The sequence below is a fragment of the Streptomyces canus genome, assembly GCF_001514145.1.
Lineage (GTDB): Bacteria > Actinomycetota > Actinomycetes > Streptomycetales > Streptomycetaceae > Streptomyces > Streptomyces canus.
Window position 1 is genome coordinate 228,007 of the sequence record NZ_KQ948659.1, and the last position, 57,671, is coordinate 285,677.

Annotated in this window: 51 protein-coding genes, 1 pseudogene and 1 riboswitch (2 of these 53 only partly in view); of the genes and pseudogenes, 36 read left to right on the plus strand and 16 right to left on the minus strand. The window is 70.9% G+C overall.

Features of this window, described 5'->3' with window-relative positions; translation table 11 throughout:
• Window positions 1–94, plus strand: partial view of a sulfite oxidase-like oxidoreductase gene (locus tag AQJ46_RS14670; protein ID WP_059206017.1) — the final stretch only. Its footprint begins 539 nt before the window's first position; only the last 94 of its 633 coding nucleotides appear in the window; its start codon lies off the left edge, out of view; its stop codon occupies window positions 92–94.
• Between the two features lie 3 nt (window positions 95–97).
• On the opposite strand, the gene AQJ46_RS14675 is transcribed toward AQJ46_RS14670, so the two are convergent.
• Window positions 98–595, minus strand: coding sequence for a DUF4396 domain-containing protein (locus tag AQJ46_RS14675; protein ID WP_057618557.1), 498 nt, complete (start codon window positions 593–595; stop codon window positions 98–100).
• Between the two features lie 236 nt (window positions 596–831).
• On the opposite strand from AQJ46_RS14675, the gene AQJ46_RS14680 reads away from it, so the two are divergent.
• The 5 genes from AQJ46_RS14680 to AQJ46_RS14700 all read left to right on the plus strand — a co-directional run bounded on the left by AQJ46_RS14680 (window position 832) and on the right by AQJ46_RS14700 (window position 6,132).
• On the plus strand, window positions 832–1,530 hold the full coding sequence (locus AQJ46_RS14680) for a Crp/Fnr family transcriptional regulator (RefSeq protein WP_059206018.1): 699 nt from the start codon (window positions 832–834) through the stop codon (window positions 1,528–1,530).
• A gap of 105 nt (window positions 1,531–1,635) precedes the next feature.
• Window positions 1,636–2,376 (plus strand): nucleotidyl cyclase domain-containing protein, encoded by a 741-nt coding sequence (locus AQJ46_RS14685; RefSeq protein WP_059206019.1) that lies wholly within the window; start codon window positions 1,636–1,638, stop codon window positions 2,374–2,376.
• Window positions 2,373–4,574 (plus strand): hypothetical protein, encoded by a 2,202-nt coding sequence (locus AQJ46_RS14690; protein ID WP_059206020.1) that lies wholly within the window; start codon window positions 2,373–2,375, stop codon window positions 4,572–4,574. The genes AQJ46_RS14685 and AQJ46_RS14690 overlap by 4 nt, the downstream gene beginning before the upstream one ends.
• Window positions 4,571–5,647: a hypothetical protein gene (locus tag AQJ46_RS14695; RefSeq protein ID WP_059206021.1), complete on the plus strand. Its 1,077-nt coding sequence runs from the start codon at window positions 4,571–4,573 to the stop codon at window positions 5,645–5,647. Before AQJ46_RS14690 ends, AQJ46_RS14695 begins: the two co-directional genes overlap by 4 nt.
• A complete protein-coding gene (locus AQJ46_RS14700) occupies window positions 5,644–6,132 on the plus strand; it encodes a Pycsar system effector family protein (protein ID WP_059206022.1) in 489 nt (162 codons plus the stop codon). The genes AQJ46_RS14695 and AQJ46_RS14700 overlap by 4 nt, the downstream gene beginning before the upstream one ends.
• Window positions 6,133–6,172: 40 nt before the next feature.
• Here AQJ46_RS14700 and AQJ46_RS14705 read toward each other — a convergent pair whose 3' ends face one another.
• From AQJ46_RS14705 to thiO, 5 genes are all read right to left on the minus strand, one after another.
• Entirely contained in the window at window positions 6,173–7,036 is an 864-nt protein-coding gene (locus AQJ46_RS14705; protein WP_059206023.1) for a deoxyribonuclease IV, read from the minus strand.
• 123 nt (window positions 7,037–7,159) lie between these two features.
• Window positions 7,160–9,091, minus strand: a complete 1,932-nt coding sequence (gene pknB, locus AQJ46_RS14710; RefSeq protein WP_059206024.1) for a Stk1 family PASTA domain-containing Ser/Thr kinase — start codon at window positions 9,089–9,091, stop codon at window positions 7,160–7,162.
• A gap of 155 nt (window positions 9,092–9,246) precedes the next feature.
• A complete protein-coding gene (locus tag AQJ46_RS14715) occupies window positions 9,247–10,044 on the minus strand; it encodes a thiazole synthase (RefSeq protein ID WP_059206025.1) in 798 nt (265 codons plus the stop codon).
• Window positions 10,045–10,047: 3 nt separating this feature from the next.
• Window positions 10,048–10,248: a sulfur carrier protein ThiS gene (gene thiS, locus AQJ46_RS14720; RefSeq protein WP_059206026.1), complete on the minus strand. Its 201-nt coding sequence runs from the start codon at window positions 10,246–10,248 to the stop codon at window positions 10,048–10,050.
• A complete protein-coding gene (gene thiO, locus AQJ46_RS14725) occupies window positions 10,245–11,408 on the minus strand; it encodes a glycine oxidase ThiO (RefSeq protein ID WP_059206027.1) in 1,164 nt (387 codons plus the stop codon). The genes thiS and thiO overlap by 4 nt, the downstream gene beginning before the upstream one ends.
• Window positions 11,406–11,517, minus strand: a riboswitch (TPP riboswitch). (Overlaps the previous gene by 3 nt.)
• A 52-nt stretch (window positions 11,518–11,569) precedes the next feature.
• On the opposite strand from thiO, the gene AQJ46_RS14730 reads away from it, so the two are divergent.
• From AQJ46_RS14730 to AQJ46_RS14755, 6 genes are all read left to right on the plus strand, one after another.
• Window positions 11,570–11,920 (plus strand): hypothetical protein, encoded by a 351-nt coding sequence (locus AQJ46_RS14730; RefSeq protein WP_059206028.1) that lies wholly within the window; start codon window positions 11,570–11,572, stop codon window positions 11,918–11,920.
• A gap of 32 nt (window positions 11,921–11,952) precedes the next feature.
• The gene (locus AQJ46_RS14735; protein WP_208616936.1) at window positions 11,953–13,167 is read left to right on the plus strand and encodes an NAD(P)/FAD-dependent oxidoreductase; all 1,215 of its coding nucleotides are present in this window, start codon (window positions 11,953–11,955) and stop codon (window positions 13,165–13,167) included.
• A gap of 272 nt (window positions 13,168–13,439) precedes the next feature.
• Window positions 13,440–13,811, plus strand: coding sequence for an Rv2175c family DNA-binding protein (locus AQJ46_RS14740; protein WP_020119884.1), 372 nt, complete (start codon window positions 13,440–13,442; stop codon window positions 13,809–13,811).
• A gap of 93 nt (window positions 13,812–13,904) precedes the next feature.
• Window positions 13,905–14,555: a thiamine phosphate synthase gene (thiE, locus tag AQJ46_RS14745; protein WP_059206029.1), complete on the plus strand. Its 651-nt coding sequence runs from the start codon at window positions 13,905–13,907 to the stop codon at window positions 14,553–14,555.
• Window positions 14,556–14,678: 123 nt separating this feature from the next.
• Window positions 14,679–15,602, plus strand: a complete 924-nt coding sequence (metF, locus tag AQJ46_RS14750; RefSeq protein ID WP_059206030.1) for a methylenetetrahydrofolate reductase [NAD(P)H] — start codon at window positions 14,679–14,681, stop codon at window positions 15,600–15,602.
• 56 nt (window positions 15,603–15,658) lie between these two features.
• A complete protein-coding gene (locus tag AQJ46_RS14755) occupies window positions 15,659–16,618 on the plus strand; it encodes an SCO2102 family sporulation regulator (protein WP_059206031.1) in 960 nt (319 codons plus the stop codon).
• 16 nt (window positions 16,619–16,634) lie between these two features.
• Here the strand turns inward: AQJ46_RS14755 and AQJ46_RS14760 are convergent, their stop codons facing one another.
• From AQJ46_RS14760 to AQJ46_RS14780, 5 genes and pseudogenes are all read right to left on the minus strand, one after another.
• Window positions 16,635–18,137, minus strand: a complete 1,503-nt coding sequence (locus AQJ46_RS14760) for a phytoene desaturase family protein (protein ID WP_079072268.1) — start codon at window positions 18,135–18,137, stop codon at window positions 16,635–16,637.
• A 10-nt stretch (window positions 18,138–18,147) separates the two neighbouring features.
• Window positions 18,148–18,777, minus strand: coding sequence for a DUF4126 domain-containing protein (locus tag AQJ46_RS14765; protein ID WP_059206032.1), 630 nt, complete (start codon window positions 18,775–18,777; stop codon window positions 18,148–18,150).
• A gap of 385 nt (window positions 18,778–19,162) precedes the next feature.
• Window positions 19,163–19,795 carry a TetR/AcrR family transcriptional regulator gene (locus tag AQJ46_RS14770; RefSeq protein WP_059206033.1) on the minus strand — a complete coding sequence of 211 codons (633 nt, stop codon included), beginning with the start codon at window positions 19,793–19,795 and terminating at the stop codon, window positions 19,163–19,165.
• Window positions 19,796–19,842: 47 nt separating this feature from the next.
• Window positions 19,843–21,926: pseudogene (locus AQJ46_RS14775) on the minus strand (YhgE/Pip family protein).
• On the minus strand, window positions 21,898–22,656 hold the full coding sequence (locus tag AQJ46_RS14780) for an ATP-binding cassette domain-containing protein (protein WP_079072270.1): 759 nt from the start codon (window positions 22,654–22,656) through the stop codon (window positions 21,898–21,900). The pseudogene AQJ46_RS14775 and the gene AQJ46_RS14780 overlap by 29 nt, the downstream one beginning before the upstream one ends.
• 180 nt (window positions 22,657–22,836) lie before the next feature.
• On the opposite strand from AQJ46_RS14780, the gene AQJ46_RS14785 reads away from it, so the two are divergent.
• The 3 genes from AQJ46_RS14785 to AQJ46_RS14795 all read left to right on the plus strand — a co-directional run bounded on the left by AQJ46_RS14785 (window position 22,837) and on the right by AQJ46_RS14795 (window position 25,518).
• Window positions 22,837–23,406: an SAV_6107 family HEPN domain-containing protein gene (locus AQJ46_RS14785; protein ID WP_057618527.1), complete on the plus strand. Its 570-nt coding sequence runs from the start codon at window positions 22,837–22,839 to the stop codon at window positions 23,404–23,406.
• A gap of 668 nt (window positions 23,407–24,074) precedes the next feature.
• Complete coding sequence (locus AQJ46_RS14790) at window positions 24,075–24,845, plus strand: methyltransferase (protein WP_059206034.1); 771 nt, start codon at window positions 24,075–24,077, stop codon at window positions 24,843–24,845.
• A gap of 277 nt (window positions 24,846–25,122) precedes the next feature.
• The gene (locus tag AQJ46_RS14795; protein WP_057618523.1) at window positions 25,123–25,518 is read left to right on the plus strand and encodes a DUF3040 domain-containing protein; all 396 of its coding nucleotides are present in this window, start codon (window positions 25,123–25,125) and stop codon (window positions 25,516–25,518) included.
• A 147-nt stretch (window positions 25,519–25,665) separates the two neighbouring features.
• On the opposite strand, the gene AQJ46_RS14800 is transcribed toward AQJ46_RS14795, so the two are convergent.
• The 4 genes from AQJ46_RS14800 to AQJ46_RS14815 all read right to left on the minus strand — a co-directional run bounded on the left by AQJ46_RS14800 (window position 25,666) and on the right by AQJ46_RS14815 (window position 31,322).
• On the minus strand, window positions 25,666–28,077 hold the full coding sequence (locus AQJ46_RS14800; protein ID WP_059206035.1) for a transglutaminase TgpA family protein: 2,412 nt from the start codon (window positions 28,075–28,077) through the stop codon (window positions 25,666–25,668).
• Window positions 28,077–29,444 (minus strand): DUF58 domain-containing protein, encoded by a 1,368-nt coding sequence (locus tag AQJ46_RS14805; RefSeq protein WP_059206036.1) that lies wholly within the window; start codon window positions 29,442–29,444, stop codon window positions 28,077–28,079. The genes AQJ46_RS14800 and AQJ46_RS14805 overlap by 1 nt, the downstream gene beginning before the upstream one ends.
• Window positions 29,444–30,478, minus strand: coding sequence for an AAA family ATPase (locus AQJ46_RS14810; protein WP_057618518.1), 1,035 nt, complete (start codon window positions 30,476–30,478; stop codon window positions 29,444–29,446). The genes AQJ46_RS14805 and AQJ46_RS14810 overlap by 1 nt, the downstream gene beginning before the upstream one ends.
• Window positions 30,479–30,716: 238 nt before the next feature.
• Complete coding sequence (locus AQJ46_RS14815) at window positions 30,717–31,322, minus strand: beta-class carbonic anhydrase (protein WP_079072271.1); 606 nt, start codon at window positions 31,320–31,322, stop codon at window positions 30,717–30,719.
• A gap of 372 nt (window positions 31,323–31,694) precedes the next feature.
• On the opposite strand from AQJ46_RS14815, the gene rsmH reads away from it, so the two are divergent.
• The 16 genes from rsmH to AQJ46_RS14895 all read left to right on the plus strand — a co-directional run bounded on the left by rsmH (window position 31,695) and on the right by AQJ46_RS14895 (window position 49,448).
• Complete coding sequence (gene rsmH / locus AQJ46_RS14820; protein WP_079072272.1) at window positions 31,695–32,651, plus strand: 16S rRNA (cytosine(1402)-N(4))-methyltransferase RsmH; 957 nt, start codon at window positions 31,695–31,697, stop codon at window positions 32,649–32,651.
• Between the two features lie 60 nt (window positions 32,652–32,711).
• Window positions 32,712–33,254 carry a hypothetical protein gene (locus AQJ46_RS14825; protein ID WP_057618513.1) on the plus strand — a complete coding sequence of 181 codons (543 nt, stop codon included), beginning with the start codon at window positions 32,712–32,714 and terminating at the stop codon, window positions 33,252–33,254.
• 5 nt (window positions 33,255–33,259) lie between these two features.
• The gene (locus AQJ46_RS14830) at window positions 33,260–35,236 is read left to right on the plus strand and encodes a peptidoglycan D,D-transpeptidase FtsI family protein (protein ID WP_079072274.1); all 1,977 of its coding nucleotides are present in this window, start codon (window positions 33,260–33,262) and stop codon (window positions 35,234–35,236) included.
• 190 nt (window positions 35,237–35,426) lie between these two features.
• A complete protein-coding gene (locus tag AQJ46_RS14835) occupies window positions 35,427–36,947 on the plus strand; it encodes a UDP-N-acetylmuramoyl-L-alanyl-D-glutamate--2,6-diaminopimelate ligase (RefSeq protein WP_057618624.1) in 1,521 nt (506 codons plus the stop codon).
• A gap of 4 nt (window positions 36,948–36,951) precedes the next feature.
• Window positions 36,952–38,361 carry a UDP-N-acetylmuramoyl-tripeptide--D-alanyl-D-alanine ligase gene (locus AQJ46_RS14840; protein WP_059206037.1) on the plus strand — a complete coding sequence of 470 codons (1,410 nt, stop codon included), beginning with the start codon at window positions 36,952–36,954 and terminating at the stop codon, window positions 38,359–38,361.
• Entirely contained in the window at window positions 38,358–39,431 is a 1,074-nt protein-coding gene (gene mraY, locus AQJ46_RS14845) for a phospho-N-acetylmuramoyl-pentapeptide-transferase (RefSeq protein WP_059206038.1), read from the plus strand. Before AQJ46_RS14840 ends, mraY begins: the two co-directional genes overlap by 4 nt.
• Window positions 39,413–40,846, plus strand: coding sequence for a UDP-N-acetylmuramoyl-L-alanine--D-glutamate ligase (gene murD / locus AQJ46_RS14850; protein WP_225887333.1), 1,434 nt, complete (start codon window positions 39,413–39,415; stop codon window positions 40,844–40,846). Before mraY ends, murD begins: the two co-directional genes overlap by 19 nt.
• Window positions 40,847–40,866: 20 nt before the next feature.
• Window positions 40,867–42,228: a putative lipid II flippase FtsW gene (gene ftsW, locus AQJ46_RS14855; RefSeq protein WP_057618509.1), complete on the plus strand. Its 1,362-nt coding sequence runs from the start codon at window positions 40,867–40,869 to the stop codon at window positions 42,226–42,228.
• Window positions 42,229–42,234: 6 nt separating this feature from the next.
• Window positions 42,235–43,329, plus strand: coding sequence for an undecaprenyldiphospho-muramoylpentapeptide beta-N-acetylglucosaminyltransferase (gene murG / locus AQJ46_RS14860; RefSeq protein ID WP_057618508.1), 1,095 nt, complete (start codon window positions 42,235–42,237; stop codon window positions 43,327–43,329).
• Window positions 43,330–43,348: 19 nt separating this feature from the next.
• Complete coding sequence (locus AQJ46_RS14865; RefSeq protein WP_059206346.1) at window positions 43,349–44,143, plus strand: cell division protein FtsQ/DivIB; 795 nt, start codon at window positions 43,349–43,351, stop codon at window positions 44,141–44,143.
• 287 nt (window positions 44,144–44,430) lie between these two features.
• Window positions 44,431–45,627, plus strand: coding sequence for a cell division protein FtsZ (gene ftsZ / locus AQJ46_RS14870; RefSeq protein WP_057618507.1), 1,197 nt, complete (start codon window positions 44,431–44,433; stop codon window positions 45,625–45,627).
• Window positions 45,624–46,352, plus strand: coding sequence for a peptidoglycan editing factor PgeF (gene pgeF / locus AQJ46_RS14875; RefSeq protein ID WP_059206040.1), 729 nt, complete (start codon window positions 45,624–45,626; stop codon window positions 46,350–46,352). The genes ftsZ and pgeF overlap by 4 nt, the downstream gene beginning before the upstream one ends.
• 6 nt (window positions 46,353–46,358) lie before the next feature.
• Window positions 46,359–47,078, plus strand: a complete 720-nt coding sequence (locus AQJ46_RS14880) for a YggS family pyridoxal phosphate-dependent enzyme (protein WP_057618505.1) — start codon at window positions 46,359–46,361, stop codon at window positions 47,076–47,078.
• Between the two features lie 129 nt (window positions 47,079–47,207).
• Entirely contained in the window at window positions 47,208–47,849 is a 642-nt protein-coding gene (locus AQJ46_RS14885; protein ID WP_057618504.1) for a cell division protein SepF, read from the plus strand.
• Between the two features lie 50 nt (window positions 47,850–47,899).
• Window positions 47,900–48,190 (plus strand): YggT family protein, encoded by a 291-nt coding sequence (locus AQJ46_RS14890; protein ID WP_057618503.1) that lies wholly within the window; start codon window positions 47,900–47,902, stop codon window positions 48,188–48,190.
• Between the two features lie 52 nt (window positions 48,191–48,242).
• On the plus strand, window positions 48,243–49,448 hold the full coding sequence (locus AQJ46_RS14895) for a DivIVA domain-containing protein (protein ID WP_057618502.1): 1,206 nt from the start codon (window positions 48,243–48,245) through the stop codon (window positions 49,446–49,448).
• 152 nt (window positions 49,449–49,600) lie between these two features.
• On the opposite strand, the gene ileS is transcribed toward AQJ46_RS14895, so the two are convergent.
• Window positions 49,601–52,738: an isoleucine--tRNA ligase gene (gene ileS, locus AQJ46_RS14900; protein ID WP_059206041.1), complete on the minus strand. Its 3,138-nt coding sequence runs from the start codon at window positions 52,736–52,738 to the stop codon at window positions 49,601–49,603.
• Window positions 52,739–53,322: 584 nt separating this feature from the next.
• Here ileS and AQJ46_RS14905 point away from each other — a divergent pair.
• The 5 genes from AQJ46_RS14905 to AQJ46_RS14925 all read left to right on the plus strand — a co-directional run.
• Window positions 53,323–54,699: a TraR/DksA family transcriptional regulator gene (locus AQJ46_RS14905; protein ID WP_079072276.1), complete on the plus strand. Its 1,377-nt coding sequence runs from the start codon at window positions 53,323–53,325 to the stop codon at window positions 54,697–54,699.
• A gap of 61 nt (window positions 54,700–54,760) precedes the next feature.
• Window positions 54,761–55,336, plus strand: a complete 576-nt coding sequence (gene lspA / locus AQJ46_RS14910) for a signal peptidase II (RefSeq protein WP_057618500.1) — start codon at window positions 54,761–54,763, stop codon at window positions 55,334–55,336.
• A 49-nt stretch (window positions 55,337–55,385) separates the two neighbouring features.
• Window positions 55,386–56,330, plus strand: coding sequence for an RluA family pseudouridine synthase (locus AQJ46_RS14915; RefSeq protein ID WP_059206042.1), 945 nt, complete (start codon window positions 55,386–55,388; stop codon window positions 56,328–56,330).
• Entirely contained in the window at window positions 56,327–56,797 is a 471-nt protein-coding gene (locus AQJ46_RS14920; protein WP_059206043.1) for a GNAT family N-acetyltransferase, read from the plus strand. Before AQJ46_RS14915 ends, AQJ46_RS14920 begins: the two co-directional genes overlap by 4 nt.
• A gap of 111 nt (window positions 56,798–56,908) precedes the next feature.
• Window positions 56,909–57,671, plus strand: partial view of a Na+/H+ antiporter gene (locus AQJ46_RS14925; protein WP_057618497.1) — the start only. Its footprint extends 812 nt past the window's final position; only the first 763 of its 1,575 coding nucleotides appear in the window; the start codon lies at window positions 56,909–56,911; its stop codon lies beyond the right edge, outside the window.

The following is a 57,671-nucleotide window of genomic DNA, read 5'->3' on the forward strand; positions in this document are numbered from 1 at the left end:
CTGGGAGGAGCGCGGCTATCACAACGTCGGCGATCCCTGGAAGGAACAGCGGTACTCGTACCAGGAGCAGCCGGGGGACGGCCCCGAGCTGTGACGGTCAGTGCGCGTGGTGCTGGTGGACCACCGCGTGACCCTTGCCCCGCCCGATCATCCACTTGTTGACCGGCACGGTCACGACGAACGCTATGGCCAGCGAGATCGCCAGTGACGCCCAGAACAGCAGGTCGGCGAGTTCCGCGTCCATGGCGTCCGGCCACAGGACGATCACACCGTTGTCGATGAGCTCCATCACGGCGATGGAGAGGGTGTCGGCGGCCAGTGCCACCCGGACCGCGGCCCGGAAGTCCAGGCCGCCCTTCAGGGCCCCGCGCAGGGTGAGCGAGTAGCCGAAGACGAACGCGAGGACGATCGCCAGGACGGTCGTGGGCAGATTGCCCCAGCCGAGCGCGGTGCCGATGACCATGCCGAGCACCTCGCCGATGGCGCAGCCGGTGAGGCAGTGGAGGGTGGCCTGGACGGCGACGGCCCAGGTGGCGCCCGGCTGTGCGGCGTCGGAGTGCCCGGTGTGGGCGTGTGCGGTGTGCTCGTGGTCCACGGCTGACCTCCGGTGTCGGATGACGGATGCTTCCACAGAGGCCGACTATATACCCCCTAGGGGTATCGGTGTGAAGGTTCGGACGTCGTTCCGCTAACTGACAGCACATTCCGTGCCCAGAGCGCTACGCTGAGATCCTTGCCTGGCGGGAAGCGTCGGGTGGAGACGGATCCAAGGGGCCTTCGGGGTTCCGCTTGCGGTCCGGTTCGGGGGAGAGCGGTACACGGGGGACGACGGTGGGGCTGTTCGGAGAGCGGCATACCTTTTTCGCGGGTCTCGGCCCGGCGGACCGGGAGGCGTTGACGGGTCTCGGCACCCGGCACGAGTACTCACCGCACGACACGCTCCTCGCCGAGGGCGACCGCACCACGTTCGTGGTCGTCCTGCTCAGCGGCTGGTGCACGGTGTGGACGCCGACCGAGCGCGGCGGCCGTCTGATCCTGGCCCTGCGTCGGGCCGGCGAGGCCGTGGGCGACATGGCGGCACTCGACGGCCGTCCCCGCAGTGCCTCGGTGAGCGCCCTCGGTCCGGTGACCGGCCTGGTCGTACCCGGCGAGCGCTTCCGGCGCTTCCTGGCCTCCCGACCGCTCGCCAACGCGCTGATGACGATCCAGCTCACCGAGCGGCTGCGCAGCGCGGACCACGAGCGCCGGGCCCTCGCCTCCATGACGGTGTTACAGAGGCTCGCGGAACGCCTGGTCGAACTCGCCGACCGTACCGGCCGGCTGGAGAACGAGGCCGTGACCATACGGCTCCCCCTCGCACAGCACGAACTGGCCGCTTCCGTGGGCTCCACCCGCGAGGCCGTCGCCAAGGCTCTGCGCCTGTTGCGCGAACAGGGCCTGGTCCGCACCGGCCCCGGCACCCTCGCCGTGGCCGACCTGGATCCCCTCCGCCTGCTCGCCGCCGGACAGCCCCATGGCACGCAGACCTAGAAGCACCCGACGCCGCGCTGTGTAAACGGCTACAGCGGCGATCGGCAGGCTCCGCGACCATCCGAGGAGCCGGTGGTTCGACGGGACGGCAGGGAGGAGAGAACGATGGAGGAGGTTGCCGAGTACGGCTTCATCGTCAACGTGGACGCGCAGGGCTCGGGCCTGTTGTCCGACACCGAGAAACCCGGGATGCGGCGCAGACTCTACGAGGTCACGAACACCGCTTTCGAACAGGCCCGTATCCGCGCTCCCCGGCTCTACCAGGAGGACCGCGGCGACGGCATCCTCAGCGTCCTCGCGCCCGACGTGCCGCCGCAGCGGGTGGTGGGGGAGTGGCTGGAGTACCTCCACCAGAACCTCCGCCAGATCAACCGCGACCTCAACAAGCCCCTGCGGCTGCGCGTGGGCCTGCACATCGGCCCCGTCACGCGCGACGCACACGGCCGCTCCGGGCGGGCCGTCGATCTCGCCTGCCGGCTGGGCGACTGCGACACCGCGAAGGCGATCCTCAAGGCCGCGGAGGGTGCACCCCTGGTGGTGGTCGCCTCCGACCGGCTGTACGAGGACGTCGTGCTCGCCGGCGGACGCTGGGTGGAGCCGGACCATTACCGCCGCCACGAGGTGGAGCTGAAGGAGGGCCGCAGGGCCGCCTGGTTCACGGTGCCCGGGCTGCCGCAGCCGCCCGACCCGGCGACTGCGGCGAAGGACCTCCCGCCCGAGCCGCCGCAGCCCCAGGGCACCGGGGACAGCTTCGTCCAGAACAACCACCACCACGGCAGCGGCCAGTTCATCGCCAACGGCAACGTCGACACGTTGCACATCAACCAGCACGGCGGTGACCGGTGAACGCGCAGAGCCCCCAGCCTCCCCAGGGCAACCCGAAACCCCAGCAGCAACAGCCGCAGCAGAAAGCCGAACCGGACAAGTCCGCCGGCCCCGACCAGGGGAGCGGCCCGGAACAGCCGCAGTCCGACGTCATCGGCGGCACCGCGGCCGACCCGCTCGGCGAGGAGGCGCTGCCCGGAGCCGCGGCCGCCGCCTCCAGGATCTACCGCTCGACCGTGTCCTCGCACGGCTCCGGAACCCTCATCAGCTCCGGGTCAGTCCACACCATGAACTTCTACGGCGGACAGGCGGCCGAGCGGCTGCTCGCCGGCCCGCTCCCCGAGGACGAACTGCGCAGGCTGCGCCGGGTCTTCCAGGAACCGAAGGACTACGGCGACCACCGCGGGCAACTGCGCGACGGACGGCTCCTGGTCCTCCTCGGCCGTCCCGGTACCGGCCGCTCCTACACGGCGCTGTCCCTGCTGGACGACCTGACCCGCGGCCAGGTCTCGCGGCTCGATCCGCGCACCGACCTGGACAAGCTGGACGACAACCAGATCGACGAGGGCCACGGCTATGTGCTGGAACCCAGCGCCGTCGGACTGCCCGACGAGACCGGGTTGGACCGGCTGTGCGAACTGCTCCGCAAGAAGCAGGCCTACGCGGTCCTGCTGGCCACCCCCGAACCCGGGGACGTGCTCTCCCGCGGCGGCCGCTACTACCGCGTCCACACCCCGGCCCCCCAGACCGCCGTACTCGAAGGTCACCTCGCCGACGAACTCGACGAGGCGGGACCCGAGGCCTACGAGCGGGCCCGGGTCATGGCGCTCGATCCCGAGGTGGTGGAGGCGCGGGGCCTCGACGAGCTGCGGCCCGCGGAGGCGGCCCACTTCGCGACCCTGCTGGCCCGCAACACCCGGGGCGAGCTCACGCACGACGAATTGCTCGCCGCATGCCGGAAGTTCGCCGAGCGCCAGGCCGCCGAGTGGTTCGCCGGCGGCGTCCGCTCGGAAACCCCCGAGCGGTTACGGGACGCGGCCTACCGGATCGCCGTCGCCGTCCTGGACGGGGCCTCGCTCAGCGCCGTCGCCGAGGCCGCCGAGGTGCTCGCCTGGGAACTGGCCGTCACCGTCGATCCGGAGGCGACACCCGGCCGCCCGCTGTTCAGCGACGGCGTCGACGCCCGGCTGGTCTCCGCCCGCGCGGTCGCCGAACTCGGCACGGAGGAGGTCGGCACCGAGGAGGTCCCGGTGCGCACGGTGCGCTTCGCCGGTGAGGCTCTCGCCCCGGCCGTCCTGGGCCACCTCTGGCAGCACCGGCACAATGCGCGCGGGCCCGTGCTGCGATGGCTGGCCGGACTGTGCGAGGACGACCGGCCGCAGGTCTGGGTGCGGGCCGCCGTCGCGGCCGGGCAGCTGTGCCGCCTCGACCTGTCGCACACCGTGCACGAACTGGTCCAGCCCATGGCCCAGGCCAGGCAGGCCCGGCGCCGGCTGTTCGCCGCGACCGTGCTCGACGTGGCCCTGCGCTCCCCGGACGTCGGCGGCGCCGTCCGCGCCCTGGTCGGCTCCTGGGCCCGGCACGGCGACGAACAGCTGCGCTGGACGGCGGGCGCCGTGCTCGGCAGGGGGCGGGCCACGGCCACTCCGCGCGAGTCACTGGACCTGCTCGGCGGGATCGGTGCCTGGGACGAGGGCAGGCTACGGGCCGACGCGGCCGTCCAGGTCGCCCACTTCGCCGGCGCCCACCCCGACGGCCGGACTCCCGGCCGGATCCGCGCCTGGCTGTCCGACGAACGCCGGCCCCACCAGGACCTCGGTCTGCAGAGCACGATCTTCCTGGCCTCCGTCTCCGTGGTCGATCTCTGGAACCAGCACGACGACCTGGCGGGTCACGGCGACTGGCCGCTGATGCTGGCCCTCGCCGCCGTCCGGCCCGCCCAGGCCGCGGAACTCGCCGGGCTCCTGTGGACGGCTCTGCAGACCCCGCGGTCCTACGAGGCCGCCGTCGACGCCCTGTCCGGCTGGCTCCGCGACTCGGCCGAGCAGCCCTGGGCCGAGTGCCTGGAGCGGTTCCTGCCGCTGCTGGTGCACAGCCAGGACGACCGGGACCGGCTGCTGTCGCTGATCAAGGAACTGACCGAAGACCCCGACCAACCACTGAACGAACAGCAGGTCCGCCGTCTGTGGGGGGCGGTCCAGGGAGCGAGTACACGATGACGCACAACCAGTGGGGTCAGCAGTGGCCCCGGCAGGACGAGGAGTTCGTCCTGCCCCACGACCTCAGAGGCCCTTTCGTACGCGAGTTCGCCCCACAGGCCGCCTACCGGCACCGCAACAGCCAGGTGGCCTCGGTGCTCTACTACAAGAACGGCGGATACAGCATCCTCACCGTGCGCGGCGCCGAGCACGTCAACAAGCCGCTGATGGGCAAGCCCACCTCGGTGTGCTGGGTCGCCCGCGGTCAGCACCAGGTCTCCTTCCAGCTCGAACTGCCCACCTACGGCGACCGGTCGCGGTTCAAGGCGGGCGCCGACGTCAACTGGGAGGTGCGCGACTTCTACCTGGCCGCCGAGAAGCGGGTGGTCGACGTGGAGCGCATGCTCCGGCCGCCGCTGGAAGCCCGGCTGCGGGGCATCAGCCGACGCTACAGCCTGGACTCGGCGCAGCAGGTCGACGAGGCGATCCAGGACGAGCTGGCCAGCGGCCGGTGGAACGACTTCGGCGCCGACCTCGGCCTGGTCACCCAGGTCTTCATCCGTATCGACCTGGGCCAGGCGGCCGCCGACCATCAGGCCCAGATGGTCGCGGTGGAGACGGGCAGCAAGGTCCAGGAGGCCATGGACATCGCCCACAAGGCGAGGATCGCCGCCAACCTCGACGACGCGCAGAAGTTGATCACCGCGGGCGAGACCGTCCAGTACGCCACGATGCTGGCCCAGGACCCCAGCCGGGCGCACGAGATCCTCGGTGTGCTCCAGCAGCAGGCCCGCGAGCAGCGCCAGGGCGCCCTGGACTATCTGACCAACCTGATCAACCAGGGTGTCGTCCAGCGCCACCAGATCGACGAGCAGGTCCAGGCCCTCATCGACTACAGCCGTACGGTCGCCGGCGGCGTCTTCCCGAACGGGCTGCCGCAGGCGCCGACCTCGCTGCCGATACCGCCGATGCCGCCCGCCCCGCCGCTGTCCCCGGCCGACGCACCGCCGATCCCTCCCGCGCCGTCGGCCGACTCGGTCCCCGGGGAAGGCACGGGAATGGAGTACGACCACGGTTCCGGGGCCCGCGAGTGACCCCAGGCGAACCGGAGGCCGCGCAGTACGTCGCCGAGCGGCTGCTGCTGACCGTGCGCGAGGACCTGGGCAGGGCGGACGTGAAGGCGTCGATCCTGCTCTCGGGTGCCGTGGCGGTGCCCGCGTTGGCGCTCGGCCGAGGGGTGCCGACCGGGGCCTCGGGGGTTGCCCTGGGACTCCTCGCGGCGGGCGGGGCACTCTGGGCGGTCGGCACGCTCCTGCTCCTCGCGGTGGTCCTGCCCCGTACCGGCACGGTCCGCTCGGTTCCAGGTCCGACGTACTACGCCGACGCCCTTCGTGTCACGGACCTGGAGGCCTTGCGCCGTGCCACCGCCGAGGTCGGCGCGGACCGGGTGAGCTGGCTGCTGATCCAGTTCCAGGACGTCAGCGTCATCCTCTCGGCCAAGTACCGCTGGCTGCGTCGGTCGATGGGGCTGCTCGGGGCAGGGCTGTTGCTGGCGTTCCTGTCAGCCCTCGTGAGCTGACCCGGTCGTCTCGGCTTCCTCCCACCGGCCTCGGGCGGCCTCAGCCGTTCCGGAGTTTCTTCAGCCGTTCCACGTCCGCCGCGTGGCCCTCCTTGCCGCCGGGTGTCTCGATGATCAAGGGGACGCCCTCGGTGGCGGGGTGGGTCATCAGGGCACGGAACGGGTTCTCGCCGATATGGCCCGAGCCGATGTTCTCGTGGCGGTCCTTGTGGGCGCCGACCACGTCCTTGGAGTCGTTGGCGTGGATCAGCTTCAGTCGGCCCTCGCCGACGGTCTCCACCAGGAGGTCGAGCGTCTGGTGCATGCCGAACGGGCCGGTCAGGTCGTGCCCGGCGGCGAAGATGTGGCAGGTGTCCAGGCAGACGCCCAGCTTCGGGTGGGCGTCCAGGGCCTCGAAGTACGGGCCGAAGTCCCACGTGCGGGAACAGAGCGAGGCGCCCTGGCCCGCCGTCGACTCCAGGAGCAGACACGGGTCGTCGTCGTGGGTGAGCTCGTCGAGGAGCGGCAGCAGGTGCTCGCGCACCTGCTTCAGGGCCACGGAACGGTCGCGGCCGCCGGTCGCGCTGCCGGTGTGCACGACGACGCCCAGCGCGCCGATCTCGCGTCCGCGCCGAAGGGAGTGCCGGAGCGAATCGACCGACCTCTCCACGGTCGCCTCGGTGTGCGAGCCGAAGTTGATCAGGTACGGGGCATGGACGTACGCCGGGATCGCGTCCTCGGCACAGGCCTCGCGGAATGCCTCGTCCTGCCGCGGGTTGCCGACGGGGGTGGCCCAGCCGCGCGGGTTGGCGACGAAGACCTGCACGGTCTCGGCGTCGAGGTCACGGGCGTACGACAGGCCCACGGAGTGCAGGCCGCCGGCCACGGGGACGTGGCCGCCGACGGGGTTGCGCTGAGTTGTCACCGGTCAAGGGTGCCATTGCCTGCGGCGCTTGAGGGGGTGGGGGCGGCGTCGGGCATGCGGCTGCGGGCCGGTGGGGGCCGGGTGCGCAGTTCCCCGCGCCCCGGGGTGGGCGCGGAGCGTCCGTCAGCGAATGGTGATCGTGATCGTCGAACCCTTGGGGGCCGTGTCGCCGCCCTTCACGGACTGTTTCTTCACCGTGTCGCCGAACAGGCCGAGCAGGCCGCGGTCCTCGTCGACCTGGAAGCCCGCCTCCTCCAGTTCGGTCTTGGCGTCGTCGACGCTGTCACCGGTGACGTCCGGGACCTCGATCATCTCGGGGCCCTTGGAGATCGTCAGGGTGACGGTGTCGCCGTCGGCGGCCTGGCTGTCGCCGGCCGGGGTCTGCCTGGCGACCTGGCCCGCGTCGTACTCGGAGTTGACTCGCGTGGTGGCGATCTTCACCTTCAGACCGGCCTCCGTCAGGTCGGCCCTGGCGTCGGCCAGGTCCTCGCCGGTGACGTCCGGGACGTCGACCGGGGCGCCCTTGCTGACGGTGAGCGCGATCGCCGAGCCGGCGCGCAGCGTGGTGCCGTCCCCGGGATCCGTGCTGATCACGAAACCCTTCGGTACGTCGTCGCTGAACTCCCGGGTGACCATGCCCGGTTGCAGCCCTTCCGCCTTCAGCCGGGTCCTGGCGGTGCTCAGCGCGTCCCCCTGCACATCGGGCACCTTCACCGTCTGCGGGCCCTTGGAGACGGTGATCGACACGGAGTCGTTGTTCCGTATGCGGGCGCCCACGCCCGGGTCCGTGCTGATGACGGTGCCGCGCTTCACGGTGTCGCTGTAGGCGTACGTGACCTTGCCGGTCTCCAGACCGGCCTCGTCCAGCCGGTCCCGGGCCTGTGCCTCGGTCTTCGCGAGGAGGGCCGGGACCTGGGTGAACTGACCGGAGTTGATGTACCAGACGCCCGCACCGAGCCCGAGGGCCAGCAGGATCGCGGCGACGATCAGAAGCGGGCCGCGCCGGGGGCCGCCGGAAGAACGGCCGCGCCGGGAAGGCGGGGGCGGCGGGCTCTCCAGGCGGCTGGTGCGGTGGTACACTCGCTCGTCCTCGTTGACCGGCAGGGGACGCGGCACGGTAAGCGTGCGCGGGATCACGCTCGTGCGGTTCTCGGCGCCCGCGTACTCCGCCGCGAGCGCCTGCGGCGGTACCGCGTCCAGCTGGTCGGCGCTCAGCCTGCCGTGTGCCTCGCGGGTCTGCGCGAGCAGCGCCACGGCGTCGTACGGACGCAGGTCCGGGGTGCGGGCGGTGGCCGACGCGACCAGTTCGTCCAGTTCGTACGGCAGCCCCGGGACCACGGCCGAGGGCGGCGGGACGTCCTCGTGGAGGTGCTTGTAGAGGACGACGGCGGGTGAGTCGCCGTCGTGCGGGCGGTCGCCGGTCAGCATCTCGTACAGGACCACACCGCACGCGTACACGTCGACGCGGGCGTCCGCGGTTCCCGGCTGCTCGATCTGCTCGGGCGAGAGATAGGACACGGTGCCCAGTACGGCTCCGGTGGTGGTGGTCACGGTGTCGACCGACCGCACGAGTCCGAAGTCGGCGACCTTGACCCGGCCGTCGTCCCCTATCAGGACATTCTCCGGCTTCATGTCCCGGTGCACGAAACCCGCGCGATGCGCGGCGCCGAGCGCGGCGAGCACGGGCTCCAGGATGTCCAGGGCGGCGCGCGGCTGCAGGGCACCGCGCTCACGCAGCACGTCGCGCAGGGTGCACCCGGCGACGTACTCCATGGCGAGATAGACGTACGACCCGTCGGTGCCCTGGTCGAAGACCTGCACGACGTTGGGGTGGGCGAGCCGGGCGACGGACTTGGCCTCCCGGATGAACCGCTCGACGAAGGTCCCGTCCGCCGCGAGCGCGGGGTGCATCACCTTGAGCGCGAGCACGCGGTCCAGACGGGTGTCCAGGGCCCGGTAGACCGTGGCCATCCCGCCGACCGCGATCCGCGCGTCCACGCGATAGCGGCCGTCGAGCACCTGCCCGACCAGCGGGTCCTGAAGGGTCGTATCCACGCAGGTGAGTCTACGAGCCGTCGCTGACAGCCCGTCCTGTTCGGCCGATATCGAGGCGGGACTGCAGCGCAGCTGTGACGCAGATCGCGCAGAGTCGCCGGTCGGGGGCGGGTGTGCCGCTGGGTCACCTCTCTCGCCCCAGGACCCCCATCAGGTCACTGGAAGGCGGGCCGCTCCGGATCCAGTACCGCCCTGCCCTCCACCGGGGACGACGCCTCGGCGAAGTGCCGTCGGGGGATCCGCCCAGCCCGGTACGCCAGCCGCCCCGCCTCCACCGCGTGCCGCATCGCGTGCGCCATCAGCTCGGGCTCCTGCGCCCGCGTCACCGCTGAGGCGAGCATCACACCCGCGCACCCGAGCTCCATCGCCAGGGCCGCGTCCGACGCCGTGCCCGCTCCCGCGTCCAGGATCACCGGCACACGCGCGTGCTCGACGATCAGCTGGAAGTTGTGCGGGTTGCGGATGCCGAGGCCCGAGCCGATCGGTGAGCCCAGCGGCATGATCGCCGCGCAGCCCACGTCCTCGAGCTTCCGGGCGAGCACCGGGTCGTCGTTCGTGTACGGCAGCACCGTGAAGCCGTCGTCCACCAGGGTCTCCGCCGCGTCCAGCAGCTCTATGGGGTCCGGCAGAAGGGTGCGCTCGTCGGCGATGACCTCCAGCTTGACCAGGTCGGTGCCGAGCGCCTCGCGCGCGAGGCGGGCCGTCAGGACGGCCTCTCCGGCGGTGAAACAGCCCGCCGTGTTCGGGAGTACCCGGATGCCGAGCCTCTCCAGTACGGACAGCACCGAGCCGTGCACCGAGGGGTTCACGCGCCGCATCGCGACCGTCGTCAGCTCGGTGCCGGAGGCGACCAGCGCTCGCTCGAGCACGTCCAGGCTGGGCGCTCCGCCCGTGCCCATGATCAGCCGGGACGAGAAGGACGTATCGCCGAGGACAAAGGGATCGTCGGCCATGGCTCAGCCTCCTTGGACGGCGGTGAGGACTTCCACGCGGTCTCCCTCGGTCAGGGACGTCGAGGGCCACTGCGCGCGCGGGACGACGGTCTCGTTGAGCGCGGCGGCCACCCCGGACGGCGCCGGCGTCAGCGCCCGCACGACGGTGTCGAGAGCCGTGCCGGAAGCGAACTCCCGCGGCTCCCCGTTGACGGAGATGTTCATGCCGGCTGCTCCAGGAGTTCCGTGGCGGCGAATCGCCTCGGGGTGAACGGGCGCGCCACGTCGGGGAGTTCACCGGTCGTCAGGACGTGCGCCATGGCGTCCCCGGTGATCGGCGTGAGCAGCACGCCATTGCGATAGTGGCCGGTCGCGAGCACCAGCCCGGTCAGTTCCGTGGGCCCGAGCAGCGGGGCGTTGTCCGGGGAGCCCGGGCGCAGTCCCGCGCGGGTCTCCGTCAGCGGCAGCTCGGTGATGCCGGGGACGAGTTCGTGGGCGTCCCGCAGCAGCTCGTACACCCCGCCGGCGGTCACCGTCGTGTCCCAGCCCAGCTCCTCGCTGGTCGCGCCGATCACCAGTTCGCCGTTCTCCCGCGGCACCAGGTAGACCTGGCTGCCGCGGACCACGGCCCGCACAGTGCGGCTCAGGAAGGGCGCGCGGTGCGGAGGCACGGTCAGCCGCAGCACCTGGCCCTTCACGGGCCGCACCGGGGGCAGGACGTCCGCGGGGACCCCTTCGAGGCGGCCGCTGAGGCTTCCGGCGGCGAGCACCACCTGGCCCGCGCCCAGCTCGTCGCCGTCGGTCGTGGTGACCCCCGCGGCCCGGTCCCCGGCGACACGGAGGCCCTTGGCCCACGCGCGGTGGAAGCCGACACCCGCCTGCTCGCACGCGGCCAGCAACGCGCGCGTGAGCCGCCGTGGATCGATCTGGTGGTCGCCGTCCACCCGCAGTCCGCCCCGCACCCCTGGTGCCAGCATCGGCTCCAGGCGTCGGCACTCCCGGCCGGACAGCCACTCCGACTCCAGCCCCGACTGCCGCTGGAGCGCGTGCAGTTCGCGCAGGTGGGCGCGGTCGTCGGCGTCCAGGGCCACGGCGAGCGTGCCGCAGCGGCGGTAGCCGAGGTCGAGGCCGGTCAGTTCGGTGAGCTCGGCCGCGAAGTCGGGATAGCGGTGGGCCGAGGCGAGGTTCAGCCCCAGCAGGGTGTGCTCGCCGTAGTGCAGTTCGGTGACCGCGGCCAGCATCCCGGCGGCCACCTGGGCGGCCCCGCCGCCCGGTTCGGGGTCCACGACGGCCGTGGTGAGTCCGCGCTGCGCGGCCCGCCAGGCCGTGACCAGGCCGATGATGCCGCCCCCGACGACGAGGACGTCTGACGTACGTGAGGACATGGGCGTCCAGCCCCTCCCTTCGCCGGCATGACCCGGATCAGGTTCGTACGGTCGGAGGCCGCCAGCCTCCCTCTCAGCCCGGTGCGTCCGGGCTCCCGCGAGTGCTCTACGTTGGCCACCCTAGCCCGTGCCCGCGCGCCTCTGTAAGGGAGCCTTCCGCCATGCCCCGCTCGCTCGACGGTCTCGTCCTCGCCCCGGTGGCCGATCAGGCCCCAGGTCAGGTGGGTACGCGGACCCGGTTCACCTACCACGAGAAGGACGGGCAGATCTGGGCCGAGTACGCGGGCGGAGACGTGGTACGCGGACATCTCATCGGCACGCGCGCGGAGGACCGTCTCGACTTCCGGTACGTGCAGCTCAAGCACGACGGAACGACATCCTCCGGGCACTGCGTCTCGACAGTCGTGGCGCTTCCCGACGGCCGGCTGCGGTTGGAGGAGACGTGGGAGTGGGAGTCGCAGCCGGGCAGCGGGACGAGCGTTGTGGAACAGGTCACTGAGCACGACTCCTGACTGACTGATTGTCAGGTGACTAGGGTGATCAAATGAGCGAGCAGACGCAGGCGCAGCGGCGGGTGGTCGTGGTCGGCGCGGGCATGGCCGGCGTGCAGACCGCCGTCGCCCTGCGCGAACAGGGATTCAAGGGCACGGTCACGGTGATCGGCGCGGAACCCCATCAGCCGTACGACCGTCCGCCGCTGTCCAAGGCCGTCCTGCTCGGCAAGGCCGAGGGCTCCGCCTTCGACGTGGACTTCGAGGCCCTCGGCATCGAACTGCTGCTCGGCCGTGAGGCGCTCGGCGTACGTCCCGAAGCGCACGAACTGGACACCGAGGCCGGGCCGGTCCCGTACGACGCCCTGGTCCTCGCCACCGGTGCCGAACCGGTCCGGCTGCCCGGCACAGAGGGTGTGCAGGGCGTGCATCTGCTGCGCACCCTGGACGACGCCGAGCGGCTGCGCCCTGTGCTCGCCCGGCAGCACGACATCGTGGTCGTCGGCGCGGGCTGGATCGGCGCCGAGTTCGCCACCGCCGCGCGCGAGGCGGGCTGCGCGGTGACGGTCGTGGAAGCCGCGGACCGGCCGCTCGCGGGCGCGCTGCCCGCCGAGGTGGCCGCGCCGATGACCTCCTGGTACGCCGACGCGGGTGCCGTGCTGCGCACCCACGCGCGCGTGCAGCGCGTCGAGCCCGGCGCGGTCGTCCTGGACGACGGCTCCCGGGTGGCCGCGGGCGCGGTCGTGGTGGGTATCGGCGCCCGGCCCGCCACGGCCTGGCTCGCCGGTTCGGGCATCGAACTCGGCGCCCACCGCGAGGTCGTCGCCGACGACCGGCTGCGCACGTCCGTGCCCGACGTCCACGCGGTCGGCGACTGCGCCTCCTTCCCCTCGGGCAGGTACGGCGAGCGCCTGCTGGTCCACCACTGGGACAACGCCCTCCAGGGCCCCCGCACGGTGGCCGCCGACATCCTGGGCGAGACCCGTACGGTCTACGACCCCGTCCCGTACTTCTGGTCCGAGCAGTTCGGCCGCTTCGTCCAGTACGCCGGCCACCACGCGTCCGCCGACACGACGCTGTGGCGCGGCGAGCCGTCGGGCCCCGCCTGGACGGTGTGCTGGCTGCGCGAGAACCGCCTGGTGGCCCTTCTCGCGGTGGGGCGGCCCCGCGACCTGGCCCAGGGCCGCCGCCTGATCGAGGCGGGCGTGGAGATGGACCCGGAGCTGCTGACGGACCCGGCGAGGCCGCTGAAGGCGGCGACGGCGTAGGGCGACGGCCTGGCGGCTCGGCCCGCCCCCGAAACCTCCCGGGCGGAGTCCGCCGACGCCTGCCGACCGGGCCTGCGTGCTCCGGCGACCGGGTGTCGTGTGGTGCTGTCGACCGGGGCTCGCTCGGCTTCGATGGCTGGGCCCGCCTGGCTCCGACGGCCGGGACCGCCTGGTTCTGTGGCGGTCGGCACCCGGTGATCATGCCCCCCCGGTTCCCCCGCCGGGGGCGCCCCGGCTTCCGACTGTCAGTGCGGGATGGCACGCTTAATCCCGTGACCGAGATTGACGCAAAGATCGATGCTCTCGTCCCCGCCTGGCTCACCCTCCCCGACATCGCAGAGATGCTCGATGTCGAGGTGACGCGTGTGCGGCAGCTGGTCAAGGACGGCCAGCTCATCGCCGTACGCCGTGGTGAGAACCGCGCGCTGCACGTCCCCGCCGCCTTCATCGACGGGGCCGAGCAGAAGGTCGTCAAGGGCCTGGCCGGGACCTTGACGCTCCTGAGGGACGACGGCTTCACCGACGAAGAGATGCTGGAGTGGCTCTTCACGCCCGATGAGAGCCTGCCCGGCACCCCCGCACAGGCCCTGAGCGAGAATCGCGGCACGGAGGTGAAGCGCCGGGCCCAGGCGCTCGCCGTCTGATCCGAACCACACCTGCGTACGGGCCGTGACCGCCGTGGCCGCGGCCACGGCGGTCACGGCCCGTACGCCACCGAACCCGGGGGAGACTCACGCATGCCCGCCACCACTCGTGACCGGCTCGCCGGCGCCCGCGTCTACCTCTGCACGGACGCCCGCAAGCGCCAGGGCGACCTCGTTGAGTTCCTGGACGCGGTCCTGGCCGGGGGCGTCGACATCGTGCAGCTGCGGGACAAGGGCATGGAGGCGGCCGAGGAACTGGAACATCTCCAGGTCTTCGCCGACGCCTGCGCGCGGCACGGCAGGCTCCTCGCGGTCAACGACCGGGCCGACGTCGCCCACGTGGCGGGCGCCGGTGTACTGCACCTCGGCCAGGGCGACCTGCCCGTCCCCGCCGCCCGCGCGATCCTCGGCGACGACATCCTCATAGGCCGCTCCACACACGCCGAGGCGGAGGCCGCCGCGGCCGCGGTCCAGGTCGGCGTGGACTACTTCTGCACCGGCCCCTGCTGGCCGACCCCCACCAAGCCCGGCCGGCACGCCCCCGGCCTCGACCTGGTCCGGTACACCGCCGCCCTCGGCACCGACCGCCCCTGGTTCGCCATCGGCGGCATCGACCTCGCCAACCTCGACGAGGTCCTGGACGCCGGTGCCCGCCGGGTCGTGGTCGTCCGGGCGATCACCGAGGCGGACGACCCGGGCGCGGCCGCCGCGGAGTTCGCGAAGCGGTTGAGTGACACGGAGTGAGGGGCTGGTATTCGCCGGTCGCATGATCGGCCCGGTGTCCGAGGGGTGGACAACAAGTCGACAAAGCGGGCAAATTTCCCTGATCCGGTTGGGCGACCGCTGCCCCCTGGCTAACCTGCCGGTATGGCCCTAGGAACCGCATCCACCAGGACTGACCGCGCACGCACGGTGCGCGACATGCTCGCCGCGGGCAAGACGACGTACTCCTTCGAGTTCTCGGCGCCGAAGACCCCCAAGGGGGAGCGGAACCTGTGGAGCGCGCTCAGGAGGGTCGAGGCGGTCGCTCCGGACTTCGTCTCCGTCACCTACGGCGCCGGTGGCTCCACCCGCGCGGGCACGGTCAAGGAGACCCAGCAGATCGTCGCGGACACCACCCTGACCCCGGTCGCCCACCTCACCGCGGTCGACCACTCCGTCGCGGAACTGCGCAACATCATCGGCCAGTACGCCGACGCCGGCATCCGCAACATCCTGGCCGTGCGCGGCGACCCGCCCGGCGACCCGATGGCCGAGTGGGTGGCGCACCCGCAGGGCCTGACCTACGCCGCCGAACTCGTCCGGCTCATCAAGGAGTCGGGCGACTTCTGCGTCGGCGTCGCGGCCTTCCCGGAGATGCACCCGCGCTCCGCGGACTGGGAGGGCGACGTCACGCACTTCGTCGACAAGTGCCGCGCCGGCGCCGACTACGCCATCACCCAGATGTTCTTCCAGCCGGAGTCCTATCTGCGGCTGCGTGACCGAGTCCACGCGGCGGGCTGCGAAACCCCCGTCATTCCCGAGATCATGCCCGTGACCAGCGTACGGATGCTGGAGCGGCTACCACAGCTCAGTAATGCGATCATCCCCTCCGCCCTGAAAGAGCGGATCCTCACAGCAAAGGACGATCCGACCGCTGTACGCTCGATCGGAATCGAGTTCGCCACGGAGTTCTGCGCCCGGCTGCTGTCCGAGGGAGTGCCCGGACTGCACTTCATCACGCTCAACAACTCCACGGCGACACTGGAAATCTACGAAAACCTGGGTCTGCACCATCCACCGCAGGCCTAGACCGGCCGCACGGATATACGACACACTGCGTAGCGGTCACTGGGAGAGGGGCGTACATGGGCTGGACGGTCCTCTACATCGCGTTCGGAATCGTCGCGCTGTGGCTGCTCGGCGAGGTGCTGCTGCAGTACAAGGCACGGCTGCGCTGGCGGCTGCTCGCCTTCGTCGGCTTCCTCGCCGTGGTCCTCGGCGTGCTGATGCCGTCGGTGGTCGTCATCGGGCTGGGCGCGATCGCCTTCGCGGTCGGTCAGACCTACGTCACGCTGTCGTTCCGCCGCGGCTTCGAGCAGGGCTGGGCGGTCAACCCGCCGGCCGCGCTGGGCGGTCTGACCGGCGGCAAGAAGAGCCGTCGTGAACGCGGCCGCGAGGAGCCCGACCTGGAGGTCTCCGACCTCGAGGCAGGCGACGAGGCCGGGTACGACCAGGGCCGGCCGGACTCCTCCGGCTACGGCCACGACGACTACGACCGCGACGACGTCTTCACGCCCGCGCGCTCCGCCGCGCCCACGGCCGCCGAGACCACCTCGGTCTACGAGCCGCAGCCCCTGCCGGACGACACCGGCTCCTACGGCATATACAACGACTCCTCCTACGCCGGTGACCAGTCCTACGCGTCCGCGGGCCAGACCCAGGACCAGTGCGCGACGGCCGCCGCCGACCAGACGTACGGATACGACGGCTACTCCGGCTACGACCAGCAGCAGTACGGCTACGACCAGGCCGGGCAGCAGCAGTACGCCGCCTACTCCGACCCGTACATCGGCACGCAGACCTATGGCGCGGGGTCGTACGACGCCTCCTACGGCGGCCAGCAGCAGTTCGTCCAGCAGGGTTACGACCAGTACGGCGGGACGTACGGCGGCGAGACCCCGGCCGGCGGGGTGTGGGTGCCGCAGCAGCGCACCGACGAGTCCTACGGCGGCGAACTCCCGCAGGAGCAGGGCTACTACCAGGACAACGGCGGCCAGGGGCAGCAGAACCAGGGCCAGGGGTACGACGAGCAGTACCGCTTCTGAAGCGGGGCGGCTCCGGTCACTGAGAACCGCGGAACTCCGGTCCTTCCACGATCAGTCCGGCCACCAGCGAGCCCGACATGCCCGCGTGGGAGAGACCGCCGCCGGGATGCGACCAGCCGCCGGCCGTGAACAGGCCAGGTACCGCCGTGCTGTTGGACGGGTGCAGGGTGCCTTCGCCGCCCGCCAGCGAGGGCGGGGGGACGGCGCCGCCCGTGGCCCCGGTCTCCCGCTCGGTGTGCACAGGCGTCCGCACCTCGCGCCAGAGGATCCGCTCGCGCAGGCCCGGCACCGCCCGCTCGGCGGCGGCGACCATGCGGTCCGCGAAGGCCTCGACGACTCCCGGGGTGGCCCAGTCGTACCCAAGGCCGCAGGGCACGGTCGCCGTCAGCACCACGGACTCGTGGTCCGCGTCGGGGCGCAGGGCAGGGTCGTCCGGCCGGTCGATCCGCACCGTGAGGTCGGGCGTCTCCCCGTGCGAGAAGAGGCCCAACTCGCCGTCCGGGTCGGGGCTGTAGACCACCGTGCGGTGCACGGTGTCCGGCTCCCGCGCTCCGCGCAGGGCGAGGCACACCACGACCCGGCCCGGGTGCAGGTCCTCGGCGTCGGGAAGGACGTCCTTCGCGCCGTAGAGCTCACGACCCGGTACGAGCCCGCGCAGTCGCCAGGGTCCGGTGCCGACGACGGTGTCCGCCTCCACGACCACCCCGTCGGACAGCTCCAGGCCCGCCGCGCGACCGTCCTTCTCCAGGACGCCCGTCACCTCGGCGCCGAAGTGGAACTCGACCTTGCGCTGGACGCACCGCTCGTACACCACCCGCGCCAACTCCCGCATGCCGCCCCGGACATACCAGGTCCCGAAGGCGTGCTCCATGTACGGCAGGACGGCCGCGCTCGCCGGCGCGCTACCGGGGTCGACGCCGTGCGCGAGCGCATGGCCGTACAGCAGGGCCGCGAGCCGCGGGTCCCGCAGCTCCCAGGCGCCGATCTCGTACAGCGTGCGGGCCTGTCGGGTGCGCAGCAGCCGTTTGTGCGGCACCCCGGGGTAGGGCTCGCGCTGCAGCACCTGCCAGTTGGGCCACAGGGGCTCCTCCAGCAGCGGCCTGCGGGTGCGGTCCCAGGCCTCGCGGGCCCGGATGAGGAAGTCGCCCCAGCGTGCGCCCGCGCCCGCGCCGAGGGCCTCGTCCAGCGCGGCGACCACTCCCGCGCGCGAGGCGTTCGGCAGGGACACCTCGGTGCCGTCCGTGAAGATGTGCCGCGACGACGGATCGACCTGGACCAGCTCGACGACCGACTCAAGCGGCTCCTTGCCGGTCTTGATGAACAGATCGCGGTAGACCGCGGGGAGGGTGAGCAGTCCCGGCCCGGTGTCGAACCCGAACCCGTCCCGCTCCAGCCGGCGCACCGCACCGCCGTACGTCTCCGTACGCTCGTACACCGCCACCCGGTGGCCCGCGACGGCCAGCCGGGCAGCGGCCGCCATCGCGCCCATCCCGGCGCCGATCACCGCAATCCGTGCCATGCGTGCGACTTTATCGGCCGCCACTGACACTCCGGCCGCGGGCGGCCGGCTTGCCGAGGCGTTTCTCCTCCCGGCGTCGGGCCCGGCGGCGTCGGAATCTTCGGATGCGGGAGATCAGGAAGAAGAGCGTCAGCAGGCCGGCCAGCAGCAGTACGCCCGCGATGACCGCGGCCGCCTCCGGGTGGAACATGGCGAAGGCGACGACGCCGCCGACCCCGAGATCCTCGGCCAGACTCACGATCACGTTGCTGAAGGGCTCGGGTGAGGCGTTGACCGCCATACGCGTGCCCGCCTTGACCGTGTGGCTGGCCAGAGCCGTCGAACCGCCGATCAGGCCCGCCGCCACATCGGAGAGCGAACCGCTCTGACCTGCGAGCAGCGCGCCGACCCAGGCGCCGGCGACGGGACGGATCACGGTGTGGACCGAGTCCCAGGCCGAGTCGACGTACGGGATCTTGTCCGCCACCGCCTCGCACAGGAACAGCACGCCCGCCATGACGAGGACCTCGGGGCGCTGCAGGGTCTCGGGGACGTCGTCGCTCAGCCCCGTCGCGCCGAACACGCCGAGCAGCAGCACCACCGCGTAGGCGTTGACACCGCTGGCCCAGCCGCTGGTGAAGACCAGGGGGAGTACGGACACGGACGCGATCGTAACCAGTCGGCCGCGGTGCGGTCTGGGGGTGAGTGCGCAGGACTGAGTATCCGTACCTAGGGGGCGAGATGAGTACGCGCGCGGATGGGCCCCGACCTGCTCGAACGAGAGAGTGGAGCCACGGCGAAGGGGAACGGCTCCGGCACCGGCGACACGGGGCGCCGGAACGGAGCCGCCCCGGATCCGCTCCTTCCGCCGGCCGTGGTCGGCGGGAGCGAGGCACGGGGGAACCCGGGAAAGCGGGGGAACGACCGAACGGGGGCCCAACGGGGGGTACGGGGGAAATCGGGGGAGCAAGGGAAGGCGCCGGTTCGAGGTGGCCCGCGGGGGACGCGGCCACACCGGACCGGCGCTTTCGCTTGTCGGCCTCGGGTCATCCCCGGCGCCCGCTCACCCGCCCCTGCAACAGCCGCGACAGCGCCGCGTGCACGTCGTCCAGAGAGCGCTCGGGCTGGAAGGACTGCCAGTCCAGGGCGGCCACCAGGACCATGCCGACCAGGGCGGAGGCGGTCAGCGGTACGTCGATCTCGTCGCTGAACTCGCCGTTCTCCACGCCTTCGCGCAGGACGCCCTCCACGACCGCCACGGCCTGCTGACGGACCACCATGAGCGTGGACTGCCAGGCCCTGTTGGTGCGCCACAGCTCGGCCACGTACAGCTGCGTGAAGGCCGGGTAGCGGTCGATGAAGACGAGACCGGCCCGGATCATCGCGTCCAGGGCGTCCACCTTGCCGCCACCCGCGCGTGCCGTCGATTCCGCCGCCTCCCTCAAGGAGGCGGTGAGAAGGCCCACGCCGTGCCGCAGCAGTTCCTCGAAGAGGACGGACTTGCTCGCGAAGTTGTAGTAGACCGTGCCCTTCGCGACTCCGGCCCGCTCGGCGATCTCGTCGACCGTGGTGGCGGAGAAGCCCTGCTCGGCGATGAGCGTGACGGCCGCCTCGTAGAGCTTCTGCCGGGTGGCCTCGCGGCGCGTGCTGACGCCCGCCGTGGCGCTGCTGCTTTCCATGGTTCTGATTCTCACAGGTGAGGCCGCTTTTGAGGTCGCGGAAGGGCTCACAGGGTCAGCTCCGGGTGCAGCCGGTCCAGCGTCCACACCTGCCGGCGCCGGGCCGACAGGGCGGTCAGCGCGAGGGCGCCCGCGGTGAACGCGAGGAGCACCACGCACGCGTGCCACACCGGAGTGAGACCGCCGCCCGTGATGAGCCTCCTGAGGGCCTCCACGACGTAGCTCATCGGCAGGAAGGGGTGGATCGCGTTGAAGAAGCCCGGGCTGGTCTGGACGGGGTAGGTGCCGCCCGCGGACGTCAGCTGGAGCATCAGGAGAGCCAGGACCAGGATCCGGCCCGCCGCCCCGAAGCGTGCGTTCAGCCATTGGACGATCGCCGCGAAGCAGGCCGTCACCAGGAAGAGGAAGCCCACGGTCCCGGCCGCCCGCGCCATCTGCAGGCCGATCGCCCAGTGCAGCACCGACATCAGGGCCACGGTCTGCAGCACTCCGATCGCCACCACGGGCAGCCACCCGGCCAGCGCGATCCGCCAGGCCGCGGCACCGGCGGCGAGCGCACGCCGGTTCATCGGCGTGATCAGCATGTACGCCACCATCGCGCCCACCCACAGCGACAGCGGGATGAAGTACGGGGCGAACCCGGTGCCGTAGTTCGGCGCCTTGTGCAGGTCCCTGGAGACCAGTTGGACCGGATCCGCCATCACGTCGGTGCGCCGGTCGCGGTCCTTCTTGTCGTAGTCGGGGATCTGCGAGGCGCCGTCGTGCAGCCCGTCGGAGAGCTTCTCGGAGCCGTCGGCGAGCTTGTACATGCCGCCGCTCAGGTCGTCGGCTCCGGTCCTGAGCCGGCCGACGCCCTCGTCCAGGTCCTGTGCGCCGGTCCTCGCGGTGCCGAGGCCGGAGTGGAGCGTCCTGGCGCCGGCGGCGACCTCGTCCGCGCCCTGGTTCAGCTGGTTGATCTTCGCTACGGCGTCGTCCAGGTCCTCGGAGAGGCGGGGCGCCCGGTCGGCGAGCGCCCGGGCCTGCTGCTGGAGCGTGGCGAGCCGGCCGTCGAGCTTCTTCAGGTCGCCGTTCTGGTCGGCGACGAGAGCGTTGACGTCGTCGGCGACCTTCGCCACGTCGGCGGCGGCCTGCTCGGCCTTCTTCAGGTCGGTGCAGGCCGGGTCCGGCAGCACGGGGTCCGTACAGCGCGCCTTGTAGACGGCGTTCAGGGTGGCGGCGGCCTTGTGTGCCCCCTCGGCGGCCGCCGGGGCGGTCCTCACCAGGGTGTCGAGGTTGTGGCGGACGGCTCCGGCCGAGTCGGCGACGAGCCGCGCGGTGTCGCCGATCGTCTTCTCGTTGCCTTCGAGGAAGGGGCCCACCTTGGCCGCGACCCCGTTGACCTTGTCGGCGAGGCTCTGGGTCCCGTCGGCGACCTGCTGTGCGCCGTCCGCGAGGTCACCCGAGCCCGTGTCGAGCTTCGCCAGCCCGTCGGAGAGCTTCCCGCTGCCCGCCTCGGCGTCCTTCAGGCCCGTGGCGAGGTCCTCGGATCCCTTCTCCGCCTTGCCGATGCCGCCTTCCAGGTCGTCAGGCCGTCGGCGGCCTTCACCGTGGCGCCGTGGATGTCGGAGAAGGAGATGAAGATCCGGTCCAGGAAGGACCGCGACGCCTTCGTGGACGCGGCCCGGCGCACCTCGGCGAAGACCGTCCGTGAGATCTGCCCGACGATGTAGTTGTTCGAGTCGTTCGTACGGACCTGCAGGGCGCCGGTCTCGGGGGAGTCACCCGCACTGGAGGCGATCCGCTTGCTGAAGTCGGCCGGCATGGTCAGCGACAGGTAGTAGGTGCCGTTCTCGACACCCTTGCGTGCCTCGGCGGCGCTCACGCGGTGCCACTCGAAGGTGTTGCTCTCGCGCAACCCTTTGGTGAGGTCGTCGCCCGCGGTTAGTTTCGTGCCGTCGGCGGTGGCGCCCCTGTCGTCGTTCACGAGGGCGACGGGGATGCGGTCCAGGCGGCCGTACGGGTCCCAGAAGGACCACAGATACAGGGCGCCGTAGAGCAGCGGCAGCACCAGCAGCGCCACCAGGGCGGCGCGCGGCAGCTTCCCCCTGCCGAAGCGGCGCAGTTCAAGCGCGGCCAGTTTCGGCGAGCGCATCGGTCGTCTCCTTCCGGGGGTGCGTGTCCTCTTGCGGTTCAGGTCGCGTGGACACCGTCACGGCGTCCTCCGGGGCCTCGCTGCACACCGCCACGACCGTCGTCCCGGCCGCGGCGAGGGACCTCAGCAGAGCCCAGGCCTCGGTCCGCTCGGCGTCCGACAGCTTCAGGTCCAGGTCGTCGACGGCGAGCAGCCGCGGACGGCCGATCAGGGCCAGGGCGATCGACAGCCGCAGGGCCTCCAGGCGTTCCAGATCGCGTACGGCCGTTCGCGCGCCCTTGGGCAGCGCTTCCCGGTCGAGGCCGGCGGCCGTCAGCGCGGTGTCGATCCTCAGCATCGCCTCTGACCTGCGCTCCTCGCGCGGCCGCAGCAGCGCGCGCACCGAGTCGCCGAACCGGCGCTGCAGCAGCGCCCGTTCACGCAAGTGCTCCGCGACGGTCAGGGCCGGGTCGAGGTCGGTGACCCCGGCGACGTTCGCCGGCGCGCTGAACCGGCGCACCGCCGCCAGCTGCTTCGGCAGCCGCGCCCCACCCACGGTCGCCGTCCCCTCGGTGGCCTTCATCCGCCCGGTGAGCGCGAGCAGCAAACTCGTGCGGCCGGACCCCGAGGGTCCCTCCACGGCGATCAACGCGCCGGGCTCCGCGGCGAGGTCGACGCCGCGGAAGGCCCAGCCGCGAGGGCCCTCGAGTCCGAAACCTTCGGCCGTGACAGCGATTCCGTCCACGGCCACCCCCTGATCTTCTTGAATCGAGAACTTTTTGAACTGACTGGTCAGTGCAAAAACTAACCCGAACCTTCGATCGAAGCAAAAGCCCAGGTCAGAACGGATTGTCAGTGGCATACCTCACGATGGGCACATACGGCACTCCGTAGCGGGATGTGCCGGCAACCAGACGACAGGAGGTTCGTCATGGCCAGCTATCACGCAGCCGCCGCCCGTCGGCGCCGCGCCACCGGCCCTGCCCCCTCACTGACCGGCCCGGCGAGCGACGTACACCCCGTGCTGCGCCGGGCGACGGCTCCGCCCGCCGCCCTCGACCTGCTCGCCCAGGCCCGCGCAGGCCTCGACGAGGCCTCGGCGCTGGAGACGCCGAACGAGCGCTATGCGACGGCGCATCTCGCCGCCCTGCGCACCGCGGCCGCCGTGCTCGCCGCGCGGGGGCGTCCGGAGCCCACGCCCCGACGCCGCGCCAAGATCCGGAGCGCCTGGGAAGTGCTCCCGGAGATAGCGCCCGAGCTCACCGAGTGGAGCGCGCTGTTCGCCTCCGGGGCGCGGCGCCGCGCCCGGGCCGAGGCGGGCATCCAGGGCGCGGCCAGCCGCCGGGACGCGGACGACCTCATACGCGACGTGGCGATGTTCCTGCGCCTCGTCGAGCGGATGCTGGTACTCCAGCCGGTCCTGCCCCAACCACGCCAGGACGCGGACCAGCCCGAGGGGGGCGCCGGCGACACCGACCGCGACTTTCCGGATGCGGGCTGAGCACGGCGACGCGGGCACGCCGACTCGTCGGCGGCCAGGGGAAGTGTCTCGCGGCCGGCGGCAGGGAACGCGCCGTCTGTCTCGGGGGCGCGGCCTGGACGGACGCCCCGCGGGTGGGGCCCGGACCACGTGTCGCGGGGAGACCCACGAAGCAGCCCCACGCGGTGCCCCGGCATACCGCCTCTCGACCTGGGTGGCGCCGCGCCTCCGCGTCGACCCGCGCAAACGCGGAGCACCGCCCGTGGATCACCCCGCCGAGCCTCAGGTGCCGCCTTCCCGGCCCGGCCCGAGCCGCTGAGGCGCCGCGTCTGCCCACCTCGACCCGGCGCGGATCGCGGACACCGCCCGTGGACGGTTCCGCCGAGCCTCAGATGCCGCTTCCTCGACCCGGCCCGGAGCGAACCGCGCAGTGCCCTCCCGTTCTCCGCCGACCGCCCCGCCAAGCCTCTCCTCGTACCGCCCCGTGCCCCACCCCGGCCGCCCGCGGTTTCCCGCCGCCCCGCCCGGTGGGACGTGCCCCGGGCCGCGGCACCGCGATGGCTGGGCGCGGCGGCGGAGGCAATAGGGTGGGGAGCGCCTGAAGCCTCCCCGTCCACGCCCCCGGCCGGGAAGGCGCCCCGATCGCTCCGCCGTGCAACGGGCGGTGCCGCGCCGAGGAGTCAACTGCCGTGTCGGACCCGCTGCGACCCCGCGCCTCCCTCCGTACCGCCGTGGTCTGGGAGGTCCTCCAGGACGCACTCGACCGCCGGGTCAAGGCCACGGGACGCCAGGCGCTCGACGTCCTCGACACCGGAGGCGGCAGCGGCAACTTCGCCGTGCCCGTCGCCCGCCTCGGCCACCAGGTCACCGTCGTCGACCCCAGCCCGAACGCGCTGTTCGCCCTGGAGCGCCGCGCGGCCGAGGCCGGAGTCGCCGACCGGGTGCGAGGTGTCCAGGGCGACGCCCACGGCCTCTTCGACGTGGCCGAGCGCGGCGGCTACGACGTGGTGCTGTGCCATGGCGTCCTGGAGTACGTGGACGACCCGGCCGAGGGTGTGCGCAACGTCGTGGCCGCCCTGCGCCCCGAGGGCGTCCTCAGTCTGCTCGCCGCAGGCCTCGGCGGCGCCGTGCTCGCCCGGGCCCTGGCCGGCCACTTCAAGGAGGCCAGGCAGGCGCTCGACGACCCGAACGGCCGCTGGGGCGACGGCGACCCCGTGCCGCGCCGCTTCACCGCCGAACAGCTCACCGCGCTCGTCGAGGGCGCGGGCCTCACCGTAGGCGCGGTGCACGGCGTGCGGGTCTTCGCCGACCTCGTCCCCGGCGTGCTCGTGGACACCGAGCCCGGCGCCCTGGACGCCCTGCTGAAGCTGGAGGAGGCGGCGGCCGAGCTCCCCGCCTTCCACTCCGTGGCCACACAGCTCCATGTGCTCGGCGAGACCCGTGAGGCCGCCGAGGCCTGAGCCGCCCCCTGTGCCGGAGTGCTGATCAGGTACTTGATGGCACATGGAGTACGCCACAGGCCCCCCGATCGCGCGTGCGGCGCCGTATGATCGAGGGAGACCGCCCGGCATGACGGGACGGCCGCTGGGGAATGACAAGATTCAGCAGCCGGAGCGTTCATGGCGGAATCCGGTTGGCCAATTGGCGCAGAGGGGCGGGTTTCACGGGGGCGATTCCCTGCCTATCCTGAAGGGACCCCCCGAGTCGCCCCGGCGACTGCACGATGAGGAGGACTCCGTGCCGCTCTCGGAGCACGAGCAGCGCATGCTCGAGCAGATGGAGCGAGCGCTGTACGCCGAAGATCCCAAGTTCGCGTCGGCGCTCGAGGGAAGCGGGCTGCGTACGTACACCCGGCGGCGGGTCTACCAGGCAGTTGCCGGCTTCCTCGTAGGTATCGCGCTCCTCATGGCCGGTATGGTCGCCAAGCAGGTGTGGCTCAGCGTGGTGGGCTTCCTCGTCATGCTGGGTTGCGCGGTACTCGCCGTGACCGGCTGGCGCAAGGCCCCCAAGCCGGGCGAGCAGCCTGCCGCGGGCGCCCCGCATGCCCGTCGCCAGGGACGTCAGAAGCGCTCGATGATGGATCGGATCGAGCAGCGCTGGCAGCGGCGACGAGACGAGCAGGGCGGCCAGTAGCCGGCCCGCCGAGCCGCTCCCACAGACGTTCTGAGGGGGTGAGCACCCAGCCGGGTGCTCACCCCCTCACGTATGTCCGCAACACGGTGGCCCGGGCCTTCCATAGGCCCGGGCCACCGTCGTTCCGCCGTCTGCGTGCGGCGCGTTTCAGCCTTGCTGACCGAACGGCTTGCGCAGCGTCGGCCGGATCGCCGCCGCACGTGCCCTGACCCCGGCCCACCACTCCGACGCCGCCCACACCACCCGTGCGGTGGAACGTGGGGCGATCAGCGCACGCGCCCGCGTGGCGCGCCCGACCGAGCCGCGCAGTCCGCCGATCACCCGGTAGACGTCCTGGGCGAGTCCGGCCGTCGGCCGGGGGCGCGGGGCGTAGAGCACCTGCTCCACGGCGTCCGCCACTCGGTGCACCGAGGCCGCGGCCGTCGGATCGAGATGCCCGAGCCGTACGATCCGTGCCGCCGCCTTGCGCGGCGTCTGCGAGTCGTCCGGCAGGATCCCGAAGTCCCACGCCGTGTCGGTCAGCTCCTGCCAGGCCGCCAGGGCGTACGCGGCGGCATCCGCGTCGCTGCGGCCGTGCCCGCCCAGGCGTACCGAGCGGGTGCGCAGCCGCCCCAGCATCGGCGCCAAGGGGATCGACAGCACGACCAGTCCCACGAACACCCAGAACAGCAGCTTCAGGTACCACCACTGGCCCTGTACGGCCCACCAGGGGCCGCCACCGTCCCCGGCCGCCACGGCCGCGGGCGACGCGCTGTCGCACGCCTCCAGCTTGCGCAGCTGGGCCGAACAGCTCTCGCTCGCCGAGGGAGAGGCCGACGGCGCCGTGGAGGAACCCGCGGACGGCCGCGCCACGTCCGGGGGCAGGTTGCTCGTGGCGTCCGGGACGGTGTACGAGGGCACCGTGCCCCGGGTCGGGGTGGGCTCGAAGCGGGTCCAGCCGACCCCCTCGAAGTACAGCTCGGGCCAGGCGTGGGCGTCCTTGAGCCCCACCGAGATCGAGCCGTCCGCCTGCGGGGTGCCGGGCGCGAAGCCCACCGCGACCCGGGCCGGAATACCCAGGGAGCGGGCCATCGCCGCCATGGCGAAGGAGAAGTGCACGCAGAAGCCCTGCTTGTCCCGCAGGAAATTGGCGATCGCGTTCGGCCCGTCGCCGACCTCCACCTTGGTGTCGTACTCGAAGCCGCCGGTCACCGCGAAGTAGTCCTGGAGGGCGACCGCCTCCTCATAGCGGTTCTTGGCGCCCGCGGTCACCTCGCGGGCGGTCTTGGCCACCACCGACGGCACCGAGTCGGGCATCTTGGTGTAGTCGCGCTCGATGGCCGCGGGCGCGGTCGGCGCCGACGCGAGCTGCTCGGCTGTCGGCTGCACGTCCAGGCTCTTCACCTGGTACGTCAGCCCGCGCGTGTTCTGTCCGTGGTCGCCGACGAGCGCCATCCCCTCGGGCTCGTAGCGCCAGCTGCCCTTGATCTTCACGCCGCTCGGCGGGTACGGCATCGGCAGGTAGTCCTGCGCGTACCAGTTCGCCGCCTCGATGTTCGTCTCCACCTCCGTGCGTTTGACGTCGCCGCCGAGGCCGACCGGGGTGGGGAAGTCGTCCGGTACGGCCTTGATGGGCCGCTTGGACGGCTTCCAGGTCCGGCCGTCGAATTCGTCCAGGGAGACGATCCGCAGGTACAGGTTGGAGACGTCGGTGCCGCTCCCGGTCCGCACGGACAGGACCTGGCGGTCCTCGTCCACGTTCAGGCTGTCGCGCAGGGTGAGCAGCGGGTTCACGGCGGAGATCGTGCCGCCGTTGCCGTTTCCGGAGCCCACGCCCGCCCCGGTGGCGTCCAGGAGGCCGCCGTTCATCGAGGGCAGGGCGGCCGACACCACGAGGGCGATGCCGAGGCTCGCCACGCCGATCCGCCGGCCGGTGCGCACCGGCGCCACCGGCCCGGAGTCGGCGCCCGGGCCGCGCGCGGCCCCGCCGAAGACGCGGCCCCACTGCGAGAGCCGCTCGCGCCCCTCGGCCAGAAGGAGCAGCAGATAGCCGGCCGCCGCGACCAGGAACCAGAACCAGCCGCCGTGGCCTTCGGACAGTCCCGCGGCGACGGAGTACAGCGCGAGCAGCGGCAGGCCCGCCGGGGCCGCGCTCCGGAAGGTCACCGCGAGGGTGTCCACCACGAGCCCGATGATCAGGACACCGCCGAAGACCATCAGCTTGATGCCCTCCGACGCCAGCGGCGCCGGGATCGCGTAGCGCGCTATGTCGTCGCCGCCCTGCTGGAGCAGGTCTCCGAAGTGCACGAAGGCGCCCGGGCCGGGGATCAGCCCGAAGAGGGCCTGGTCCCGGGCGAAGATCAGGGTCAGCATGACCAGCGTGACGAGGGTCTGGGCCGCCACCGTCAGAGGACGGGCCAGCGGTATCCGCCGGGTCACCGCGCCCACGACCGTCTGCACCCCGAGCAGGAAGGCGGCCTGCACGATCCATGTGACCGGCTCGACCAGCGGGAGCAGGGCGCACGCGGCCATCAGCGTGGCCGCCCACGCGCACAGCGCCAGTCGTCCCCGCCCGCTCATCACGGTCCCTCCCCGACGCCGGCCACGCCAACGCCCGTGCGCTCGCGGTCCGCGAGGCGCCACAGCTCCTCCAGCGAGGCGGCCCGCGGCACACGCAGTGCCGTCCAGCCCGCCTCGCGCAGCATTCGCAGCCGCTCCTCGCGCTCCTGCGACGCCCCGGGCATGTCGGTCGGTTCCCGCACCCAGCTCTCGCTGTCGAGCACGAACGCGAGCGCACCCCCGCTGCGCTGCCGCATCTTGGCGACCACCGCGGCCTGCTCCTCGTCGAGGTCGCCGAGGAAGGCCACCAGCAGTCCTTCGTTCCCCCTGCGCAGCACGTCGTACGCGCGCGACAGGCCGGTGTCGTCGGAGTGGTCGATCACCGCGAGCGTGTCCATCATCAGCCCGGCTGCGTCCGCCGTTCCCTGGCTGGCGCCCGCGAAGCCGTCGGCGCCCTCGCCGGGCACGGAGTTGCCGGTGTCCGTCAACAGCCGTACGGAAAAGCCGCGTTCGAGCATGTGGACCAGGACGGAGGCGGCGCCCGAGACGGCCCACTCGAAGGCCGAGTCAGGGCCCGCGCCCGCGTAGGCGAGGCCCCGGGTGTCCAGGAGCACCGTGCAGCGAGCGCGCTGGGGCTGTTCCTCGCGGCGCACCATCAGCTCGCCGTACCGGGCGGTGGAACGCCAGTGCACCCGGCGCAGGTCGTCGCCGTAGCGGTAGCCGCGCGGGATGGCGTCGTCCTCGCCGGCCAGGGCGAGCGAGCGCTGCCGTCCGTCGCCGTACCCCTTCGCCTCGCCGTTCAGCCGCACCGGCGGCAGCGCCTCCACGCGCGGGATCACGGTCAGAGTGTCGTACGTCGAGAAGGAGCGGGTCAGTTCGCACATGCCGAACGGGTCGGTCAGGCGCAGCTGGAGCGGGCCGAGCGGGTAGCGGCCCCGCAGGTCGGAGCGGACCCGGTAGGACACCTCGCGGCGGCCGCCCGGTTCGACGCGGTCGAGCACGAAGCGGGGGCGCGGGCCGAGGACGTAGGGGACCCGGTCCTGGAGCATCAGCAGGCCGGTGGGCAGCCGCGAGACGTTGTCCATCCGCAGATGGACGCGGGCCTCGCTGCCGGCGGGCACGCGCGCGGGGGAGAGCCTTCGGCTGCCCGCCACCCGGTAGCGGGTGCGGTAGAGCACGGTGGCGCAGACCAGGGGCAGCACGGCCAGCATCAGGCCGACCCGCAGCAGGTCGCTCTGGCCGAGGACGTAGGCGCAGACGGCCGCGGCGATGCCGGCGGCGAAGAAGGAGCGGCCCCGGGTGGTCAGACCCGCCAGCGCGGTACGCACCCCGCCCTTGTCGCCCCGGTCGGCCTCGGGGCCGTCGGCCGAGGGCACCCCGGTGGACATCACAGGCTCCGCGGCGGCTGCTGCGGATACGCGGGTGCGGTGCGGCCGATCCCGAGACCGCCCTGCTGGGGCGCGGCGGGAACCGGGGTGCGCTGGAGGATCTCCTGCACGACCTGCTCCGCGGTGCGCCGGTTCAGCTGCGCCTGTGCGGTGGGCAGCAGACGGTGGGCGAGGACGGCCACGGCGAGCGCCTGGATGTCGTCCGGCAGCGCGAACTCCCGGCCGCTGAGGGCGGCGGAGGCCTTGGCGGCGCGCAGCAGGTGCAGCGTCGCGCGCGGGGACGCGCCGAGTCTGAGGTCGGGGTGGGTGCGCGTGGCGGAGACCAGGTCCACCGCGTACCGCCGGACCGTTTCGGCGACGTGGACGCCGCGGACGGCCTCGACCAGTTTCACGATGTCGTGGGCGTGCGCCACCGGCTGGAGGTCGTCCAGCGGGTTCACCCCGCCGTGGATGTCGAGCATCTGCAGCTCGGCGTCCGCGCTGGGGTAGCCGATGGAGACCCGGGCCATGAAACGGTCGCGCTGGGCCTCCGGCAGCGGATACGTGCCCTCCATCTCGACCGGGTTCTGCGTGGCCACCACCATGAAGGGGCTCGGCAGCTCGTAGGTCTGCCCGTCGATGGTGACCTGGCGCTCCTCCATCGACTCCAGAAGCGCCGACTGGGTCTTCGGCGAGGCGCGGTTGATCTCGTCGCCGATCACGATCTGCGCGAAGATCGCACCCGGTTTGAACTCGAAGTCCCGGCGCTGCTGGTCCCAGATGGACACACCCGTGATGTCCGAGGGCAGCAGGTCGGGCGTGAACTGGATGCGGCGCACCGAGCAGTCGATGGACCGCGCCAGCGCCTTGGCCAGCATGGTCTTGCCGACGCCGGGGACGTCTTCTATCAGAAGATGTCCCTCGGCGAGCAGCACGGTCAGCGAAAGCCGAACGACCTCGGGCTTCCCCTCGATCACGCCCTCCACCGAACTGCGTACCCGCTCCACGACGGCGGTCAGATCAGTGAGGCTCGCTCGATCGTCATAGGTGGTCACCCGGCCCTCCTCGGCCCGTACTTTCCGGGCCGACGCTCTGTGATGCGTAACCGGCCCACCCCGAATCACGGACACCACGCGTGAAAAGTTCCGCGTGACGCCACACCCGCATTCTTGCTGCCGTTACCGATTCGTGTCACTCGACTGTGGACAACTGGCTGCACTATGTCGGGTCTTACGGCGTTTTGGGCACCCTGAGGGCCGAAATCAACAGCGAAACGACAGCTGAAGCAGCCGGTTACGCGGGGTCGATCTCCCGCAGCAGACCCGTCTTCACGTCGAAAACGAACCCCCGCACGTCGTCGGTGTGCACCAGGAACGGCGAGGTGCGCACCCGCTGCATGGACTGCCGTACGTCCTGGTCGACGTCCCGGAAGGCCTCCACCGCCCACGCGGGACGCTGGCCCACCTCCATCTCCAGCTCGGTGCGGAAGTCCTCGGTGATCGCCTCCAGGCCGCAGCCGGTGTGGTGGATCAGGACGATGCTGCGGGTGCCGAGCTTGTGCTGGCTGATGGTGAGGGAGCGGATCACGTCGTCGGTGACCACGCCGCCCGCGTTGCGGATGGTGTGGCAGTCGCCGAGCTCCAGGCCGAGCGCGGCGTGCAGGTCGAGTCGGGCGTCCATGCAGGCCACGACGGCAACGTGCAGGACCGGCCGGGCGTCCATACCGGGGTCGGTGAACGCGGCGGCGTATCGCTCGTTGGCCTCGACCAGGCGATCGGTCACACGGCCGCCGGGGGATATGGCGCCTTCGGTGGGAACGGATGCGGAAGTCGTCATAACCATGACGGTACTGGTCACCGCCGTTCCGGTCCTGCCGTGAGAAGGGAAAAAGAGCGTCATCACGCGCTCGGTGTGAGGTACCCCACAAGGTCTCGGGGGCATCCGAACGGGTGTTTTCCGCCCTTTCATGGCATCGAGTCCGCACCCGGGCGCGACGCGCAGGCCGGTTGATTGACCGCGAGAGGCCGTGGACTAAAGTGACGCGAAGCGGGAGGCGAGGCCTCCCTGCTGGACTTTCCCCGGAGACCCCGGCGATTTTCCGGAGATCTCCCCACGTGCGCGGCGCGTACGTACGGCTCGGCCTCCTCCCGCTCCCGGTCGGCTGACGCTTCCGGCGCCGGCAGGCCTCCCCTTTCACCGGGTGTCCCGGCGAAGGGGAGGGAGGGCGGGGACCCGGCGGTGCGTACCCCGCGCCGGACCTGAGAGGGCCCCTTGAGTCAGAGTCGACACGTCCCGGTGATGCTCCAGCGGTGCCTGGACCTGTTGGCCCCGGCCCTCGAGCGGCCCGGAGCGGTGGTCGTCGACTGCACACTCGGCCTCGGCGGCCACAGCGAGGCACTGCTCCAGCGGTTCCCCGAGGCCCGGCTCGTCGCCCTCGACCGCGACAAGGAGGCCCTGCGCCTGTCCGGCGAGCGGCTCGCGCCCTTCGGTGAGCGTGCCACCCTCGTCCACGCGGTCTACGACGAGCTCCCCGACGTCCTCGACAGGCTCGGCATCGCGCGCGTGCAGGGTGTTCTCTTCGACCTCGGTGTCTCCTCCATGCAACTCGACGAGGCCGACCGGGGCTTCGCCTACGCCCAGGACGCCCCTCTCGACATGCGCATGGACCAGACGACCGGCATGAGCGCCGCCGAGGTCCTCAACACCTATCCGCCGGGTGAACTCGTCCGGATCCTCAGGGCGTACGGCGAGGAGAAGCAGGCCAAGCGGATCGTGTCCGCGATCGTGCGCGAGCGGGAGAAGGAGCCCTTCTCCCACAGCGCCCGGCTCGTCGAGCTGATCAGGGACTCCCTGCCGCAGGCCGCCAAGCGCACCGGCGGCAACCCGGCCAAGCGCACCTTCCAGGCCCTGCGGATCGAGGTCAACGGCGAACTCTCCGTCCTGGAGCGGGCGATCCCGGCCGCGGTGAAGTCGCTGGCCGTGGGCGGCCGGATCGCCGTGCTGTCGTACCACTCGCTGGAGGACCGGCTGGTCAAGCAGGTCTTCGCGGCCGGCGCCGCCACCACCGCCCCGCCCGGACTGCCCGTCGTTCCCGAGCAGTACCAGCCCCGGCTCAAGCTGCTCACGCGCGGTGCCGAACTTCCCACCGAGGAAGAGATCGCCGAGAACCGGCGGGCCGCACCGGCCCGATGCAGGGGCGCCGAGCGAATCAGGGAGTCCATCGAGTGAAGTGCGTGAGGCGCGTGAGCCGCGTAAGTGAGTGGGGAAACCGGACTCACTGGAGGGTGAGTGAGTAGGAAACCCGAACTGAGGGGGAGGGCGGCCCGTCTCGCGCGCCTGTTCCCCGGCCCGACGGGCTCCGGACAGGCGGCCCGCACCCCTTTCGTGCTCCTCGTGGTCCTTCTCCTCGGCGGCGGCCTCATCGGGCTGCTGGTGCTGAACTCCGCGCTCAGTGAGGGGTCGTTCAAGCTCACCGACCTCCAGAAGGAGACGAAGAGCCTCACCGACGAGCAACAAGGTCTCCAACGGGACATCGACGCCTACTCCGCGCCCGAGGCCCTGGTGCGCCGCGCCCGTGAACTCGGCATGGTGCCCGGCGGAGACCCGGCCTTCCTCGACCCCGACGGCACCGTCAAGGGCGTCCCGTCCCCCGCCTCCGACGCCGAACAGGCCTCCTTTCAGATGCCGCTCGTCCTCGCCCCCGAGGTGATCGACAGCGCGACCGTCCCGACGCCGACGGCCGGCTCCACCCCGACGGAGACCGTCGTACCAGCGCCCGAGGCCGTGCCCTCGGTCGTCCCGCCCCCCACGACCCCGACCCCCGGCAGGTGACGGAAGTGTCCGACGATTTCGGCAGGCAACCGCCGCGCCGCCGCGTGCCCGGACCCGCGCGCCCCGCGCGCTCCGCCCGCCCCGTCGGCCGACCGCGCCCGGGCCCCGGAGCCCGCCCGGCCCGCCGCCCTGCGGCGCCCCGTCCTGCGGCCCCCAAGACCATCCGCCTGGGCAGTCCGCGCCCCCGGCTGCGCCTGGTCGGCCTCGCGCTGACCCTGGTGCTGGCCGCCTTCGTCGTACGACTGCTCCAGGTGCAGGCCGTCGACGCGAGCACGTACGCCGCCAAGGCCGAGCAGAACCGCTACGTCGGCTACACGCTGGCCGCCGAGCGCGGCGGGATCACCGACCGCGACGGGGTGGCCCTCGCGACCAGCGAGGACGCGTACGACATCACGGCCGACCCCACGCTGTTCACCCGCGCGGAGCTGAAGATCGACGACGGCCCCGAGCAGGCCGCCGCGCTGCTCGCCCCGATCCTGGGGCAGGACCAGGAGACGATCGTCAAGAAGCTGCGGCCCAAGGACAGGAAACTCCGCTACGCCCTGCTCGCCAACCGCCAGACCCCGCAGGTCTGGAAGCAGATCAAGGACCTGAAGTCCGCGCTCGCCACCAAGAGCGGGACCGACCCGGGCACGGCCAACGTCCTCGCGGGCGTCCTGTCCGTGCCGACCACCAAGCGCGTGTACCCGAACGGCGACCTCGCCGCCGGGATACTGGGCTGGGTCAACGCCGACGGCAAGGGCGGCGGCGGTGTCGAGCAGCAGCTGAACTCCCTGCTGGCCGGCAAGGACGGCAAGATCCGCTACGCCCAGTCCGGTGGCCGTCAGGTGCCCACCGTGGGCTCCACCGAGACCCCCGCGGTGCCCGGCAGCGACGTCGAGCTCACCATCGACCGTGACATCCAGTGGGCCGCCCAGCAGGCCATCACCGAGCAGGTGAAGGAGTCCAAGGCGGACCGCGGGTACGTGATAGTGCAGGACACGCAGACCGGCCAGGTTCTCGCCATGGCCAACTCGCCCGGCTTCGACCCGAACGACCTGTCCAAGGCGAGCTCGGTGAACATGGGCAACGCGGCCCTCCAGGACGCCTACGAGCCCGGTTCCACCGCCAAGGTCATGTCCATGGCCGCCGTACTGGAACAGGGGGTCGCCACCCCGCTCACACATGTGATCGTGCCCAACCGGCTGCACCGCGGTGACCGGCTCTTCAAGGACGACATCGACCACGAGACCTGGTACCTCACGCTCAACGGCGTGCTCGCCAAGTCCAGCAACATCGGCACCATCCTGGCGACCGGCCAACTCGGCAAGACCCAGGCGCAGGCCAACCAGGTCCTCTACTCCTACCTGCACAAATTCGGCCTCGGCCGCTACTCCGGGCTCGACTTCCCCGGCGAGACCCCGGGCATCCTCGCCAAGCCCGCGGACTGGTCGACCTCGCAGCAGTACACGATTCCTTTCGGCCAGGGTGTGTCCCTCAACGCGATGCAGGCCGCGTCCGTCTATTCGACGATCGCCAACGGCGGTGTCCGCGTCGAACCCACCCTCGTGCGCGGCACGAAGGGACCCGACGGACGCTTCACACCCGCCGCGAAGCCCAAGGAAACAAGGGTCGTCAGCGCCAAGACGGCCAAGACGCTGGCCCGGATGCTGGAGTCGGTCGTGGACGACGAGGAGGGCACCGGCACCAAGGCGCGCATCCCCGGCTACCGGGTGGCGGGCAAGACGGGCACGGCCAACCGCGTGGATCCGGCCACCGGCAAGTACAAGGGTTACACCTCGTCGTTCGCCGGCTTCGCGCCCGCCGACAAGCCCCGGATCACCGTCTACTGCGCCATCCAGAACGCCACCAGCGGCAGTTACTTCGGCGGCCAGATCTGCGGACCCGTCTACAAGCAGGTCATGGAGTTCGCCCTGAAGACCCTGCAGGTCCCGCCCACAGGGGCGAAGGCCCCGAAACTGCCCGTCACCTACACACCCTGATCAGCACCACCTCAGCACCTCATCAGCGCTCGGAAAGGCCACCAGGAACCACCTCGTGACGACGATCACCTCCGATTCCGGGAACCAGGGCGCCCCCCGCCCCTCACTTCGCTCCAAGGCGGGTGTGCCCGGTACGCTCACCGCCGTGCCAGACGCTGATCAGTCCCAAACCACCCAGAAGGGCGCACCCGTGACATATCCCGGACCGCCCCGGCCGGTCCGGGTCTCCGCAACACCCCTCGCGGAGCTCGCCGACCAGCTGGGTGCCGAGCAGCCGGGGAACGCCGCGCAGGTCACGGGCATCACCCATGACTCGCGTGCCGTCCGCCCCGGCGACCTGTACGCCGCCCTCCCGGGGGCCCGCCTGCACGGCGCCGACTTCGTCACCCAGGCCGTCGGCCTCGGCGCGGTCGCGGTGCTGACCGACCCGGCAGGCGCCGAGCGCGCCTCCGCGACCGGGCTCCCGGTGCTGGTCGTCGAGGACCCACGCGCGCGCATGGGCGAACTGGCGGCCACGATCTACGGTCACCCCGGCCGGGACCTGCTCCAGATCGGCATTACCGGCACCTCCGGCAAGACCACCACGGCGTACCTCGTCGAGGGCGGTCTCAAGGGCGTCAGGTCCACCGGGCTGATCGGCACCGTCGAGATGCGCATCGGCGACGAACGCATCAAGTCGGAGCGCACCACGCCCGAAGCCACCGACCTCCAGGCCCTGTTCGCGGTCATGCGTGAACGCGGGGTCGAGGCGGTCGCCATGGAGGTCTCCAGCCACGCGCTGGTCCTCGGCCGGGTCGACGGCTGTGTCTTCGACATCGGCGTCTTCACCAACCTCAGCCCGGAGCACATGGAGTTCCACTCCGGCATGGAGGACTACTTCCAGGCCAAGGCACAGCTGTTCACGCCGAAACGCAGCCGTCTCGGCGTGGTCAACCTCGACGACGAGTACGGACGCCGGCTCGTCAAGGAGGCCACGGTCCCGGTCGTCACCTTCTCCGCAGAGGGCCACCCGGACGCCGACTGGCGCGCCGCGGACGTCGAGGTCGGCCCGATGGACTCCACGTTCACCGTGATCGGCCCCAAGGACGAACGGATCACCGCCAGGTCGCCGCTGCCGGGGCCGTTCAACGTGGCGAACACCCTCGCCGCGATCGTCGCCCTGGCCGCCGCGGGCCTCGACCCGCAGACCGCCGCCGACGGCGTCGCCGCCGTGCCGGGCGTGCCGGGCCGGCTGGAGCGCGTGGACGCCGGACAGCCCTACCTCGCGGTCGTGGACTACGCCCACAAGACGGACGCCGTCGAGTCGGTGCTCAAGGCACTCCGCAAGGTCACCGAGGGCCGGCTGCACGTCGTGCTGGGCTGTGGAGGCGACCGCGACAGGACCAAGCGCGGTCCGATGGGCGCCGCCGTGGCCCGCCTCGCCGACACCGCCGTACTGACCTCCGACAACCCCCGCTCCGAGGACCCCCTCGCGATCCTCGCAACCATGCTCGAGGGTGCGGCGTCCGTGCCAGTACACGAGCGCGGCGAGGTCCAGGTCTTCGAGGACCGGGCCGCCGCGATCACCGCAGCCGTCGCCCGCGCGCGGCCGGGCGACACCGTACTGGTCGCCGGGAAGGGCCACGAGCAGGGCCAGGACATCGCCGGGGTGGTCCGTCCCTTCGACGACCGCCAGGTGCTTCGAGAAGCCATCCAGAAGACCCAGGGATGAACTTGTGATCGCCCTCTCTCTCGCCGAGACCGCCTCAGTCGTCGGCGGGCAGACGCACGACATACCGGATCCGTCGGTGCTGGTGAACGGGCCCGTCGTCATCGACTCCCGGCAGGTGAAGGACGGCAGTCTGTTCGCCGCCTTCGTGGGGGAGCGCGTCGACGGCCACGACTACGCCGAACAAGCCGTCCGGGCCGGCGCGGTGGCCGTGCTGGCCCAGCGCCCCGTCGGCGTGCCCGCGATCGTCGTCGAGGACGTCCAGACGGCCCTCGGCGCCCTCGCGCGTCATGTCGTACGTCGGCTCGGCGCGACCCTCGTCGCCCTCACCGGCTCCGCCGGCAAGACCAGCACCAAGGACCTGATCGCCCAGGTGCTCCAGCGCAAGGCGCCGACGGTGTTCACGCCGGGCTCGCTCAACAACGAGATCGGCCTGCCGCTCACCGCCCTCACCGCCACCGAGGAGACCAGGTTCCTCGTGCTGGAGATGGGCGCCCGCGGCATCGGCCACATCAGCTATCTCACGGATCTGACGCCCCCGCAGGTCGGACTGGTCCTCAATGTCGGCTCCGCGCACATCGGGGAGTTCGGCGGCCGCGAGCAGATCGCGCAGGCCAAGGGCGAACTCGTGGAAGCCCTGCCGTCGGCACAGGACGGCGGCGCCGCGATTCTCAACGCCGACGATCCTCTCGTACGGGCCATGGCATCCCGTACGAAGGCGAAGGTGATCCTTTTCGGAGAGTCCGGCGAAGCGGACGTTCGAGCCGAGAACGTACGACTCACGGACAGCGGACAGCCTGCCTTCATGCTTCACACACCCTCCGGTGCAAGCGAAGTGACCATGCGCCTGTACGGTGAGCACCACGTGTCGAACGCGCTCGCCGCGGCCGCCGTCGCCCATGAGCTGGGCATGTCCGCAAGTGAGATCGCCACCGCGCTCTCCGAGGCGGGCTCCCTCTCCCGCTGGCGTATGGAGGTCACCGAGCGCCCGGACGGCGTGACCATCGTCAACGACGCCTACAACGCGAACCCCGAGTCCATGCGAGCGGCCTTGCGCGCGCTCGCGGCGATGGGCAAGGGGCGGCGGACCTGGGCGGTGCTCGGCAAGATGGCCGAGCTCGGGGACGAGGCGCTCGCCGAGCACGACGCGGTCGGACGGCTCGCCGTCCGGCTCAATGTCGGCAAGCTCGTCGCGGTCGGGGGCAGGGAAGCGTCCTGGCTGCAACTGGGCGCATATAACGAGGGTTCGTGGGGTGAGGAGTCGGTGCACGTGTCCGACGCACAGGCGGCGATCGACCTGTTGCGCAGTGAATTGCGCCCGGGAGACGTCGTCCTCGTGAAGGCGTCCCGTTCGGTCGGCCTGGAGAGCGTCGCCCAGGCGCTGCTCGACGCCGAGGGTGAGGTTGCCGCCCGATGATGAAGCAGATCCTGTTCTCAGGAGTCATCGGCCTCTTTCTGACCCTGCTCGGCACCCCGCTGCTGATCAAGCTGCTCGCGCGCAAGGGTTACGGCCAGTACATCCGGGACGACGGCCCGCGCTCGCACGGCAGCAAGCGCGGTACGCCGACGATGGGCGGTATCGCCTTCATCTTCGCGACCGTCGCCGCCTACTTCCTGTCCAAGGTCATCACCGGCTACCCCCCGACCTACTCGGGCCTGCTGGTGCTCGGCCTGATGTGCGGCATGGGCCTGGTCGGTTTCCTCGACGACTACATCAAGATCGTCAAGAGGCGTTCGCTGGGCCTCCGGGCCAAGGCGAAGATGGCCGGCCAGCTGATCGTCGGCATCAGCTTCGCCGTGCTCGCGCTGATGTTCCCGGACGCCCGCGGCAACACCCCGGCCTCCACGAGGCTGTCGTTCATCACCGACTTCGGCTGGAAGATCGGCCCGATCCTGTTCGTGGTCTGGGCGCTGTTCATGATCCTCGCGATGTCGAACGGCGTGAACCTCACCGACGGTCTGGACGGCCTCGCCACCGGCGCCTCGGTCCTCGTCTTCGGTGCCTACACGTTCATCGGCGTCTGGCAGTTCCAGGAGTCCTGCGCCAACGCGGGCAGCCTGACCAACCCGAACGCCTGTTACGAGGTGCGCGATCCGCTCGACCTCGCGGTGATCGCCTCCGCGCTGATGGGCGCCTGCCTCGGCTTCCTGTGGTGGAACACCTCGCCGGCCAAGATCTTCATGGGCGACACCGGTTCGCTCGCCCTCGGCGGTGTCCTCACGGGCCTGGCGATCCTGTCCCGCACGGAGCTCCTGGTCGCCATCATGGGCGGCCTGTTCGTCCTCATCACCATGTCGGTCGTCATCCAGGTCGGCTCCTTCCGGATGACGGGCAAGCGGGTCTTCCGGATGGCACCGCTCCAGCACCACTTCGAACTCAAGGGCTGGTCCGAAGTCCTCATCGTGGTCCGTTTCTGGATCATCCAGGGCATCTGTGTGATCGTCGGCCTGGGTCTCTTCTACGCGGGATGGGCAGCAGAAAAGTGACCTCCTCGGAGCCTTTGGACTGGCAGGGCAAGCACGTCACCGTCGCCGGACTCGGTGTCTCCGGCATCCCGGCGGCCAAGGTGCTGCACGCGCGCGGGGCGAACGTCACGGTCGTCAACGACGGCGACGACGCACGCGCGCGTGAGCAGGCCGCCGAGTTGGAGGCGCTCGGCATCACCGTGCGCCTCGGTGACGGTGCGACCCTGCCCGAAGGCACCGAACTCGTCGTCACCGCGCCCGGCTGGAAGCCGGACAAGCCGCTGTTCGCGGCGGCCCGTGAGGCCGGCCTGGAGATCTGGGGCGATGTCGAACTCGCCTGGCGGCTCAGGGGCCCCGACGCGGCTCCCTGGCTCGCCATCACCGGCACCAACGGCAAGACGACCACCACCCAGATGCTGGCGTCGATCCTGAAGGCCGCGGGACTGCGCACCGCCGCCGTCGGCAACATCGGCGTCTCCCTGCTGGACGCGGTGCTCGGCGACGAGCAGTACGACGTCCTGGCCGTGGAGTTGTCGAGCTATCAGCTCCACTGGGCGCCCTCCCTGCGCGCCCACTCCGCCGCCGTGCTGAACCTGGCGCCGGACCACCTCGACTGGCACGGCTCCATGGAGGCGTACGCCGCCGACAAGGGCCGCATCTACGAGGGCAATCGGGTCGCCTGCGTCTACAACGTCGCCGACAAGGCCACCGAGGACCTGGTGCGCGAGGCGGACGTCGAGGAGGGCTGCCGGGCCGTCGGCTTCACCCTCGGCACCCCCGGACCGTCCCAACTCGGGGTCGTCGAGGGCATTCTGGTCGACCGCGCCTTCGTCGAGGACCGGCACAAGAACGCCCAGGAACTCGCGGAGATCTCCGACGTCAATCCGCCCGCCCCGCACAACATCGCCAACGCCCTTGCGGCGGCGGCCCTCGCACGCGCATTCGGGGTGCCCGCCAGGGCCGTACGGGACGGGCTCCGGGACTTCACCCCGGACGCCCACCGCATCGCCCACGTGGCCGACGTGGACGCGGTCGCGTACGTCGACGACTCCAAGGCCACCAACACCCACGCGGCGGAAGCCTCGTTGGCGGCCTACGAGTCGATCGTGTGGATCGCGGGCGGACTCGCCAAGGGCGCGACCTTCGACGAGCTGGTCGCCAAGTCGGCAAAGCGACTTCGCGGTGTCGTGCTGATCGGCCAGGACCGTGCCCTGATCCGTGAAGCCCTCGCGCGACACGCCCCGGAAGTACCCGTGGTGGACCTCGACCGGACCGACACTGGGGCGATGCTCGCGGCTGTCCAGGAGGCTTCGCGCCTCGCCGTCGCAGGTGACACGGTGCTGCTGGCCCCGGCCTGCGCTTCGATGGACATGTTCGCCAACTACAACAAGCGCGGTGACGCGTTCGCGGAGGCGGTTCGCGAACTCGGCTCCTGACCGACGTAGCGGAGGCGTTGATGTCCAGTAGCCGTACCGGCAGGCCGCCCGTGCAGCGGGCGTCCCGACGCCCCGCCGTCTCCCGGCCCTCGCGCGAGAACCCCGTACAACGGCTCTACACGCGCGCGCGCAAGGCCTGGGACCGGCCACTGACCGCCTACTACCTGATCCTCGGCGGCAGTCTGCTGATCACCGTGCTCGGTCTGGTGATGGTCTACTCGGCCTCCCAGATCACGGCTCTGCAGATGTCCTTGCCGGGATCCTTCTTCTTCCGCAAACAGTTCCTGGCCGCCGTCATCGGCACCGTACTGCTGCTGATCGCCTCCCGGATGCCGGTCAAACTGCACCGGGCGCTCGCCTATCCGATCCTGGCGGGCGCGGTCTTCCTGATGGCCCTGGTGCAGGTGCCGGGGATAGGGATGTCGGTCAACGGCAACCAGAACTGGATCTCGCTCGGCGGCTCCTTCCAGATCCAGCCCAGCGAGTTCGGCAAGCTGGCGCTCGTGCTGTGGGCGGCCGACCTGCTCGCCCGCAAGCAGGACAAGAAGCTGCTGACCCAGTGGAAGCACATGCTGGTGCCGCTCGTCCCGGTCGCCTTCCTGCTGCTCGGGCTGATCATGCTCGGCGGCGACATGGGTACGGCGATCATCCTGACGGCGATCCTGTTCGGCCTGCTGTGGCTCGCGGGGGCGCCGACCCGGCTGTTCGTCGGGGTGCTGTCGGTCGCCGCGTTCATCGGGTTCGTCCTCATCAAGACCAGCCCCAACCGCATGGCCCGGCTCGCCTGCATCGGCGCCACCGAGCCCAAGTCCGGCGCCGCCGACTGCTGGCAGGCCGTGCACGGCATCTACGCCCTGGCCTCCGGCGGAATCTTTGGCTCCGGGCTCGGTGCGAGTGTGGAGAAATGGGGCCAACTCCCCGAAGCCCACACGGACTTCATCTTCGCCGTCACCGGTGAGGAACTGGGCCTCGCGGGGACGCTGTCGGTACTCGCCCTCTTCGCGGCTCTAGGCTATGCGGGTATCCGCGTGGCCGGACGCACGGAGGACCCCTTCGTGAGGTATGCCGCGGGAGGCGTGACCACCTGGATCACCGCTCAGGCTGTGATCAACATCGGTGCGGTGCTCGGTCTGCTGCCGATCGCCGGCGTCCCGCTCCCGCTGTTCTCCTACGGAGGGTCCGCCCTGCTGCCGACCATGTTCGCCGTCGGGCTGCTGATCGCGTTCGCGCGTGACGACCCCGCCGCGCGGGCGGCGCTTTCGATGCGGCAACCCCGCTTTGGTAGAAAGCGGGCGGGAGGCGCCGTGCCGGCACGGGCGCCTCGGAGATGGAACACGATGCGACGGCGCGCCCCCTCGGCGCGCTCGTCCGGAGAGCGGTGAATTTCGGTGCATGTCGTACTCGCCGGTGGGGGGACCGCCGGCCACATCGAGCCCGCGCTCGCCCTCGCGGACGCCCTGCGCAGGCAGGACCCGAGCGTGGGGATCACGGCTCTGGGGACGGAACGGGGGCTGGAGACCAAACTCGTCCCACAGCGCGGCTACGAACTCGCGCTGATCCCGGCCGTCCCACTGCCCCGTAAGCCCACCCCTGAGCTGATCACCGTGCCGGGCCGGCTGCGCGGCACGATCAAGGCCACCGAGCAGATCCTGGAGCGCACCAAGGCCGACGCCGTCGTCGGCTTCGGCGGCTATGTCGCGCTGCCCGCCTACCTCGCCGCCAAGCGGCTCGGTGTGCCGATCGTGATCCACGAGGCCAACGCCCGCCCCGGCCTCGCCAACAAGATCGGCTCCCGGTACGCCGCCCAGGTCGCCGTCGCCACGCCGGACAGCAAGCTGCGCAACTCCCGTTACATCGGCATCCCGCTGCGCCACACCATCGCCACCCTGGACCGGGCCGCCGCCCGCCCCGAGGCCCGGCACATGTTCGGCCTCGACCCGAACCTGCCGACCCTGCTGGTCTCCGGCGGCTCGCAGGGCGCCCGGCGCCTCAACGAGGTCGTCCAGCAGGTCGCACCCTGGCTCCAGCAGGCCGGTATCCAGATCCTGCACGCGGTCGGCCCGAAGAACGAACTGCCACACGTACAACAGATGCCGGGAATGCCCCCCTACATCCCGGTAAGTTACCTGGACCGGATGGACCTCGCGTACGCCGCGGCCGACATGATGCTGTGCCGCGCGGGCGCGATGACCGTCGCCGAACTCTCCGCCGTCGGACTCCCGGCCGCCTACGTCCCGCTGCCCATCGGCAACGGAGAACAGCGGCTGAACGCCCAGCCGGTGGTCAAGGCCGGCGGCGGACTGCTGGTCGACGACGCGGAACTGACGCCGGACTGGGTCCGGGCCAACGTCCTGCCCGTGCTCGCCGACCCGCACCGGCTGTACGAGATGTCCCGCGCCGCCGCCGAGTTCGGCCGCCGGGACGCCGACGAACTGCTCGTCGGCATGGTGTACGAGGCGATCGCCTCCCACCGACGCCAGTAGCCAGGAAAAGGGAGTGGGCGTGGCCGGATCGACGACCGCCGAGCGCGGTGAACGCCAGCAGGAGTCGTCCGGCCCGCCCCCCGCGCGGCGGTTGAGGGTGCGTCGGCTTCGTACGATCATCATTCTTGCCGTGGCGCCTGTGCTCCTTTCCGCGGGCACCGTCTGGCTGTTGTACGGCTCCCAGTGGCTGCGCGTCGAAAGCGTGTCGGTCTCGGGCACCAAGGTGCTGACCCCGGAGCAGGTCCGCGAGGCCGCCGACGTCCCGGTCGGATCGCCGCTGATTTCCGTCGACACCGATGCGATTGAGGCGCGACTGCTCCGTAAATTGCCCCGAATTGACTCAGTTGATGTCGCTCGTTCCTGGCCCGACGGAATCGGGCTGAAAGTGACCGAGCGTACTCCGGTTCTGCTTGTCCAAAAGGGCGGAAACTTCGTCGAAGTGGACGACGAAGGCGTCCGATTCGCCACGGTTCCTGAGGCACCGAAAGGCGTCCCGGCACTGGAATTGACGCTCTCCCCGCGGGACTCCCGCGCCGCGAGCCTGCGCCGCTTCGGCCAGGCCCGGCTCGTGCGGGAAGCGGTGCGCGTGGCGGGTGACATTCCGGTCGCCGTCGCGCACGCGACCCGTTCCGTCAAGGTGCGTTCGTACGACGACATCTCGCTGGAGTTGGAGGGCGGCCGTACCGTCGCCTGGGGGAGCAGCGAGAAAGGTGCCGCGAAGGCCCGTACGCTCGCCGCTCTCATGAAAGCCGCTCCCGATGCGCGGCACTTCGACGTCAGCGTCCCCACCGCCCCTGCGTCAGCAGGGAGTTGACGCACATCAGCGCAGGCCAGCACCCTGGTTGGGCACTGCTACGGCTGATCACATAGGGTGAAAAGAAAAACGGGAGGTTCGGCGTGTTCGTTGAACGTGCGCCACTTGTCGACTTAGTGTCCTGTTCAGAAGACTCCAGGGAACAGACACACTGGTAACCCTAAACTTCAGCGTTAGGGTTCGGGTCGGCGCTACGGACCGTCCCATTCGGCATCAGTCGGCGGATCGCGAGGCATCACTGCCTCGTTGGTTCGGCGACACGTAACTCGAGGCGAGAGGCCTTCGACGTGGCAGCACCGCAGAACTACCTCGCAGTCATCAAAGTCATCGGTGTCGGCGGCGGTGGTGTCAATGCCATCAACCGGATGATCGAGGTCGGTCTCAAGGGCGTCGAGTTCATCGCCATCAACACCGACGCGCAGGCGCTGTTGATGAGCGACGCCGACGTCAAACTCGACGTTGGCCGCGAACTCACCCGCGGACTCGGCGCCGGAGCCAACCCGGCCGTGGGCCGCAAGGCCGCCGAGGACCACCGCGAGGAGATCGAGGAGGTCCTCAAGGGGGCCGACATGGTCTTCGTGACGGCCGGTGAAGGCGGCGGCACGGGCACCGGCGGCGCGCCGGTCGTGGCCAACATCGCACGCACCCTGGGCGCCCTCACCATCGGCGTGGTCACGCGTCCGTTCACCTTCGAGGGACGGCGCCGCGCCAACCAGGCCGAGGACGGCATCGCCGAACTCCGCGAAGAGGTCGACACCCTCATCGTCATCCCCAACGACCGGCTGCTGTCCATCTCGGACCGCCAGGTCTCCGTCCTCGACGCCTTCAAGTCGGCCGACCAGGTCCTGCTCTCCGGTGTCCAGGGCATCACCGACCTCATCACCACGCCCGGTCTGATCAACCTCGACTTCGCCGACGTCAAGTCGGTCATGTCCGAGGCCGGTTCGGCGCTCATGGGCATCGGCTCAGCCCGCGGCGACGACCGCGCGGTGGCCGCCGCCGAGATGGCGATCTCCTCGCCGCTCCTGGAGGCGTCCATCGACGGCGCCCGCGGTGTGCTGCTCTCCATCTCCGGCGGCTCCGACCTCGGCCTGTTCGAGATCAACGAAGCGGCTCAGCTGGTCAGTGAGGCCGCCCACCCCGAGGCCAACATCATCTTCGGTGCGGTCATCGACGACGCCCTCGGCGACGAGGTCCGCGTCACCGTGATCGCCGCCGGCTTCGACGGGGGGCAGCCGCCGACCCGCCGGGAGACGGTCATGGGTTCGTCCTCGAACCCGGCCCGCCGTGAGGAGCCCACTCCGGTACGGCAGACCGAGAGCCGCCCGTCCTTCGGCTCGCTCGGCAGCGTCACGCCGAAGGAGGACCCGGAGCCCGCGCCCGAGCCGGTCGCCGACCTCCCGGTCGCCCCGCCGGTCCCGCCGTCGCGGCACTACACCGACAGCGCGGCCGAGGAGCTGGACGTACCGGACTTCCTGAAGTGATAGGACGGCGCGAGAGCGTGAGCGGCGCGCACTTCGCCTTCACCGACCGGTGGAGCGGGGTGAGCGCCGCTCCGTATGAGGAGCTCAACCTCGGCGGCGCGGTCGGCGACGACCCCGAGGCCGTGGCTACCAATCGCGAACTGGCCGCCAAGTCACTGGGTCTCGATCCCGCCCGGGTGGTCTGGATGAACCAGGTGCACGGGGCGGACGTCGTGGTGGTCTCCGCGCCGTGGGGCGAGCGCCCGGTGCCTCAGGTCGACGCGGTCGTCACCGCCGAACGCGGTCTCGCCCTCGCCGTCCTCACGGCGGACTGCACCCCGGTGCTGCTAGCCGACCCGGTCGCCGGGATCGCCGCGGCGGCCCACGCGGGCCGGCCCGGCATGGTCGCCGGAGTCGTCCCCGCCGCGCTACGCGCGATGACCGAACTCGGCGCCGATCCCGCCCGGATCGTCGCCCGCACCGGGCCCGCCGTCTGCGGCAAGTGCTACGAAGTGCCCGAGGAGATGCGCGCCGACGTCGCCGCCGTCGAACCCGCGGCGCACGCCGAGACGAGTTGGGGCACGCCCTCGGTCGACGTGACCGCCGGAGTGCACGCGCAACTCGACAGGCTCGGGGTGCGCGACCGGCAGCAGTCGCCGGTGTGCACGCTGGAGTCGGGCGACCACTTCTCGTATCGTCGCGATCGCACCACGGGGCGACTCGCGGGATATGTCTGGCTGGACTGATGGGGCATGACGGACCGTAAGGACGAACTCGCCGCAAATCTGGCGAAGGTGGAGCAGCGCATCGCCGCCGCGTGCGCGGCCGCCGGGCGGGCGCGGGAAGAGGTGACCCTCATCGTGGTCACCAAGACCTATCCCGCGAGCGACGTGCGGATGCTGTCGGAGCTCGGCGTGCGCCATGTCGCCGAGAACAAGGACCAGGACGCGGCGCCCAAGGCCGCCGAATGTTCTGATTTGCCGCTTACTTGGCACTTTGTAGGTCAGTTGCAGACCAACAAGGTGCGATCTGTGGTCGGTTACGCGGATCTCGTGCAGTCCGTCGATCGTTCCAAGCTGGTGACGGCTCTTTCGAAGGAGGCCGTGAAGGCCGGGCGCGAAGTGGGATGCCTCATCCAGGTCGCGCTCGACGCCGGGGCGAGCGAGCGAGGGGAGCGGGGTGGCGTGGCACCGGGCGGAATCGCGGAGTTGGCCGATCTCGTGGCCCGGGCTCCGGGGTTGCGGCTCGACGGGCTGATGACCGTCGCTCCGCTCACTGGGGAGTACGCGGGACGCGAACAGGCGGCGTTCGAGCGGTTGATGGATTTGTCGACCGACCTGCGCCGAGCCCATCAGGCTGCGAACATGGTCTCGGCAGGGATGAGTGCGGACCTCGAACAGGCCGTGGCGGCAGGGGCGACACATGTGCGCGTCGGCACCGCGGTACTCGGAGTCCGCCCCAGGCTCGGGTAACGTCGCCAAGAAGTCGGACCACAGCAGAAAATATGGTCATTTCCGCCGAAAGGCGGTCATAACGACCTCGTGGATCGCGGGCACTTGGCAGTCGTCAGCCGATCCACCACAGAGCGGAGGACTCAGAGAATGGCCGGCGCGATGCGCAAGATGGCGGTCTACCTCGGCCTCGTGGAGGACGATGGGTACGACGGCCGCGGTTTCGACCCCGACGACGACTTCGAACCGGAACTCGACCCGGAGCCCGAGCGGGACCGCCGACGGCATGAGCCGTCTCACCAGTCACATCAGGTACTTCAGCCCGAAAGGGATGAATCGGTCAGAGTCGTGCAGTCCTCGGTGCCGCGCGACTCGGTGCCCCGATCCAGTTCGCCGGCGGCGGAATCGGTGCGTCCCGCGCGCATCGCGCCCGTGGCATCCATCACACAAGAACGCGCAAGCCTGGAGAAGAACGCACCGGTGATCATGCCCAAGGTCGTGTCGGAACGAGAGCCTTACCGGATCACCACGCTTCACCCCCGGACCTACAACGAGGCCCGTACCATCGGGGAACACTTCCGTGAGGGCACCCCGGTGATCATGAATTTGACTGAGATGGATGACACAGACGCCAAGCGACTTGTCGACTTTGCGGCCGGTTTGGTGTTTGGTCTTCACGGCAGCATCGAGCGGGTGACGCAGAAGGTGTTCCTGTTGTCGCCTGCTAACGTCGATGTCACGGCGGAGGACAAGGCCCGCATCGCAGAGGGCGGGTTCTTCAACCAGAGCTGAGAAGCACAACCGGAACGAAGTACGGAACAGGGGAGAGGGAAAGACAGACCATGAGCGTGTTCGCGCAGGTGATCTACATCGCGCTGATGGTGTTCCTCATCGTGCTCATCTTCCGGTTGGTCATGGACTACGTCTTCCAGTTCGCCCGCTCGTGGCAACCCGGCAAGGCGATGGTGGTCGTTCTGGAGGCCACCTACACTGTCACCGATCCACCGTTGAAGCTTCTGCGGCGGTTCATCCCGCCGCTGCGTCTCGGGGGCGTGGCGCTCGACCTGTCCTTCTTCGTGCTGATGATCATCGTCTACATCCTCATCTCCATCACGGGAAACCTGGCGAGGTGACTGTGGACGATACGGTCTTGCCGACTGCCGATGACTACGTTGAGGTGAAGAGATGCCGTTGACCCCCGAGGACGTGCGGAACAAGCAGTTCACGACCGTCCGCCTCCGAGAAGGCTATGACGAGGACGAGGTCGATGCCTTCCTCGACGAGGTCGAAGCCGAACTGACCCGCCTGCTGCGCGAGAACGAGGACCTGCGCGCCAAGCTGGCCGCGGCGACGCGTGCTGCTGCCCAGAACCAGCAGAACATGCGCAAGCCCCCGGAGCAGCAGGACCAGCAGCAGGGTGGCATGCCCGGACAGGGAATGCCGCAGCAGGGCATGCGTGGGCCAGGTCCCGGCGCTCCCGTACCCGCCGGCATATCCGGTCCGCCGCAGCAGCAGATGGGCGGCCCCATGGGTGGCCCGCCCCAGCTGCCGAGCGGTGCTCCGCAGCTGCCCGCCGGCCCCGGCGGTGGCCAGGGTGGCCCGCAGGGTCAGATGGGCCAGGGGCAGATGGGCCAGGGCCCCATGGGTCAGGGGCAGATGGGCCAGGGCCAGATGGGTCAGGGTCCGATGGGTCAGGGCCCCATGGGCGGTCAGCCGCCCATGCAGCAGCAGATGGGTGGCCCGATGGGCGGTCCCATGGGCGGCCCGATGGGTGGTCCCGGTCAGGGCCCCGGTGGCGACAGCGCCGCCCGTGTCCTCTCGCTGGCCCAGCAGACGGCCGACCAGGCGATCGCCGAGGCTCGTTCCGAGGCCAACAAGATCGTCGGCGAGGCTCGTTCGCGTGCCGAGGGTCTTGAGCGTGACGCCCGTGCCAAGGCGGACGCGCTGGAGCGGGACGCGCAGGAGAAGCACCGCGTCGCGATGGGCTCCCTGGAGTCCGCCCGCGCCACGCTGGAGCGCAAGGTCGAGGACCTGCGCGGCTTCGAGCGCGAGTACCGCACGCGTCTGAAGTCGTACCTCGAGTCGCAGCTGCGTCAGCTGGAGACCCAGGCCGACGACTCGCTGGCTCCGCCGCGCGCTCCGGCGACCGCGTCGCTGCCGCCGTCCCCGGCGCCTTCCATGGCTCCGGCCGGTGCGAGCGCGCCGTCGTACGGTGGCAACCAGGGCATGGGCGGCGGTCCTTCGCCGGCCGGCCCGTCCTACGGCGGCCAGCAGCAGATGTCGCCCGCGATGACCCAGCCCATGGCGCCGGTACGGCCGCAGGGCCCCGGTCCGATGGGACAGGCTCCCTCGCCGATGCGCGGCTTCCTCATCGACGAGGACGACAACTGACGGCCTCTAGTACGCCTGAGGCGTCGGCAGCGTTCAGGGCGAGGCCCCGGATTTCGATCCGGGGCCTCGCCCTTTTACGCGGGTTGATCACAGTGACGCGGAGACGCGGAAGGCCCGGCCCCCTCCTGGGGACCGGGCCTTCGCTCTCGCGGTTACGCCTTGCGCAGGCGGAACGTCAGGGACAGGCCCTCGTCGGTGAACGGGGTGCCGTAGGTGTCGTCCGCCTCACCCTGGGCGAAGTCCGTGGCAAGGACCTCGTCGGCGATCAGGGGCGTGTGCTCGGACAGGGCCGCGATCACGGCGGGGTCCGTGGCCGTCCAGCGGAGCGTGATGCGGTCGGCCACGTCGAGGCCGCTGTTCTTGCGGGCCTCCTGGATCAGGCGGATCGCGTCACGGGCCAGGCCCGCCTGGCGGAGTTCCTCCGTGATCTCCAGGTCCAGTGCCACCGTCGCACCGGAGTCGGACGCCACCGACCAGCCCTCGCGCGGGGTCTCCGTGATGATCACCTCATCGGGGGCGAGCGTGATCGTCTCGCCGTCGACCTCGACCGACGCCGTGCCCTCGCGCAGGGCGAGGGAGAGCGCGGCCGCGTCGGCGCCCGCGACGGCCTTGGCCACGTCCTGGACGCGCTTGCCGAAACGCTTGCCGAGGGCGCGGAAGTTGGCCTTGGCCGTGGTGTCGACGAGGCTGCCGCCGACCTCGCTGAGGGAGGCGAGCGCGCTCACGTTGAGCTCTTCCGTGATCTGCGCGTGCAGTTCAGTGTCGAGGGAGCCGAAGCCGGTGGCAGCGATGAGCGCCCGGGACAGTGGCTGGCGGGTCTTCACACCCGACTCCGCGCGCGTGGCACGGCCCAGCTCGACGAGCCGGCGCACCAGGACCATCTGCTTCGACAGCTCCGGGTCGATGGCGGAGAGGTCCGCCTCCGGCCAGGAGGTCAGGTGCACGGACTCCGGGACGCCGGGGGTGACCGGCACGACCAGGTCCTGCCAGACCCGCTCGGTGATGAACGGGGTCAGTGGGGCCATCAGCCTGGTGACCGTCTCGACGACCTCGTGCAGCGTGCGCAGCGCGGCCTTGTCGCCCTGCCAGAAGCGGCGCCGGGACCGGCGTACGTACCAGTTGGACAGGTCGTCGACGAACGCCGACAGGAGCTTGCCGGCGCGCTGGGTGTCGTACGACTCCAGGGACTGGGTCACCTGGTCGGTCAGCGCGTGCAGTTCGGACAGCAGCCAGCGGTCCAGGACCGGGCGGTCGGCCGGGGCCGGGTCCGCCTCGCTGGGCGCCCAGCCGGACGTACGGGCGTACAGGGCCTGGAAGGCCACCGTGTTCCAGTACGTCAGGAGGGTCTTGCGGACGACCTCCTGGATGGTGCCGTGGCCCACGCGACGGGCCGCCCACGGGGAGCCGCCGGCCGCCATGAACCAGCGCACCGCGTCCGCCCCGTGCCGGTCCATCAGGGGGATCGGCTCCAGGGTGTTGCCCAGGTGCTTGGACATCTTGCGGCCGTCCTCGGCGAGGATGTGACCGAGGCAGACGACGTTCTCGTACGAGGACTTGTCGAAGACCAGGGTGCCGACGGCCATCATCGTGTAGAACCAGCCGCGGGTCTGGTCGATGGCCTCGCTGATGAACTGGGCCGGGTAGCGGGACTCGAACAGCTCCTTGTTCTTGTACGGGTAGCCCCACTGCGCGAACGGCATCGAACCCGAGTCGTACCAGGCGTCGATGACCTCCGGCACGCGCGTGGCCGTCTTCTGGCACTGGGGGCACGCGAAGGTGACCTCGTCGATGAACGGACGGTGCGGGTCGAGGCCGGAGTGGTCCGTGCCGGTCAGCTCGGTGAGCTCCGCGCGGGAGCCCACGACGGTGAGGTGGTCGTCCTCGCAGCGCCAGATCGGCAGCGGGGTGCCCCAGTAGCGGTTGCGGGACAGTGCCCAGTCGATGTTGTTGTTCAGCCAGTCGCCGTACCGGCCGTGCTTGACCGTCTCCGGGAACCAGTTGGTGTTCTCGTTCTCCTGGAGGAGGCGGTCCTTGATGGCCGTGGTGCGGATGTACCAGGACGGCTGCGCGTAGTAGAGGAGCGCGGTGTGGCAGCGCCAGCAGTGCGGGTAGCTGTGCTCGTACGGGACGTGCCGGAAGAGGAGGCCGCGCTGCTGGAGGTCCTCGGTGAGCTTTTCGTCCGCCTTCTTGAAGAAGACGCCGCCGACCAGGGGGACGTCCTCCTCGAACGTGCCGTCCCGGCGGACGGGGTTCACCACGGGCAGGCCGTAGGCGCGGCAGACCTTGAGGTCGTCCTCACCGAACGCGGGGGACTGGTGGACCAGGCCCGTACCGTCCTCGGTCGTGACGTACTCGGCGTTGACCACGTAGTGGGCCGGCTCCGGGAACTCCACTAGCTCGAACGGACGTTGATAGGTCCAGCGCTCCATTTCGGCGCCCGTGAAGGTCTGGCCGGTGGTCTCCCAGCCCTCTCCGAGCGCCTTGGCGACGAGCGGTTCGGCGACGACGAGCTTCTCCTCGCCGTTGGTCGCGACGACGTAGGTGACCTCCGGGTGCGCGGCGACCGCCGTGTTGGAGACCAGGGTCCAGGGGGTCGTCGTCCAGACCAGGAGCGCGGCCTCACCGGCGAGCGGACCGGAGGTGAGCGGGAAACGGACGTACACGGAAGGGTCGACGATCGTCTCGTAGCCCTGCGCCAGCTCGTGGTCCGACAGGCCCGTCTCGTCGCGGGGGCACCAGGGGGCCACGCGGTAGTCCTGGACCAGCAGGCCCTTGTTGAAGATCTCCTTGAGCGACCACCAGACGGACTCGATGTACTCCGGGTCCATGGTGCGGTAGGGGTCGTGGAGGTCGGTCCAGTAACCCATGCGGGTCGTGAGCGCCTCGAAGGCGTCGGTGTGGCGGGTCACGGACTCGCGGCACTTGGCGTTGAACTCGGCGATGCCGTACGCCTCGATGTCCTTCTTGCCGGTGAAGCCGAGCTCCTTCTCGACCGCCAGCTCCACCGGCAGGCCGTGACAGTCCCAGCCGGCCTTGCGGGCCACGTGGTAGCCGCGCATGGTGCGGAAGCGGGGGAAGACGTCCTTGAAGACGCGCGCCTCGATGTGGTGGGCGCCGGGCATGCCGTTGGCGGTGGGCGGGCCCTCGTAGAACACCCACTCGGGGCGGCCCTCGGACTGCTCCAGGGTCTTGGCGAAGATCTTCTGCTCGTGCCAGAAGTCGAGCACCGCGTGCTCGAGCGCGGGCAGGTCGACCTGGGCGGGCACCTGGCGGTACGTCGGCGTTGTCATCAGCGAGCTTCCTCCGGCGGACTTGCTGCCTTCCGTCCGGAGGGACGAGAGTCCGTGCGCCGGTTTCGGCGCGCTCCCGCGGTACCACCCTCCTTGGCCCGCCGACGCCTGGTGTGCGTCGGTGAGCCCCCTCATTGGGGTCGCGATGCCGGGTCTACTGGCCCTAGGGGGCTTTCTTCCGGCGGCTCCGGGGTGATCTTCACGTCGCGCTCGCCCCCGGGCTTCCACCGTCCCCGGGTCGCTCTGGGCTGCGTACGCCGCTACTCGTCCCCATCCACGCTTTTCGCTCCGCCCAGTGTACGGCGCCCCGGGGACAGCGGCCGACCGGTTTTCCTCAGCCGGACTCGGAGGCCGCAGTGGGGCCCGGGGTGACCCGAATGGAGCGGCACGACTGTTCGGATTCCGGGACGGACGGTCCGGCGGATTACCTGGCGGGGAGCTGGGCACAACGCATGCATGCTTCGCGCCTCGCGCGCGCGGGGCGGGCGAATCGAGCGGCGTGCCCCGTTGCCGCGGGACTCAAGTCGATTTATCGTCCCAGCACGATTCGCGAGCAAGATCACAATATGTGAAGGGGCCGCGGCATGGTGGCGAAGAAGACCGCCGTACAGCAGTCGGCGTCGGGCCGGTCCACCCATGCCCGTGCCTCCGGCGGCGAGGCCAAGGGTGCCGCTGCCAAGGCCGTGAAGGCGGTCGGAGCGGCGGCGAAGAGCGTCGCGAGGAAGGCCGCCGTCAGGAGCACGCGCGCGGGTGGCGAGAAGGCCGTGGCGAAGAAGGCGGCACCCCGGAAGGCGAGCGGCGCGAAGGGCGCGGCGGCTCCCGGCGGGCGGACAGCCGTGAAGGAGGTCTCGGCCGGGAGACCCGCGCCCGAGGAGCCTGCCGACGAGGCGGCAGAGGTCACCAAGGGCGTCGGCAGGGCCTCGGTCACGAAGCGGACCTCGGCCACGAAGAAGACCGCGGCGCAGAAGGCTGCGGCCACGAAGAAGTCGGCCGCCAAGAAGGCCTCCGCCACGAAGAAGGCGGTCGCGAAGAAGGCGGCCACGAAGAAAGCGGTGACGAAGAAGGCGGTCGCGAAGAAGACCGCAGTGAAGGACACGGCTGCGGCCAAGCGCGCGGCGAAGGGCACACCCGTGACGAAAGCCGCGGGAAAGAAGACGGCCGTGAGGGGCACTGCGGTCGAGGAGAAGGCAGCCGCGGAGAAATCCGCAGCGAAGGACACGGCCGCGGCCAAAACCGCGGCCAAGAGCACGACCGCGACGAAGGCCGCGGACAAGGGCACCACCGCGGCCAAGGCCGCGGGAAAGAAGACGGTCGCGAAAGACACCGCGGTCGAGGACAAGGCCGCCACGGAGGCCGGTGCCCCGCAGGGGGACGCCGGGCAGGGCACCTCCGGGAAGAACACCCTCAGCAAGAGGGCGGCCAGGAAAAGCACGGCCAAGAAGGCGGGCGCGGCCGAGGCCGCGAAGCAGACGGGAGCCACGACAGTGGTTGCGAAGAAGACTCCTGGCACGGCCACGGCGGCAAAGACCGCCCTACCCAACGCGCGGGTCTCCGCGGTGGAGCCCGGCGAGCTCGCGGTGCGCCCGGGTGAGGACCCGTGGACGCCCGAAGAGGTCTCCGAGGCGCGCGCGGGGCTCACGGCCGAGGCCCTGCGGCTGCGTACCGAGATCACCACCTCGGAGGAGTCCCTCGTCGGGCTCATGAGGGACTCCGGGGACGGCGCCGGCGACGACCAGGCCGACACCGGTACCAAGAACATCACGCGTGAGAGCGAGATGGCCCTGGCGGCCAACGCGCGCGAGATGCTCCTCCAGACCGAACGCGCCCTGGGGCGGCTCGACGCCGGCACCTACGGCCTGTGCGAGAACTGCGGCAACCCCATCGGCAAGGCGCGCATGCAGGCCTTCCCGCGCGCGACCCTGTGCGTGGAGTGCAAGCAGAAGCAGGAACGCCGGTACTGAGGGTCCTTGGAGGCGTGTCGTACCCTCGTCCTCAGTCAGGTATCTAGGTCGAGGGACTCACGTGACAGAGGCGGAGCGCATCATCGGTACGCCGGATTCCCCAGAGGCGGCGGGGGCGGAGCCGGAGCAGGACCAGACGGCGCGGCCCAGGGGCAGGCGCCGTATCGCCGTGCTGTTCACGGTGGCCGCCTTCGCGTACGCCCTCGACCTGGTCAGCAAGATGATCGTGGTCGCCAAGCTGGAGCACCACGAGCCGATCGAGATCGTCGGGGACTGGCTGAGGTTCGAGGCGATCCGCAACGCGGGCGCGGCCTTCGGCTTCGGTGAGGCCTTCACCGTGATCTTCACCGTGATCGCGGCGGCCGTGATCGTGGTCATCGCCCGGCTCGCGCGCAAGCTCTACAGCCTGCCCTGGGCGATCGCGCTCGGTCTGCTGCTCGGGGGCGCGTTCGGCAACCTCACCGACCGGATCTTCCGCTCCCCGGGCGTGTTCGAGGGCGCTGTCGTCGACTTCATCGCGCCCAAGCACTTCGCCGTCTTCAACCTCGCCGATTCGGCGATCGTGTGCGGCGGCATCCTGATCGTGCTGCTGTCGTTCAAGGGACTCGACCCCGACGGCACGGTCCACAAGGACTGATCCACAGGCGCCGGTCGGGGCTGTCGGCGGTGTCCGGCATACTCGACGGGTGAGCACCGTTCCCGAGATCCGTACCCTGCCCGTGCCCGACGGCCTGGAGGGCGAGCGCGTCGACGCCGCCATCTCCCGCATGTTCGGCTTCTCCCGGACCAAGGCGGCCGAGATCGCCGCCGCGGGGAAGGTCACGGTCGACGGGTCGGTGGTCGGGAAGTCCGAGCGGGTGCACGGCGGGGCCTGGCTGGAGGTCGAGATGCCACAGGCGGCCGCGCCGGTGCAGATCGTCGCCGAGCCGGTCGAGGGCATGGAGATCGTCCATGACGACGACGACGTGGTCGTGATCGTCAAGCCGGTGGGTGTCGCCGCGCATCCCAGCCCCGGCTGGACCGGGACGACCGTGATCGGCGGGCTCGCCGCCGCCGGGTACCGCATCTCGACCTCCGGTGCCGCCGAGCGCCAGGGCATCGTGCACCGGCTCGACGTGGGTACCTCGGGGCTGATGGTCGTGGCCAAGTCGGAGCGGGCGTACACCTCGCTCAAGCGGCAGTTCAAGGAGCGCACGGTCGACAAGCGGTACCACACGCTCGTCCAGGGCCACCCGGACCCGACCAGCGGCACCATCGACGCACCCATCGGCCGCCACCCCCAGCACGACTACAAGTGGGCGGTCACGGCCGAGGGCAAGCCGTCCGTGACGCACTACGACCTCATCGAGGCGTTCCGTGCGGCCTCGCTGCTCGATGTGAAGCTGGAGACCGGGCGCACCCACCAGATCCGCGTCCACATGGCGGCCCACCGCCACCCCTGCGTCGGCGACCTGACGTACGGTGCCGACCCGACGCTCGCCAAGCGGCTCCGGCTGACGCGGCAGTGGCTGCACGCCGTGCGGCTCGGCTTCGAGCACCCCGGGGACGGGGAGTGGGTGGAGTTCGCGAGCGACTATCCGGAGGATCTGCAGCAGGCCCTGGACCTGGTGCGTGAGGAGACCTACGGGTGAGCACGCACGCGTACGTGGTGCGGGTCGCCGAGGATCCCGCCGACCGTGAGGCCTGCTTCACGGTGCGCAAGGAGGTCTTCGTCGGCGAGCAGGGCGTGCCGGAGGACATCGAGTACGACGCCTACGACGCCGTAGCGGTGCATGTGCTGGCCATGCGGGAGGACGGGGTGCCGCTCGGTACCGGCCGGCTGCTGTACGGAGAGGCGGCGGCCGGGAAGACCGGCGGTGAACTGACCGTGGGGTCGCTGGGGCGGCTCGCCGTGACACAGGCGGCGCGCGGACTCGGGGTGGGGGCGGCTCTTGTGCGGGCCATCGAGGACGCGGCACACGCGCGTGGGCTCGTGGCCGTGGATCTGCATGCGCAGACGCATGCGCTGGGGTTCTACGAGCGGCTCGGGTACGTGGCGTACGGTCCGGAGTTTCCGGACGCGGGGATACCGCACCGGGCCATGCGGCGGGTTCTCTGACGCTCGGATTCACGTCGAGGGGAGACGGCGAGCGGCGGTCGGGAAGGTCTGGGCGTGAAGCGGGCAGACTGAAGTGACCGTAGATTTGTCGATCTGCCCGGAGTTCTCACCGTGGATCAGTTGGCCCTGTTGTTCGTGTTGTTGCTGGGGGCTCTGATCAGTGTCCCGGTGGGAGACCGGTTCGGGTTGCCGGCGCCGGTGCTGATGACGCTGCTCGGGATCGTGCTCGCGGTACTGGACTTCGTACCCAATGTCGATATTCCACCCGAGCTGATCCTCCCCATTCTGCTGCCGCCCTTGCTCTATGCGGCGGTGCGTCGGACGTCGTGGCGGCAGTTCGCGGCCAACAAACGGCCGATCTTCCTGCTCGCCGTCGCGCTCGTGTTCGTCACCACCCTGTGCGTCGCCGTCGTCGCCCAGGCGATCGTGCCGGGACTGCCGATCGCCGCAGCCGTCGCGCTCGGCGCGCTGGTCGCGCCGCCCGACCCGGTCGCCGCGACCGCCGTGGCCGGCCAACTCGGGCTGCCCCGGAGGCTGGTGTCCATCCTGGAGGGCGAGGGGCTCTTCAACGACGTGACGGCGATCGTGCTCTACCACGTGGCCGTCGCCGCAGCCGTCAGCGGCTCCTTCACGGCCGGGAAGGCCGTCTTCGAGCTGGTGCTCTCCGCGGTGGTCGCCGTCGTCGTGGGGCTCGCGCTGGGCTGGGGGGCCAACAAGCTGATGGATCTGCTGGGTGACGCCACTCTCCAGATCGGGCTGACGGTACTCGTGCCGTACGCCTCCTACGTGCTCGCCGAGGAGCTCCACGGCTCCGGGGTGCTCGCGGTGCTGACCACCGCCCTGTTCATCGCCGAGTACGCCACCGACGCCGACG

What these genes read in the sequence shown, in the direction of transcription:
- AQJ46_RS14685 (WP_059206019.1), top strand. Translation starts at nt 1,636, where the DNA reads ATGGAGGAGGTTGCCGAGTACGGCTTCATCGTCAACGTGGACGCGCAG.
- AQJ46_RS14695 (WP_059206021.1), top strand. Translation starts at nt 4,571, where the DNA reads ATGACGCACAACCAGTGGGGTCAGCAGTGGCCCCGGCAGGACGAGGAG.
- AQJ46_RS14715 (WP_059206025.1), bottom strand. Translation starts at nt 10,044, where the DNA reads ATGGCCGACGATCCCTTTGTCCTCGGCGATACGTCCTTCTCGTCCCGG.
- thiS (WP_059206026.1), bottom strand. Translation starts at nt 10,248, where the DNA reads ATGAACATCTCCGTCAACGGGGAGCCGCGGGAGTTCGCTTCCGGCACG.
- thiO (WP_059206027.1), bottom strand. Translation starts at nt 11,408, where the DNA reads ATGTCCTCACGTACGTCAGACGTCCTCGTCGTCGGGGGCGGCATCATC.
- AQJ46_RS14730 (WP_059206028.1), top strand. Translation starts at nt 11,570, where the DNA reads ATGCCCCGCTCGCTCGACGGTCTCGTCCTCGCCCCGGTGGCCGATCAG.
- AQJ46_RS14735 (WP_208616936.1), top strand. Translation starts at nt 11,953, where the DNA reads ATGAGCGAGCAGACGCAGGCGCAGCGGCGGGTGGTCGTGGTCGGCGCG.
- thiE (WP_059206029.1), top strand. Translation starts at nt 13,905, where the DNA reads ATGCCCGCCACCACTCGTGACCGGCTCGCCGGCGCCCGCGTCTACCTC.
- metF (WP_059206030.1), top strand. Translation starts at nt 14,679, where the DNA reads ATGGCCCTAGGAACCGCATCCACCAGGACTGACCGCGCACGCACGGTG.
- AQJ46_RS14755 (WP_059206031.1), top strand. Translation starts at nt 15,659, where the DNA reads ATGGGCTGGACGGTCCTCTACATCGCGTTCGGAATCGTCGCGCTGTGG.
- AQJ46_RS14760 (WP_079072268.1), bottom strand. Translation starts at nt 18,137, where the DNA reads ATGGCACGGATTGCGGTGATCGGCGCCGGGATGGGCGCGATGGCGGCC.
- AQJ46_RS14770 (WP_059206033.1), bottom strand. Translation starts at nt 19,795, where the DNA reads ATGGAAAGCAGCAGCGCCACGGCGGGCGTCAGCACGCGCCGCGAGGCC.
- AQJ46_RS14785 (WP_057618527.1), top strand. Translation starts at nt 22,837, where the DNA reads ATGGCCAGCTATCACGCAGCCGCCGCCCGTCGGCGCCGCGCCACCGGC.
- AQJ46_RS14800 (WP_059206035.1), bottom strand. Translation starts at nt 28,077, where the DNA reads ATGAGCGGGCGGGGACGACTGGCGCTGTGCGCGTGGGCGGCCACGCTG.
- AQJ46_RS14805 (WP_059206036.1), bottom strand. Translation starts at nt 29,444, where the DNA reads ATGTCCACCGGGGTGCCCTCGGCCGACGGCCCCGAGGCCGACCGGGGC.
- AQJ46_RS14815 (WP_079072271.1), bottom strand. Translation starts at nt 31,322, where the DNA reads ATGACGCTCTTTTTCCCTTCTCACGGCAGGACCGGAACGGCGGTGACC.
- mraY (WP_059206038.1), top strand. Translation starts at nt 38,358, where the DNA reads ATGATGAAGCAGATCCTGTTCTCAGGAGTCATCGGCCTCTTTCTGACC.
- murD (WP_225887333.1), top strand. Translation starts at nt 39,413, where the DNA reads ATGGGCAGCAGAAAAGTGACCTCCTCGGAGCCTTTGGACTGGCAGGGC.
- ftsW (WP_057618509.1), top strand. Translation starts at nt 40,867, where the DNA reads ATGTCCAGTAGCCGTACCGGCAGGCCGCCCGTGCAGCGGGCGTCCCGA.
- AQJ46_RS14880 (WP_057618505.1), top strand. Translation starts at nt 46,359, where the DNA reads ATGACGGACCGTAAGGACGAACTCGCCGCAAATCTGGCGAAGGTGGAG.
- AQJ46_RS14885 (WP_057618504.1), top strand. Translation starts at nt 47,208, where the DNA reads ATGGCCGGCGCGATGCGCAAGATGGCGGTCTACCTCGGCCTCGTGGAG.
- AQJ46_RS14890 (WP_057618503.1), top strand. Translation starts at nt 47,900, where the DNA reads ATGAGCGTGTTCGCGCAGGTGATCTACATCGCGCTGATGGTGTTCCTC.
- AQJ46_RS14895 (WP_057618502.1), top strand. Translation starts at nt 48,243, where the DNA reads ATGCCGTTGACCCCCGAGGACGTGCGGAACAAGCAGTTCACGACCGTC.
- ileS (WP_059206041.1), bottom strand. Translation starts at nt 52,738, where the DNA reads ATGACAACGCCGACGTACCGCCAGGTGCCCGCCCAGGTCGACCTGCCC.
- AQJ46_RS14905 (WP_079072276.1), top strand. Translation starts at nt 53,323, where the DNA reads ATGGTGGCGAAGAAGACCGCCGTACAGCAGTCGGCGTCGGGCCGGTCC.